Annotated in this window: 44 protein-coding genes and 1 other annotated feature (2 of these 45 cut by a window edge); of the genes, 31 read left to right on the forward strand and 13 right to left on the reverse strand. The window is 49.0% G+C overall.

Going from position 1 to position 57,671, the window contains the following annotated elements; genetic code table 11:
- From ACZ5EJ_RS06410 to ACZ5EJ_RS06425, 4 genes are all read left to right on the forward strand, one after another.
- A protein-coding gene (locus tag ACZ5EJ_RS06410; RefSeq protein ID WP_011634428.1) for a LysR family transcriptional regulator crosses the window boundary here: on the forward strand, positions 1–767 show its 3' portion. 109 nt of this gene lie to the left of the window's left edge; only the last 767 of its 876 coding nucleotides appear in the window; its start codon lies beyond the left edge, outside the window; its stop codon occupies positions 765–767.
- 55 nt (positions 768–822) lie between these two features.
- Positions 823–2,051, forward strand: a protein-coding gene (locus tag ACZ5EJ_RS06415) for an IS3 family transposase (RefSeq protein ID WP_464556777.1) whose coding sequence is annotated in 2 segments (ribosomal slippage) — positions 823–1,102 and positions 1,102–2,051 — 1,230 coding nt in all. Because the reading frame shifts where the segments join, the coding sequence is not laid out codon by codon here.
- Positions 1,101–1,217: a sequence feature (AL1L pseudoknot), on the forward strand. It overlaps the preceding gene by 117 nt.
- A gap of 451 nt (positions 2,052–2,502) precedes the next feature.
- Positions 2,503–2,973: a VOC family protein gene (locus tag ACZ5EJ_RS06420; RefSeq protein ID WP_011634430.1), complete on the forward strand. Its 471-nt coding sequence runs from the start codon at positions 2,503–2,505 to the stop codon at positions 2,971–2,973.
- Positions 2,974–3,168: 195 nt separating this feature from the next.
- Positions 3,169–4,785: a dihydroxyacetone kinase subunit DhaK gene (locus ACZ5EJ_RS06425; protein WP_074455343.1), complete on the forward strand. Its 1,617-nt coding sequence runs from the start codon at positions 3,169–3,171 to the stop codon at positions 4,783–4,785.
- Positions 4,786–4,968: 183 nt separating this feature from the next.
- On the opposite strand, the gene ACZ5EJ_RS06430 is transcribed toward ACZ5EJ_RS06425, so the two are convergent.
- Together ACZ5EJ_RS06430 and ACZ5EJ_RS06435 are read right to left on the reverse strand one after the other, a co-directional pair.
- Entirely contained in the window at positions 4,969–5,403 is a 435-nt protein-coding gene (locus tag ACZ5EJ_RS06430) for a glycine zipper family protein (protein ID WP_074455342.1), read from the reverse strand.
- 25 nt (positions 5,404–5,428) lie between these two features.
- Positions 5,429–8,827 carry a M20/M25/M40 family metallo-hydrolase gene (locus ACZ5EJ_RS06435; RefSeq protein WP_464556779.1) on the reverse strand — a complete coding sequence of 1,133 codons (3,399 nt, stop codon included), beginning with the start codon at positions 8,825–8,827 and terminating at the stop codon, positions 5,429–5,431.
- Positions 8,828–9,002: 175 nt separating this feature from the next.
- Here ACZ5EJ_RS06435 and ACZ5EJ_RS06440 point away from each other — a divergent pair, with 175 nt between their 5' ends.
- A complete protein-coding gene (locus ACZ5EJ_RS06440; protein ID WP_011634434.1) occupies positions 9,003–10,112 on the forward strand; it encodes a TolB-like translocation protein in 1,110 nt (369 codons plus the stop codon).
- Between the two features lie 88 nt (positions 10,113–10,200).
- On the opposite strand, the gene ACZ5EJ_RS06445 is transcribed toward ACZ5EJ_RS06440, so the two are convergent.
- Entirely contained in the window at positions 10,201–11,478 is a 1,278-nt protein-coding gene (locus ACZ5EJ_RS06445) for a c-type cytochrome (RefSeq protein ID WP_074455341.1), read from the reverse strand.
- Positions 11,475–12,194, reverse strand: coding sequence for a c-type cytochrome (locus ACZ5EJ_RS06450; RefSeq protein WP_074455340.1), 720 nt, complete (start codon positions 12,192–12,194; stop codon positions 11,475–11,477). The genes ACZ5EJ_RS06445 and ACZ5EJ_RS06450 overlap by 4 nt, the downstream gene beginning before the upstream one ends.
- Positions 12,195–12,279: 85 nt before the next feature.
- Between ACZ5EJ_RS06450 and ACZ5EJ_RS06455 the strand changes: the two genes are divergently transcribed.
- Positions 12,280–12,726 (forward strand): DUF3293 domain-containing protein, encoded by a 447-nt coding sequence (locus ACZ5EJ_RS06455; RefSeq protein ID WP_464556780.1) that lies wholly within the window; start codon positions 12,280–12,282, stop codon positions 12,724–12,726.
- Here the strand turns inward: ACZ5EJ_RS06455 and ftsH are convergent.
- Positions 12,715–14,568: an ATP-dependent zinc metalloprotease FtsH gene (gene ftsH, locus ACZ5EJ_RS06460; RefSeq protein ID WP_074455339.1), complete on the reverse strand. Its 1,854-nt coding sequence runs from the start codon at positions 14,566–14,568 to the stop codon at positions 12,715–12,717. The genes ACZ5EJ_RS06455 and ftsH overlap by 12 nt on opposite strands.
- A gap of 210 nt (positions 14,569–14,778) precedes the next feature.
- Here ftsH and ACZ5EJ_RS06465 point away from each other — a divergent pair, with 210 nt between their 5' ends.
- Both ACZ5EJ_RS06465 and fghA read left to right on the forward strand, forming a co-directional pair.
- On the forward strand, positions 14,779–15,885 hold the full coding sequence (locus tag ACZ5EJ_RS06465) for an S-(hydroxymethyl)glutathione dehydrogenase/class III alcohol dehydrogenase (protein WP_011634439.1): 1,107 nt from the start codon (positions 14,779–14,781) through the stop codon (positions 15,883–15,885).
- Between the two features lie 12 nt (positions 15,886–15,897).
- Positions 15,898–16,767, forward strand: a complete 870-nt coding sequence (gene fghA / locus ACZ5EJ_RS06470; RefSeq protein WP_011634440.1) for an S-formylglutathione hydrolase — start codon at positions 15,898–15,900, stop codon at positions 16,765–16,767.
- A gap of 285 nt (positions 16,768–17,052) precedes the next feature.
- Here the strand turns inward: fghA and ACZ5EJ_RS06475 are convergent, their stop codons facing one another.
- The gene (locus tag ACZ5EJ_RS06475) at positions 17,053–18,225 is read right to left on the reverse strand and encodes a type III PLP-dependent enzyme (protein ID WP_011634441.1); all 1,173 of its coding nucleotides are present in this window, start codon (positions 18,223–18,225) and stop codon (positions 17,053–17,055) included.
- Positions 18,226–18,749: 524 nt separating this feature from the next.
- Between ACZ5EJ_RS06475 and ACZ5EJ_RS06480 the strand changes: the two genes are divergently transcribed.
- From ACZ5EJ_RS06480 to cphA, 13 genes are all read left to right on the forward strand, one after another.
- Positions 18,750–19,019 carry a PepSY domain-containing protein gene (locus tag ACZ5EJ_RS06480; protein WP_011634442.1) on the forward strand — a complete coding sequence of 90 codons (270 nt, stop codon included), beginning with the start codon at positions 18,750–18,752 and terminating at the stop codon, positions 19,017–19,019.
- A gap of 441 nt (positions 19,020–19,460) precedes the next feature.
- Positions 19,461–20,798: a 30S ribosomal protein S12 methylthiotransferase RimO gene (gene rimO / locus ACZ5EJ_RS06485; protein WP_011634443.1), complete on the forward strand. Its 1,338-nt coding sequence runs from the start codon at positions 19,461–19,463 to the stop codon at positions 20,796–20,798.
- Between the two features lie 602 nt (positions 20,799–21,400).
- Positions 21,401–22,231 carry a hypothetical protein gene (locus ACZ5EJ_RS06490; RefSeq protein ID WP_011634444.1) on the forward strand — a complete coding sequence of 277 codons (831 nt, stop codon included), beginning with the start codon at positions 21,401–21,403 and terminating at the stop codon, positions 22,229–22,231.
- 298 nt (positions 22,232–22,529) lie between these two features.
- On the forward strand, positions 22,530–22,838 hold the full coding sequence (locus tag ACZ5EJ_RS06495) for a BolA family protein (RefSeq protein WP_240142266.1): 309 nt from the start codon (positions 22,530–22,532) through the stop codon (positions 22,836–22,838).
- A 59-nt stretch (positions 22,839–22,897) separates the two neighbouring features.
- Positions 22,898–23,503, forward strand: a complete 606-nt coding sequence (locus tag ACZ5EJ_RS06500) for a LemA family protein (protein WP_011634446.1) — start codon at positions 22,898–22,900, stop codon at positions 23,501–23,503.
- A 19-nt stretch (positions 23,504–23,522) separates the two neighbouring features.
- Positions 23,523–24,407, forward strand: a complete 885-nt coding sequence (locus tag ACZ5EJ_RS06505; RefSeq protein WP_011634447.1) for a TPM domain-containing protein — start codon at positions 23,523–23,525, stop codon at positions 24,405–24,407.
- A gap of 13 nt (positions 24,408–24,420) precedes the next feature.
- The gene (locus tag ACZ5EJ_RS06510; RefSeq protein WP_011634448.1) at positions 24,421–24,924 is read left to right on the forward strand and encodes a TPM domain-containing protein; all 504 of its coding nucleotides are present in this window, start codon (positions 24,421–24,423) and stop codon (positions 24,922–24,924) included.
- Positions 24,925–25,148: 224 nt separating this feature from the next.
- Complete coding sequence (locus ACZ5EJ_RS06515) at positions 25,149–25,727, forward strand: RNA polymerase sigma factor (RefSeq protein ID WP_049753108.1); 579 nt, start codon at positions 25,149–25,151, stop codon at positions 25,725–25,727.
- On the forward strand, positions 25,724–26,446 hold the full coding sequence (locus ACZ5EJ_RS06520; protein WP_011634450.1) for a DUF3619 family protein: 723 nt from the start codon (positions 25,724–25,726) through the stop codon (positions 26,444–26,446). Before ACZ5EJ_RS06515 ends, ACZ5EJ_RS06520 begins: the two co-directional genes overlap by 4 nt.
- A 93-nt stretch (positions 26,447–26,539) precedes the next feature.
- Complete coding sequence (locus ACZ5EJ_RS06525; RefSeq protein WP_011634451.1) at positions 26,540–28,858, forward strand: cyanophycin metabolism-associated ABC transporter; 2,319 nt, start codon at positions 26,540–26,542, stop codon at positions 28,856–28,858.
- On the forward strand, positions 28,855–29,322 hold the full coding sequence (locus ACZ5EJ_RS06530) for a cyanophycin metabolism-associated DUF1854 family protein (RefSeq protein ID WP_011634452.1): 468 nt from the start codon (positions 28,855–28,857) through the stop codon (positions 29,320–29,322). Before ACZ5EJ_RS06525 ends, ACZ5EJ_RS06530 begins: the two co-directional genes overlap by 4 nt.
- A gap of 512 nt (positions 29,323–29,834) precedes the next feature.
- Positions 29,835–32,132, forward strand: coding sequence for a cyanophycin synthetase (locus tag ACZ5EJ_RS06535; protein WP_074455334.1), 2,298 nt, complete (start codon positions 29,835–29,837; stop codon positions 32,130–32,132).
- Between the two features lie 20 nt (positions 32,133–32,152).
- Positions 32,153–34,741, forward strand: a complete 2,589-nt coding sequence (gene cphA, locus ACZ5EJ_RS06540; RefSeq protein WP_011634456.1) for a cyanophycin synthetase — start codon at positions 32,153–32,155, stop codon at positions 34,739–34,741.
- 146 nt (positions 34,742–34,887) lie between these two features.
- On the opposite strand, the gene ACZ5EJ_RS06545 is transcribed toward cphA, so the two are convergent.
- The 4 genes from ACZ5EJ_RS06545 to ACZ5EJ_RS06560 are packed head-to-tail and all read right to left on the reverse strand — an operon-like array spanning position 34,888 to position 38,056.
- A complete protein-coding gene (locus ACZ5EJ_RS06545; protein ID WP_011634457.1) occupies positions 34,888–35,832 on the reverse strand; it encodes a multicopper oxidase domain-containing protein in 945 nt (314 codons plus the stop codon).
- 43 nt (positions 35,833–35,875) lie between these two features.
- The gene (locus ACZ5EJ_RS06550) at positions 35,876–36,259 is read right to left on the reverse strand and encodes a c-type cytochrome (protein WP_011634458.1); all 384 of its coding nucleotides are present in this window, start codon (positions 36,257–36,259) and stop codon (positions 35,876–35,878) included.
- On the reverse strand, positions 36,259–36,957 hold the full coding sequence (locus ACZ5EJ_RS06555; protein ID WP_011634459.1) for a c-type cytochrome: 699 nt from the start codon (positions 36,955–36,957) through the stop codon (positions 36,259–36,261). The genes ACZ5EJ_RS06550 and ACZ5EJ_RS06555 overlap by 1 nt, the downstream gene beginning before the upstream one ends.
- Before the next feature lie 37 nt (positions 36,958–36,994).
- Positions 36,995–38,056 (reverse strand): multicopper oxidase domain-containing protein, encoded by a 1,062-nt coding sequence (locus ACZ5EJ_RS06560; protein WP_011634460.1) that lies wholly within the window; start codon positions 38,054–38,056, stop codon positions 36,995–36,997.
- Positions 38,057–38,356: 300 nt separating this feature from the next.
- On the opposite strand from ACZ5EJ_RS06560, the gene ACZ5EJ_RS06565 reads away from it, so the two are divergent.
- Positions 38,357–38,821 (forward strand): RrF2 family transcriptional regulator, encoded by a 465-nt coding sequence (locus ACZ5EJ_RS06565; protein ID WP_011634461.1) that lies wholly within the window; start codon positions 38,357–38,359, stop codon positions 38,819–38,821.
- Here ACZ5EJ_RS06565 and ACZ5EJ_RS06570 read toward each other — a convergent pair.
- On the reverse strand, positions 38,809–42,660 hold the full coding sequence (locus tag ACZ5EJ_RS06570) for a translocation/assembly module TamB domain-containing protein (protein ID WP_464556784.1): 3,852 nt from the start codon (positions 42,658–42,660) through the stop codon (positions 38,809–38,811). The genes ACZ5EJ_RS06565 and ACZ5EJ_RS06570 overlap by 13 nt on opposite strands.
- Positions 42,661–42,706: 46 nt before the next feature.
- Positions 42,707–44,515, reverse strand: coding sequence for an autotransporter assembly complex protein TamA (locus ACZ5EJ_RS06575; RefSeq protein WP_240142264.1), 1,809 nt, complete (start codon positions 44,513–44,515; stop codon positions 42,707–42,709).
- 142 nt (positions 44,516–44,657) lie between these two features.
- On the opposite strand from ACZ5EJ_RS06575, the gene ACZ5EJ_RS06580 reads away from it, so the two are divergent.
- The 7 genes from ACZ5EJ_RS06580 to ACZ5EJ_RS06610 all read left to right on the forward strand — a co-directional run bounded on the left by ACZ5EJ_RS06580 (position 44,658) and on the right by ACZ5EJ_RS06610 (position 54,078).
- Positions 44,658–45,308 (forward strand): uracil-DNA glycosylase, encoded by a 651-nt coding sequence (locus tag ACZ5EJ_RS06580; protein ID WP_074685182.1) that lies wholly within the window; start codon positions 44,658–44,660, stop codon positions 45,306–45,308.
- Between the two features lie 20 nt (positions 45,309–45,328).
- The gene (locus ACZ5EJ_RS06585; protein WP_074685180.1) at positions 45,329–45,517 is read left to right on the forward strand and encodes a tautomerase family protein; all 189 of its coding nucleotides are present in this window, start codon (positions 45,329–45,331) and stop codon (positions 45,515–45,517) included.
- A gap of 13 nt (positions 45,518–45,530) precedes the next feature.
- On the forward strand, positions 45,531–47,345 hold the full coding sequence (gene uvrC / locus ACZ5EJ_RS06590; protein ID WP_074685178.1) for an excinuclease ABC subunit UvrC: 1,815 nt from the start codon (positions 45,531–45,533) through the stop codon (positions 47,343–47,345).
- A 322-nt stretch (positions 47,346–47,667) separates the two neighbouring features.
- Positions 47,668–49,119 carry an efflux transporter outer membrane subunit gene (locus ACZ5EJ_RS06595; RefSeq protein ID WP_074685176.1) on the forward strand — a complete coding sequence of 484 codons (1,452 nt, stop codon included), beginning with the start codon at positions 47,668–47,670 and terminating at the stop codon, positions 49,117–49,119.
- Entirely contained in the window at positions 49,116–50,186 is a 1,071-nt protein-coding gene (locus ACZ5EJ_RS06600; protein ID WP_074685174.1) for an HlyD family secretion protein, read from the forward strand. The genes ACZ5EJ_RS06595 and ACZ5EJ_RS06600 overlap by 4 nt, the downstream gene beginning before the upstream one ends.
- Entirely contained in the window at positions 50,183–52,951 is a 2,769-nt protein-coding gene (gene rbbA, locus ACZ5EJ_RS06605) for a ribosome-associated ATPase/putative transporter RbbA (RefSeq protein WP_074685172.1), read from the forward strand. The genes ACZ5EJ_RS06600 and rbbA overlap by 4 nt, the downstream gene beginning before the upstream one ends.
- 2 nt (positions 52,952–52,953) lie before the next feature.
- Entirely contained in the window at positions 52,954–54,078 is a 1,125-nt protein-coding gene (locus ACZ5EJ_RS06610) for an ABC transporter permease (protein ID WP_074685170.1), read from the forward strand.
- Here the strand turns inward: ACZ5EJ_RS06610 and ACZ5EJ_RS06615 are convergent, their stop codons facing one another.
- The gene (locus ACZ5EJ_RS06615) at positions 54,079–54,321 is read right to left on the reverse strand and encodes a uracil-DNA glycosylase family protein (RefSeq protein ID WP_011634467.1); all 243 of its coding nucleotides are present in this window, start codon (positions 54,319–54,321) and stop codon (positions 54,079–54,081) included.
- Between the two features lie 540 nt (positions 54,322–54,861).
- Between ACZ5EJ_RS06615 and ACZ5EJ_RS06620 the strand changes: the two genes are divergently transcribed.
- Together ACZ5EJ_RS06620 and prsR are read left to right on the forward strand one after the other, a co-directional pair.
- The gene (locus ACZ5EJ_RS06620) at positions 54,862–57,204 is read left to right on the forward strand and encodes a penicillin acylase family protein (protein ID WP_464557723.1); all 2,343 of its coding nucleotides are present in this window, start codon (positions 54,862–54,864) and stop codon (positions 57,202–57,204) included.
- 338 nt (positions 57,205–57,542) lie between these two features.
- On the forward strand, positions 57,543–57,671 hold the 5' portion of the coding sequence (gene prsR / locus ACZ5EJ_RS06625) for a PEP-CTERM-box response regulator transcription factor (protein WP_464556786.1). Its footprint extends 1,230 nt past the window's final position; 129 of the gene's 1,359 nt are visible here — the first part of the coding sequence; the start codon lies at positions 57,543–57,545; its stop codon lies off the right edge, out of view.

Raw genomic sequence — 57,671 nt, forward strand, 5'->3', positions numbered from 1 at the left:
TTAGTGCGCTGGAAAAGACGCTTGGATTGCGCCTTTTACATCGCACAACGCGTAAGATAACGTTAACCGAGGCTGGTCAGATTTATTACGAGCGTTGTAAGCGTATCGTCGATGAAGCCAAACTCGCACAAGAGCAACTCAGCGAAATGCTCACACAGCCCAGTGGCGTGCTACGTGCTTCACTGCCCGTGGATTTTACCGTGACCTACATGGCACCCTTGATCGCCGAATTTGCAAAACTTTATCCGGGCATCGTCTTTGATTTCGATCTCACGTCACGGTGGGTCGATCTGGTGAATGAACCTTTCGATGTGGCAATCCGTATAGGAAAACCAGAAAATTCCCAATTGATCGCACGTCCATTGGCCGTGCTCCCTACATATCTTTATGCTTCACCTCGATATCTTGATCGCTCGGGAGAACCTGCCAAACCCGCTGATCTGGCAAACCATGAATGTCTGGGCATCATGAAGGCTGACACATGGACACTGCACAATGGGACAAACACTACCAAAATCTCTATTGGCAGCCGATTTACGCTTAACAGTGTCGGAATGATTTGTCGCTTAGCAACACTTGATATGGGCATCATCATGATGATGGAGAAAATTGTTGCTGATGATATTGCCAGTGGGCGATTGCGTCGCGTACTACCTCAATGGCGCGGGGCTCCGGTATCTGCCTGTGCTATTACGGCAACCCGATTACTGCCTGCAAAAACACAGCACTTCATTAAGTTCTTACAGGAGCATCTGGGCAAGGTTTAGCAGAATGAACCGCCCCGGGTTTTGAGGAGGCTCCACTATCTGAGAAGATGGAGCCATGAACAAATCAAATAAATATTCCCCCGAAGTAAGAGCGCGCGCAGTCCGTCTGGTGCAGGAACACCGCAGTGAGTATCCCTCGTTGTGGTCGACGATTGAATCCATCGCGCCGAAGATCGGCTGTTCAGCCCACACATTGCTTGAATGGGTGCGCAAACACGAGACCGATACCGGCTTGCGAGACGGTGTGACCAGCGAAGAGCGCGACCGCATCAAAGCCCTGGAACGCGAAGTAAAGGAATTGCGCAAGGCGAATGAGATTCTGAAGCTGGCCAGCGCTTTTTTCGCTCAGGCGGAGCTCGACCGCAAACTCAAATCCTGAGATCGTTCATCGACCAGCACCGCGACGCCCATGGGGTCGAGCCGATCTGCAAGGTTTTGCAGGTCGCCCCATCAGGGTATCGGCGATATTTCGCGCAGCAGCGTAATCCGGCTTTGCGCAGTGCTCGCGTCCTGCGTGATGATGAACTGCTGCCGCAAATACAGCGGGTCTGGCAGACCAACATGCAGGTCTATGGTGCCGACAAGGTCTGGCGTCAGCTTAAGCGTGAAGATGTCCAGGTGGCACGCTGTACGGTCGAACGGCTCATGAAACGGTTAGGGCTGAAAGGCGCCAGGCGTGGCAAGGTTGTGCGCACCACAGTTCCGGACAAGGCGCTGCCGTGTCCACTGGATCGGGTTAACCGGCAATTCAAGGCAGATCGTCCGAACCAGTTGTGGGTGTCAGACTTCACCTATGTCTCGACCTGGCAAGGCTGGCTGTATGTGGCTTTCGTCATCGATGTATTTGCCCGGCGCATTGTGGGCTGGCAGGTGAGCAGCTCCATGCGCACGGACTTTGTGCTGGATGCCCTGGAACAAGCGCTGTATGCCCGGCAACCGGGGCGGATGGATGCCTTGGTACACCATAGCGACAGAGGCTCGCAATATGTCTCCATTCGCTATACCGAGCGACTCGCCGAAGCCGGAATAGAACCCTCGGTCGGCAGCAAGGGCGACAGCTACGACAACGCGCTGGCAGAAACCATCAATGGGCTGTACAAAACAGAATTGATTCACAAGCGCGCCCCCTGGAAAACCAGGGAGGCCGTGGAGCTGGCAACGCTGGAATGGGTAGCCTGGTTCAACAACCAGCGGCTGCTGGAACCAATCGGTTACATCCCTCCCGCAGAAGCTGAGGTAAACTACTATAGGCAATTCGCCAGGGAAGCCATTCCGGTGGCTTGACTTTAACCAAACAGCCTCCTCAAAACCCGGGACGATTCATGCTGGCACTGGCCCAAGCACGGCGGAAGAATGGGCTGATGTAGAAGCATACATGGGCCTCTTCGAGCACTGCGAAGTCATGCTTAGCGAGAAGCTGATTGACCTAAAGACATTCAAGTCGATCTATGGGTACCGCGTAGCCAATATTTTGGAAAATGCTATGATTGTTGAGGAGAAGCTCATTGTCCGTCGAGACCATTGGGCGACTTTCCTGGCTCTCGTCCGCAGATTGGGTATGAATGAACCTCAATCTGCTGCATAACCAATCACTCAAGCCGACAACGGGCTTGCGGGTCTTGCTTCGTTCACGCTAAAGTGTTTCCTTGCCTCGTACGACCGCTGCGCTGCCCGTTGCGGCTTAGTTCAACCGTTAGGCCGCAGTAATTGACCTACTCACACCAGGAGTAACACTATGTCCAGCTCTATCCGTACTTGTCTCTGGTTCCGAGACGGGCGAGGCCGCGAAGCCGCAGAATTCTACTGCTCTCTGATCCCGGGAAGCCGAGTCGAGAGGACCTTTTCTGGCGATGCCGGAAATGGCCCTTTCTCGGTAATTGATTTCTCGCTCGGCGGGGTGCCTTACCAGATTCTCGACGCTGGGCCGCATTTCACCTTAACTGAGGCAGTATCGATTTCGGTCGAAACGGCCGATCAGGCCGAGACTGATCGACTGTGGACCGCGCTGACCGCAGATGGTGGCGAGGAAAGCGTCTGCGGCTGGCTGAAAGATCGCTACGGGGTTTCGTGGCAGATTTTCCCGAGAAGACTAACGGAATTGACGATGAATGCAGACAAGAATGTTTCTGCCAAAGCGATGGCAGCCATGATGAAGCAAAAGAAAATTGACATCGCTGCAATTGAAGCAGCAGCAGTTCGTGACTAGAAGTCCGCGGCCTAAAATTCATTCAAGGTTTTTACTTTGTGAGGAATCGTCCCATAAATCATCCCTCCGTAGTTGGTTATATGTTACACCAGCACACCGTGGGACTAAACATCCTAAGACCCTTAACTAAATATCTTTTAATAACTTTTAAATTCATTTTTATCACAAATTATTTTTTGCAACAGATCTGAAAACATGGCCCAGTTCATCAACAGCAAAGAAAGCATCGTCACCGAAGCCGTCGATGGCCTGATCGCGGCGTCTGGCGGTAAGCTGGCGCGGCTCGACGGCTATCCGCATATACGGGTGGTTGTACGCAATGACTGGGACAAGTCCAAGGTCGCGTTGATTTCGGGAGGTGGATCAGGCCACGAACCGGCACATGCGGGTTTCGTCGGGGAAGGGATGCTGACGGCTGCGGTGTGCGGCGACATCTTCGCCTCGCCGACAGTCGATGCAGTACTGGCAGGCATCCTTGCCGTGACAGGATCGTCCGGTTGCCTGCTCATCGTCAAGAATTATACCGGTGACCGATTGAATTTCGGGCTGGCGGCTGAGCGCGCTCGCCAGTTTGGCTTAAATGTCGAGATAGTTATCGTCGACGATGATGTGGCGTTGCCAGGCTTGCCCCAAGCCCGCGGCGTTGCTGGCACGCTTTTTGTCCACAAGATAGCCGGCGCGTTGGCCGAAAATGGTGCCGACTTGGCGCACGTCGCCGCGGCCGCACGCAAGGTTGTGTCAAAGACAAAAAGTATTGGCATGTCGCTCAGCACCTGCACCATCCCAGGTTCACCAAAGGAAGATCGCATCCCGCCCGGCATGGCCGAGCTTGGGCTTGGCATTCACGGTGAAGCCGGAGTTGAGCAGGTCGAGTTCAAGGGCGCGAGCGAAGCTGTCGCTGCCATGGTCGAGCACCTGTCAGTTGCAATGGAAGAAAAGCCGCATGTCGCTATGGTCAACAATCTCGGCGGCACGTCGATCATCGAGATGTCGATCATCCTCAACGAAATCCAGCGGTCAGCGATTGGCGAGCGGATAACCCACGTCATCGGGCCGGCGGCCATGATGACATCTCTCGACATGCACGGCTTTTCGATTTCGGTCTATCCTGCCGACGATACCGAGATCGCCCTGCTCAAGCAGCACACGCCGCTGGCAGCATGGCCGCGGGTCTCCCGGCTGGGCCAGGTCGCTATTCAGGCGCTTCCGGACGGCCTGACGCCTGTCGTTCCGATGCCCTCGCAGCACAAGCCGACCAGGGAGTTCCTGACCAGATGCTGCGAGGTTCTGATCGCCGCTGAGAACGACCTCAACGCGCTCGACGCGAAGTCAGGCGATGGCGACACCGGAAGCACGCTAGCCGGCGCGGCACGCGCCCTGATCAGCGCCATGGACCGATTGCCGCTTGCCGACCATACCCAACTCTATCGCGCTATTGGCTTGGAGCTTTCCAAAACCATGGGAGGCTCGTTCGGTGTGCTCCTCGCGATCTTCTTCGCCGCAACGGGCGACGCCGCGTCAAGCGGCTTGCCAATGTACGAAGCGTTGCAGGCCGGACTGCGGAGAATGCAGGAGATCGGCGGGGCACGTCCGGGTGACCGCACCATGGTCGATGCCCTTGCGCCGGCTCTTGATGCCCTGGAAGAGAGCCTGTCCGAAGCGGCGAAAGCCGCGCGTGCAGGTGCCGATCGCACTGCCCACATGAGTGTGGCGAATGTTGGTCGCGCTTCCTATGTCAATGCCAAGCATTTGGTCGGTCACGCTGATCCAGGTGCTGAGGCGGTCGCGCGACTGTTTGAACACTTGGCCTAATTTTAGATAGTAAGCATCTATTTAAAACATGTAATGAAACTACGTCACTATCAGATCCGCTGTCAGACGAATGAGATTGTTAACGTCCCAGGCCAAAATCCCTTGCCTGCTATTTCGAAGGTGGTACTGCTTTCTCATGAAACCTAATGCCTGAATTAAGCCGCGCCACGAAGCGACATCAGCTTATTGCCAGCCAGTCACTTCGTAACCTTTTTCACGTAAACAGCGGTTTACAAAATTCATATAGGCTGAAGCTGGCTGCGACGTACCAGAACCAAACATACCTGACAATAATCCCCAGGTAGCGCCGCTGGCAGCACCAACCATAGCGCCACGTCCGGGAGCACCAGCAATGGCTCCGCCAACTGCTCCACTGGCTGCGCCGGCGCCTGCACCAACAGCTGTTCTTCTTGCTGTATTGCCAGTGCTTCCGCTTCCTTCCCTTGCTCCGGCTGATTCAGCTAGTTGTCTGCATTCTCTGATATCCCGGTCTGCAATAGTTCTTCCGACAGACTGATAGTAAGTATTGGGATACAGCACAGGCTGATAGCTTGCACAGGCAGACAGTCCTGATAGTACTATTCCGATTCCCACTATTTTTCCTGATGTGCTGATCATAGTATTTCACTCCTGATTTCTGATATTAGCGTTCAACTGGTGTGATTTTGATTGTCTTAAGCTCTTTTCCCCGCTGAAATTGCAGCACTACTTTTTCTCCTGCTTTCATGGTTGTGAGAATAGCTGCATACGACTTCAGGTTGGTGATGGGTTGTCCTGCCAGCTCAATCAAAATATCACCCGGCTGTAGCTGCGCTTGTTGTGCCGGGGAATCGGCAATAATATCTTCCACTCGTACACCCTCCCCCTGCCAGGAAAAATCCGGCACGGTGCCAAGGATGATTTTACGTTTGGCATTTGTCTGCGCAGGCGTCTGTGTTAAACGGGATGGCTGTGTATCAAGCATGGCGGTCAGCGGCTCGATGCGATTGGCTAGATATTCAGCACCTTCTTTGAGAATGGCTGCCACTTTGATCAACCCGGCGGTATCGATTTTATCGACAGTATCGCCCGGCGCGTGGTAATCCTCGTGCGCGCCACCAAAGAACTGGACTGCTGGTATTCCCGCCTTGATGAAAGCTGCCTGATCGCTGGAACCAAAATCGCTCGCCACAGGGTTGACAGGAATACCGGTAACAAAACCGGCACCCCGGAAAACATGCACTAGCTCACGTGCCGTACCCGTGCCAAACAGCGTGACGGGGTTATTTCCCAGTCGGCCAACGGTATCCAGATTGAGCATGGCAATGATTTTTTCCGATGGATAACCGGATAATGGATTGTCAAGATAATGGGTTGAGCCCAGCAGACCGGCTTCTTCACCGGTAAAAGCAATAAAAATGATAGTACGTTGCGGTTGCCATTTGGTTGCAACCTGCCGTGCCAGTTCGAGCATGACGGCAATACCGCTGGCATTATCATCCGCACCATAATGAATCTTGCCACGATTGGCGGCGCGTACATCTGGCCAGCCCATACCAAGGTGATCATAATGCGCGCCAATCACCAGACTTTGCCCGTCCAGTTGCGGATTAGTGCCTGGCAGAATGCCGATGACGTTACGCAGTGCGATTTTGCCTTTGGGCACGCCAACATCCTGCTGCCAAGTCTGAAAATAGCTTTTACCTTCTCCTCCGGGTTGCAACCCTGCCTGCTGGAATTGTTGTGCAATATACTCCGCTACCTTATCCAGCTCTGGGCTGCCCAGCTCGCGCCCCTTGAATGCTTCGCTGGCCAGAAATGTAATATCCTTCAACATGCGACTTTCTGAAAACAACGGCGGCAATTCTGCCAATGCATGACGCGGTGCCAGTGTACCGACGTGATTCGAGGTAAACGTCGCGTTATCTTTTTGGGTGATCAGCTGCGTCAGCGGTGAATGGGTGATTGGCCATTGCCCCTTGCTGATGTTATTCAGCTCATCTCCTTCAAATACCAGATAGCTGTATTTGCGGTAATGCGGCAATTTTCTGGCCAGTTCTGCAATCGCTGCGGGCTGATCGGCTGCCACCCATAGCAGGGTTAAATCCGGATTGGTCGGTTGGCGTGTGGTCAGTACCACAGCGTGCCTGCTCTGTTGCCAGATTTTACCGCTTAGCTGCAGTGTGCCTTCTTTTCTGGCTACGCCTTGCTCTGCCAGGGAATCAATCAATTGGTTGCTGAACTTGTTTTGCCAGCCCAGAACCCAGATTGTGCGATCAGCAGGCAATGCTTGCAGTTGATCATCCCGGACAATTTCCAGCGAACCGGCTTGCGTTTTCTGCCAATTAGTGGCCAGCGATTGATAAGCTTGCATCAGTTCTTCACTGACGTTGGAAGGCAAGATCAGCAAGGGGGTTTCTGCACCAAAACCTTGCGATAAGGCGGAAGGAATCTCGCGATTATCCAAACGCCGGAATACATCAAACTGGGGATCAATATCAATACGTACCGGACGTGCCGGGAAATCCATTTCAATAACATTACCTGGCTGATCGATTTTAATTTGACTCTGTCGAGCAGCCGTTTCCCCTTCCAGATGAATTGCCACCGGCACACTCAATTGATAAGGAACACCTGGTTGGGTTTGCTTAACAACGGCTTTAAGCCTGAACCCATTGCCTACAGGTTCAGCCTGGGCGCTTTCCAGCAGCAGATCAGGCGCACCACTCTGATACACCCATTGCTGAAAGAACGAAGAAAAATCCCTGCCGGTTTGGGTATTAAAAGTTGTCAGCAGATCTTCAAACGTGGCTTGTTTGAACTGGTATTGCTGGTAGAAGGTGCGCAGCACCCGGGTAAAGTCTTGATCCCCCAGCTCCTGCCGCAACATGTGAAACAGCATCATGGTTTTGCCATAACCAATGGCTTCCGTACTGGGACTATGGCGCGAAGTAAACTGGACAATTGGAAAATCCTTTTCCTTGTTGACAAAATCAGCATATTTTTGCAACACATCGCGACGGTATTCTTCTCCCTTGCCACTCTGTTCGCTGACGAGATGATCGGCCAGATAAGCAGTCAATCCTTCTGACCAATTACCTTTGCGGTAATCAACAAATACGCCGTTACCCCAGTAGTTATGCAAAATTTCATGCGGATAGGAGGTATGCAGAATGAAAGGAAAACGCACGACTCGCGGTCCCAGCAAGGTAAACGAAGGCATGCCGTAACCGGTTTCCCAGAAGTTTTCGACCAGTGCAAACTTTGCATAGGGGTAAGGCCCGATCAGCTTGCTGTACATGGCGATGTATTGCCCGGTGGCATCCAGATATTTTTGTGCCAATGCCTCATCCGCGCTGCGTAGATAAACATAGGCCTCGACCGGCCCGGCTGTTTGCTGGTAACGCTGATAGCGCCCGGCAACCAGATAAATATCATCCTGCGGATGGTTTTCTTCCCAGATAACATGCCGGGTGGTTGCTGTGGTCTGCTCCTGCAACAGTTTTCCCTGGCTGACAACATCCCAACCGGCTGGCAGCTGAATATTCAGGTGAAATGACACCATATCTTCATCAAACCGGGGATACCAGGCAGTTGAGTTGGCCAGAAACACGCCTTCTTCCGAAATCAATCCAGGCGAATAGCTAAAGCTGCGTGCGTATTCCAGACTGGGATCACGCACTGCATGGTGAATCTGTCCGTTAAAAGCCAGTGAGAAAGATTCCTGCCCTGCCGGTAACGTTATAGTGTAACGCTTCAGCGGTACCGGGCCGGCATAGCCCGCAACCACATCAGCTGTTCGGGCGACAATATCTACTCCTTTATTTACTGTAACCGATAAACCCGCATGCAAGCTGAATTCCAGACGAGTAGCTGCTGTTGGATTGAGCACATGTTTTGGGACATGAATCTGATCCTTGACCTGAATTTTCGAGGTGTCCGGCGAGAGTATGATTTCCATCCGGTGGTGAAATGTCTGGTCATTAGCCAGCACAAGCACACTACAAAGCAGGTTGATAAAGATGAAGCAGCACAGGATAAAAAAACGGATTGGGAGTGTCATAACTGATTAAAAATTATCGGAAACTGAATTGAATAGCGAACCAGATCGTTCGGGCTGGTTTGATGATTCTTTATTATGATGCCCTTGTAACGGGTGGGTTCGCTTACCTTTGCTTATCTTTTTACGGGAACTATGCTTAAATGATTTTTATTTACTGACGAGGATTATGAACCAAATGAAAAATTTTACACAGCCAATCAACCTTTCCGGTGGCCTGCCATTTGCTCGTAATTTACTGGCAACCGCCTGTTTTCTTGTTATGGCTCAGGCAGGAGCAGCCGGTTTCATTACCGATGCCAAACAAGTTTCGGGGCAGGAAGTCAGGTCAGGTGAAGGGTATTACCGTGCTGATGGTAACTGGCTGGTTTATCAGGCAGAAGTTGCTGGTGAGAATCCTTTTTACCAGATTTATCTGAAAAATCTTGCCAACGAGAATGTGCAGCAGATTTCACCTGGTATTGGCAAAACCACTTGTTCGTGGGTACATCCTTCCCAGGAGAAGGTGTTGTTTTCTTCAACCCATGACGATCCCGAAGCAAAAGCCAAGATGGTTGCTGAGATTGAGCAAAGAAAATCTGGCCAACGCAGGGCGTATGCCTGGGATTATGACGAATTCTATGATATCTATGAAGCCGATTTTGAAGGTAAAAATATCAAAAATCTCACCAATACCAAAGGATATGATGCAGAGGCTTCCTGGTCGCCAGATGGCAAGCTGATTGCATTTGCCTCCAACCGCCGGGCTTACAGCGAGCCGCTTACCGAAGAAGAAACTGCACTGTTCAACAATAACCCTTCTTCCCTAATCGATATTTACATCATGGATGCAGATGGTTCCAATGTAAAAAGACTGACGCATACCAACCGCTATGACGGTGGCCCGTTCTTCAGTCCGGATGGAAAAAGGATCGTCTGGCGTCGTTTCTCGGAAAATGGGCAAGAAGCAGAAATATTCACCATGAATATTGATGGATCGGATCAAAAGCAACTTACCCGGCTCAATAAAATGTCCTGGGCACCTTTTTACCACCCATCCAATCAGTACATTATTTTCGCAGCCAACGTTGAGGGGCACCGGAATTTTGAGCTCTACGTCGTTGATGTTGACAGCAAGAAAGAGCCCGTACGAGTAACAGAGGAAGAAGGATTTGATGGTCTACCGGTATTTACACCGGATGGCCAGTACATCACCTGGACCAGCGATCGCACACCTGATAAAAAAGGCCATCTTTTTCATGGCAAATGGAACCATGAAAAAGCACTGGAAAGTCTGGGGTTGAAATAAATAACTATTGGTTAAAATCAGTGGTTGTTTAGTCTGGCTGACAGTTGTAAAAAATAAAACTGTCAGCCAACGTCAACCCAGCCCGGCTTCAGAACTCATTTCCCCGGCTGCTATCAACTTCTTCCGGGCTTACCAAACTGCCAAGATTTCCCCAGGTATTTCTGATGTAGGAAACCACCCAGGCAATTTCATTGTCGCGAATGATGTGCTGGAAAGGCGGCATGCCGTAAGGGCGCGGATTACCCGCCGTGACGGGAGGAAACCCGCCATACAGCACGCTGCGAATGGTGTTGTGTGGTGAAGTCATAGTAACATTACGATTACCTGCCAGCGGTGGATAAATGCCCGGCACGCCTTCTCCTGATTCACCGTGACAACCTTGACAATGTTTTTCATATACCGGTTTCCCCAGTGCCAGATATTTGCTGACTCGTTCCGGCATGGGTGGGATTTTTTTCAGTGCCTCATTCCTGCTACGCTTCTCACCAATAGATTGCAAGTAAACCGCCATGGCACGTATATCTTCAGGAGACAGATATTGCAGGCTTTGCCGAACAACAGTGGCCATGGGGCCGGAAGTTACCGCATGCTCGTTTATACCGGTGGACAAAAGTTTGACGATTTCATCTATTGACCATTCCCCTACCCCCGCTTCCAATGGAGAAATCAGCGAAGGGGCATACCAGTAGGTCCCCATGATTTCACCCCCTGCCAGCTTGCTATCCTGAGTGGCACCCCATACATTGCGCGGGGTATGGCAGGCATTACAATGCCCAAGCCCTTGTACCAGGTAGTTACCGCGATTCCATTCTTCGCTTTTGGAATTATCCGGCTCATGCACCCCCTCCTTAAAGTACCATGTCCGCCACAGGAACAGCAGAAACTGGTTATCGTAGGGCGGGTTGATCTTGTGTGGCGGATTGGTCTGCGCAACCGGCTTCAATGAACGCAGATAAGCGAATATGGCATCTGCATCCTCGCGCGTGACCTTTGTATATTCGGTATAGGGAAAGACAGGGTACAGATAGCTGCCATCGCGCCCTTTCCCGAAATGAAGTGCCTGCCAGAAATCTTCACCACTCCAGCGACCAATGCCAGTTTCATTATCCGGCGTGATGTTTGGTGTTACAAATTCACCAAATGGTGTTTTCAGTGTACGTCCGCCAGCGTAAGGCTCTCCGCCTCGGGTCGTGTGGCAGCCCATGCAATTCGCAGCACGCGACAGATATTCGCCACGCTTAACTTGCTCAGCATCTGGGGCTGGAAACTGGTTTGCAGCAACAACTGACAATGGCAACAGTAGGCTCGCTGCAAAAATAATAGTTTGCCATCTCCCGGTAAATTTGAATTTATTTGATAATTTCATTGGATAAAGCCCTCTCCAGATAAAATCGTATGACAACGCTGCATAAGTTCCGGAGTCAGCTCTTCCATTTCTGCGGGCTCACCCGTTACTGGCTGGGTAGGCAGCCATATGGCCAACGCATTTACTTCCTCCTGTGTCATTTTTTTGGCTATTTCAGACATACAATCTGGTGTTTGTCCACGCATGATTCCACCGTTGCGCCAGCCGCCAAATTGAGCAGCCAGATAGGCATGCGGCAAACCCAGCAAACTGGGAATAAAGGGTTTCGTCCCTGTTAATGCCTTACCGTGACAGGCACTACAGGCGGGAATATCCCGGTCAGGGTCGCCCGAATGAATCAGTGTTTCCACTGCCTCTGTTTCATCGGGTGAAAGTGTGTTTACTGTCGGTTGTGGATAGGAATATTTCAGGGAGGAGAAATAATGGGCAATTTCAAGCAGATAGTCATCAGACATATTTTCCAGCAAAATCGCCATTGCTTGGTAATAACGTCGCCCATCACGGAAATTGCGCAACTGATTGAATAGATAACCAGCAGGTTTACCCGCGATATGCGGATAATATGCATCCCGTCCTGCTCTGTCCTCATCACCATGGCAAATAATACAAGGCTTGACACGCTGCTCCAGCGTATCAGGAATTTCAGATGCCCCCGGCTCTAGCGCATTGGCCAAGCCAACGATCGCCCATAATAGAATAAAAACAATAAATTTCATTTACACTCAACTGGTGAAAAGTTATCAAAATAAACGAAATACTCCTGCATTTTTATCTGAAAGTCCAGATTGGAATCAGGCCATTTTGCAGGATAGAAACACAAAGCCAACTATACTTTCAAAAGAACTGGTTAGTAATTACCTTGCTGCCTGGTACCAGATAAGGATTGATACAACCCGCTTGATCATGCTGCGTATTGGCAGCCAATCCAAGTCTGTTGCAACACTACTACAGGCAACCGGGAACCAGTATGCAGCGTATATCACCGCCTGTAACCCCGCCAGCCAAATGGTAACGCCTGAAGAAAATCAGTCTGCCACGATCCAGTTATACGAGCAACTTGCCGGCTATTCAGAGCACATATACCCGGGAGAGAGTATCGATCCCGCCGGAGAATGGCCTGTCGAAGCAGGTTTTCTCGCATTGGAGATCGATCTTGCCACAGCCAGAACAATCGGACATGCGTTTGGACAGAATGCAATCATCTGGATGAATACTGACGCAATCTCCCGATTAGTTTTACTGCGCTGAAGAGACAGTTTCCTCAACAAGGATGCTACGCTTCAGCTCTTCTATTTCCGGCTCATTCAATGTTTCAGTTTCCAGTAATTGCTCCGCCGTTTGATCAAGCAACGGCCGATTCATATCCAGAATTTTAATCGCACGCTCAAGCGCTTGATCAAGTAGCGCACGTACTGTCAGATCGATCTTGTGAGCGGTTTCCTCACTATAGTCACGGCTTTGTGGCATCGGGTAATTGGTTTGCAGATACGTCATTTGCTCCCGATCATAAACCACATTTCCGATTGCCTCGCTCATACCATAGCGCAACACCATCGCACGAGCGATATCAGTGGCACGTGCCAGATCATCGGAAGCGCCAGTGGAAATCTCACTGAATACCAGTTGCTCCGCCGCACGCCCACCCAGCAATACCGCCATCTTGTTTTCCAATTCTCTGCGCGTCATAAGATAGCGATCCTCGGTGGGGCGTTGAATGGTGTAACCCAGCGCCCCGATTCCGCGTGGAATAATCGAAACCTTATGGACTTCATCCGATCCAGGCAGAGCAAGCGCTACCAGGGTATGCCCCAGCTCGTGGTAGGCAACTGTACGCCTTTCATCAGGATTAATCAGTCGGTTACGTTTTTCCAGGCCAGCCACGATACGCTCGATTGCATTGTTAAAATCTTCCATGGTCACGGCTGTTGCATCACGTCGGGTCGCCAACAGCGCAGCTTCATTAATCAGATTAGCTAAATCTGCACCGGTAAAACCAGGCGTCAGCGCCGCTATCTGCTCGGTATTAACATCTGATGCCAACGTAATTTTACCAATGTGCACAGCCAGAATCTGTTGACGACCCTTTTTATCAGGCCGATCTACCAGTACCTGTCGATCAAAACGTCCGGCACGCAGCAAGGCAGCATCCAGGATTTCGGGACGATTAGTGGCTGCGAGCAAAACAATGCCACTGGAGGGATCAAACCCATCCAACTCGGCTAACAATTGATTCAGTGTCTGTTCTTTTTCATCATGGCCACCAAATCCGCCTGCTCCGCGTGCACGCCCCAGCGCATCCAATTCATCGATGAAGATGATGGCGGGTGCCATCTGGCGTGCTTGCTCGAACAGATCACGCACTCTGGCGGCACCCACCCCAACGAACATTTCGACAAATTCTGAACCGGAAATCGAGAAGAACGGTACGCCTGCCTCCCCTGCCACCGCACGCGCCAATAAGGTTTTACCCGTGCCGGGTGGGCCAACCAGTAAAATACCTTTGGGCGCTCTTCCTCCTAATCGACTGTATTCAGAGGGATTTCTAAGGAAATTGACGATTTCCATCAATTCTTCCTTAGCCTCATCCACTCCGGCAACATTGGCAAAAGTGACTTTTGTTTCTTGCTCAACATAAACCTTGGCACGGCTTTTGCCAATCGACATCAACCCGCTTCCCATCATTCCTTTATTCATCCGCCGGATAATAAACAGCCAGATACCAATAAAAATTGCCATCGGCACTATCCAGGAAAGAATATCGCGCAACCAGGTGCTTTGCACCACGCCAGTATAGGTAACACTATGTTTGTCTAGCATCTCCGCCAGATCCGATTCAACCCGCGTGGTGACAAATTCGGTAAATTTCTCACCAGAAGTATCCTTGAGTTTGCCAAAGATCTGTTGATCAGTAATAGCTACTTCCGCTACCTTGTCCTCCTCCAGTAATGTCTGAAAGCGACTGTAGGGAATTGGCTCAATTTTTGTATATTGTGTGTAAAGATTTTGGATGAAGAGAATGCTGGTTACCGCGATCAACACATACCAGAAGTTAATCTGTGTCTTCTTATCCACCGGCGACTGGTTTTTCATGAATCCTCCTTTCTTTGTTTGTCTGATTTTATTTTTTCAGAAATCGGGTTCGCAAGTTGCTAAATCATACCCAATTTTGTCGATCTAAAACCGAGAAATGGTACACTTACCTTTCATCCGGCCTTTCGCAAAGAACTAGATTGCACGGCCGTGTCAGTCACATACAATGACTGCTTTCATCAAACTTCTCCTAAAAGGATGATCTCCGTCATGAAAACACATGCAGCAGTTGCCTGGCAGGCTGGCCAGCCCCTTACCATTGAAGAGGTTGATCTTGCCGCTCCGCGCGCGGGAGAGGTGCTGATTGAAGTTAAAGCCACGGGTATCTGCCATACTGATTACTACACACTTTCCGGCGCTGATCCGGAAGGCCTGTTCCCTGCAATTCTTGGCCACGAAGGTGCCGGAGTTGTGGTTGAAACGGGTACAGATGTCAAATCACTGCGCCCGGGTGATCATGTGATTCCCTTGTACACACCGGAATGTCGGGAATGCAAATCTTGTCTTTCGCGTAAAACCAACTTATGTCAGGCGATCCGTGCGACACAAGGGCGCGGCCTGATGCCGGACGGCACTTCGCGCTTCTCGCTCAACGGCAAACCCATTATGCACTATATGGGCACTTCAACTTTTTCTAATTACATCGTTGTCCCTGAGATTGCTCTGGCTAAGATTCGTGAAGATGCCCCTTTTGACAAAGCCTGCTACATCGGCTGCGGGGTGACCACCGGTATTGGTGCGGTATTGTTCACCGCCAAAGTAGAAACGGGTGCAAACGTCGCTGTATTCGGGCTAGGCGGCATCGGCCTGAATGTTATTCAGGGTGCGCGCATGGTCGGTGCGGACAAGATTATCGGAGTTGATATCAATCCGGAGCGGGAAGCATTAGGCCGACAATTCGGCATGACCCATTTCATCAACCCGAAGGAAGTAGAAAACGTGGTGGATGCAGTAATACAGCTGACGGATGGAGGTGCAGATTACAGCTTTGAATGTATCGGCAATACCACTGTTATGCGCCAAGCGCTGGAATGCACACACAGAGGCTGGGGGCGCAGTATCATTATTGGTGTAGCAGAAGCTGGCGCCGAGATCAGTACCCGCCCATTTCAGCTGGTGACTGGTAGAAAATGGGAGGGTACTGCTTTTGGTGGCGCACGTGGCCGCTCGGATGTACCACGTATTGTTGACTGGTATATGGAGGGAAAAATCAGTATTGATCCGCTGATTACACACACCCTGAAACTGGAAGACATCAACGAAGGTTTCAAATTGATGGAAGCCGGAAAATCTATTCGTTCTGTTGTAATTTACTGATGACTTAAAAAAATGACAATCAAACTGGAAATTCGCAGCCAGCACCGCTGTTTTGGTGGTCTTCAAAGTTATTATCAGCATCATTCAGAAATTATCGGCTTACCGATGCGCTTCTCAGTGTATGTGCCGCCCGAAGCCGGTGAGCAGCGTTTACCCGTACTGTTTTTTCTAGCCGGGCTGACCTGTACAGAAGAAACTTTCATGATTAAGGCCGGTGCACAACGTTATGCTGCCGAGCTCGGGCTGATGCTGGTCAGTATGGATACCAGCCCACGCAATACCGGCATTCCTGGTGAAGCGGATGATTGGGAATTTGGATCAGGCGCCGGGTTCTATCTTGATGCCATAGAATCCCCCTGGTCCAAATACTTTCACATGGAAAGCTATGTGACACAAGAGCTGTACAACATCATACTGGGTCAATTTCCAGTTGATCCGAAAAGTGTGGGAATTTCAGGACATTCAATGGGAGGACATGGTGCGTTAACCCTGGCGTTACGCCACCCTGAGCTGTACCAGTCAGTTTCTGCCTTTGCGCCGATAGCAGCCCCCATTCACTGCCCTTGGGGACAAAAGGCATTCAGTCGTTACCTGGGGAAATCGCCAGAAAGCTGGCATAAACACGATGCAACCGCTCTGATCGAATCTGGTCACCGACTACCAACCCCGTTAATTGATCAGGGACTAGACGATCCTTTTCTTGCTGAGCAATTACATCCCAGCTATTTTGAAGCCGCCTGTCAGCAAGCTGAACAGCCCATTATTTTGCGTCGCCATGCTGGCTATGATCACAGCTACTTTTTTATCAGCACTTTTATTGAAGATCATTTGCGACATCACCACACTTTCCTGACGTTGGATCCGGCTGATTCAGCAGGTTGATTCAATCTGGATTTTCTTGCTATATCTCATCGTCATTGTGCGACAGCGACAACCTCTCCCTCTCGCCTTTTCGAGCATGTTCGTGCGAAGCAATCCAGAGCGGTTACAACCGGGATAAGGATGGCCTGCTAATTGCTTTGCTTTATCCGCCGCCACACTACACTCGCAGCTGAGGCCTACGGATTTCACAATGACGATGCCATCCACCATCCTTAATACGGATAAGCGGCAAGTTTGATAAAAATGCCGCCATCTCCTCTACTGGCATGGCAGTTCATGGCTCCATCAAACTACAATGACATCTGGCAATGGGAAGCCGTTGAAATTGCTTGCATACGACGTTGTGTAAGCGCCTGCGTTGGGGATAAAAATGAAATCATCTTCCCGCACATCTTCAGGCAGCATCTCGTCGTGCATCAGCACATCCACAGAATCGCATGTCGGACCAGCAACTGACCAGGGAACCAAAGAACCATTGCGTTGAGTCAAGATTTCATAACGCAACCCTTCGCTTACCTCAATGATGCCACCGAAGATCCCTGCATCCCAATACATCCAGCGCTTGCCATTACGGGTCGCAGTACCGACCACGCGGCACACAAAACACGCTGAGTCGGATACCAGATAACGTCCAGGTTCTGCCATGATGCGAATATTTTGCGGCAAATCAGCAATGGCCTCGTTAATAACCTCGGCAATGATTTCAATGGATGGGATCGGCTTGACGTAACGCACCGGATAACCGCCACCCAGATTCAACAACCGGGGATTAAGACCGGCTTCGCGCATGCTGGCAAACACGGTTTTGGCACGTTCGATCCCAACCCGCCAGTTCTGTGGATTGCGGCATTGGGAGCCCACATGAAAAGTAACACCTGCCAGATCCGCATTCAGCTTCACAGCTTCATCAATAATTTCGCGCACGTCTCCCAGATGTGTTCCAAATTTTCCTGCCAACGGCCAGTCGCTGCCGATATTGGGAGTGTCGATCCGCAAATAAAGCTTGGCATCCGCTTTGATGCTGACGATCTTGCGCAGCTCCTCAACGCTATCCAGCACGTACCACTCCACGCCTTTCGCAGCAGCATACTGGAGGTAGGCGCGTGATTTCATCGGATTGCTGTAAAAAATTTCGGCAGCCGGCACGCCAAAACCCATCAGGAGGTCAAGCTCGGCAATCGACGCGATTTCAAACCCAACGCCTTCTTCAATCAACGTTTTCAGCACGCGCGGATCAGGATTGGCTTTGGCTGCATAATGCGGATGTACGCGTGGCATGGCTGCCTTGAATCGTCGGGCTTTATTGCGAATGATGGCGGTATCCACCATCAGAAAAGGCTTCAGATAACCTTGTTTTAACTTGGCTTCCACCAAGGAGGGATCGATACTGATTTCAGGGTGAGTATCGAAAATGGCATTTTCTGTTTGTTGCTGTACGGCTGCGGATAGTTTTTTCATGAGGGTTTCTCCTGGAATCGCTACGTTTCGGGAATATGAATTTGAACCCAATCAGTTGGAACAAACAGGTTTATCTTGCTTCTCATGATGACCTCCTTATGGGCTGCTGGAATTTCTAAAGGCACGCATTATAGGCTTGATTTTTTCAGAATCAAGTATTTTTTTGCATTATTTTTATTAAAATAAACGATTAATAATCATCATCTTATATGACAGAAATTATCTTCATTATTTTTGATGGCTGTTTGCAAAGCCCAGCGACTTTATAAACAGCAATCTTCATCAGAAAAAAGAGCCAATTAACAACTTTTTATTGGGTTTTTCTGCCGACCAATTTATATTGGACAAGAAAATACAGGCAATATTTTTTCAGGGTACTTAATGCCTCGATTCGCCTGAAAAATAGTTTTCAGAAGAATCTTTTACGCAAAAGATTTGCACATGAGCAAGCGCAGGACTAATATTTTGAACAACCAGCTTTATAAGAGAGTTGGTATATCTAGATAAACCGGAAGGAGATCACGATGAAAAAAATTACCGGAGCAGCCATCTTCACCGCAACCATGTTTTTCTCGTTCAATAGTGCATTTGCTGGTAATGAAGGATTACCAGCAGATCAGGTAATTTCAGCCATTCAGGCAGCCGTTGCAGCAAACCCCGGAAATATCCACGAGGCTGAAGTTGAAAGAGAACAGGGAAAGCTGATCGTCGAGGTAAAAATCATCGACGCCAATGGTAAAAAAATCAAAGTAAAAATCGATCCGGCAAAAAATGCAGTCATCCCGAACAAATAACCTTGACTAACACCCCCCGATAAAACTGCTGCTGGATTTTTTCCCGCTGCAGGCATTCGCGCAATAACATCCTGCCTGTTATGGTAAGGCTCTGTCTTTGAGCCATCTGCACATAACTCCGTTATGGTGAATGTCGCAAACATGAAACAATCCAGCAGAGTTGGCAACCAAAAAATCAGACCATTATTCTCGCTCTCTCGTTGCAATCCTTCTACTGAATTCTGATTTTTTCATAAGAACCTGTTCAATATCTCACTGAAGGGCACATTACGGCGTTGAAATTGAACTGCATCCCTTGATCGAGATCTTGAATAGGTTCTAAGAATTGATTGAACTGACGGAAATCTTGTGCAATATATTCCCCGGTGGCACCATACCGCCTTTCATCCGGAGCCAGGAAAGCGGTGATGGATATAAACCATTGTATATACGGAAATCTGAATGACAGCTGCCTCATCCCTACACCCCCCTGCAATTCCACGCGTTGGTTTTGTATCACTTGGCTGCCCCAAGGCAACGGTTGATTCCGAACGTATCCTCACCTGCCTGCGAGCAGAGGGCTACCTGATCTCACCCAACTACGCCGATGCTGATCTGGTGGTCGTCAACACCTGCGGTTTTATTGATAGTGCCGTGGCGGAATCGCTGGAAACCATTGGCGAAGCACTGACTGAAAATGGCAAGGTGATTGTAACCGGCTGCCTGGGTGCAAAAGAGGATGTCATCCGGCAGGCGCACCCCAGCGTGCTGGCAGTAACCGGCCCGCAGGCAACCGAGGAAGTGATGGCCGCCATTCACCATCATTTACCCAAACCGCACGATCCTTATCTTGATCTGGTACCGCCACAGGGAATCAAGCTCACGCCGAAGCATTACGCCTATCTCAAAATTTCCGAAGGCTGCAATCATCATTGCACGTTCTGCATTATTCCCAGCATGCGCGGTGATCTGGTCAGTCGACCGGTGGGTGGTGTACTGCAGGAGGCGCAAAGTCTGGTCGAAGCTGGTGTCAAGGAATTGCTGATTATTTCCCAGGATACCAGTGCTTACGGGGTGGATATCAAATATCGCACCGGCTTCTGGCAAGGCAGACCCGTTCGCACTCGCATCACCGAACTGGCGAACGCACTGGGGGAATTCGGTATCTGGGTACGGCTGCACTATGTCTATCCCTATCCACATGTGGATGAACTGATCCCATTAATGGCAGAAGGCAAGCTCCTGCCTTATCTGGACATTCCTTTTCAGCACGCCAACAAACGCATACTCAAGCTGATGAAACGCCCAGCCAATAGTGAAAACGTACTGGTGCGCATTCAGCAGTGGCGCAAAACCTGCCCGGACATTGCTCTGCGCAGCACTTTTATTGTTGGTTTTCCGGGAGAAACCGAAGCAGAATTCGAGGAACTGCTCGCTTTTCTGGAAGAAGCACAACTGGATCGGGTGGGGGCATTTACCTATTCGCCGGTCAAAGGCGCGGCTGCCAATGTATTGCCTGATCATGTTCCTCCCGAAATCCAGCAAGAACGACTGGAAAGACTGATGCAACAGCAGGAAATCATTAGCAAACAACGCCTGGCTGTGAAAAAAGGCCAGCAGCTCAGGGTGCTGGTGGACACAGTTGATGAAGAAGGCGCCATCGCCAGAAGTTATGCCGATGCACCGGAAATTGACGGCGTTGTTTACATTAATGATGCCTCAACCCTTAAACCGGGTGACTGGGCAGATGTGCGCGTTACCGATACTGACATTCACGACCTGTGGACAGAGAAAATCTAACGCGAACAGTAAACTCCTGAATTGCTTCGGCGACTGTGCCTGCCCGCAAAAGTGGCATTTGTATCATTGCCACTTTTTCCTCAATCCTTACAAGGTGCTGTGTTGAAGCAACGCCGAGGCAATCCAGTACCGCGTTGACCAGCAACTGATTCTGCTTGAGTGGCTGTGCTTTTGCACGCCACTACTCGAAACCATTCCGTGTCATTGATTTGGCACAATGCCAAAGCCAAAATCCTCTCCAGCCTCACAACTTTTCCTATATTTCCTCGTATAAACCAGCCCCCTGGCTCTCCATACAAAATATCAATGGAGAAAACAAGCATTCAGGTTATCTCCTTATAACAAACAAATCACTATAAAAATTCCAGCAAGTATCAAGGCTTGTCAGAAAAATTTACAAGCAAAGAATTGTTCTACTTAGCCACCCCTGCAAATAGAACATATATCTATTAGTGTCATGCACTTATATCGCAAATAAAGTATTGGCATGTAATGTGCTTATTGTAAATCAAGGTTGTTCAGGATCGATGCCTCATTAGCCCTGATAGTCGATAGTGGTAACCAATTAAAAACAAAATTTTTAATCCGAAGGAGATTTACCTATGAAGAAAACACTTATTGCAGCAGCCTTATTTGCAGCAATTGGAACAGCGCATGCTGATCCAGTTACATTGACCTATACAGATACATTTGGAAATGAACAAGTAGGAACCCTTCCCAATAATTCGTCTTGGTCAGGAAACCCATGGAATCAGGGAAAACCTGTTCAAGGAAATGTATATGCGGGAGAATTCAAATTTAAAACATCTGAAGGATTAGATTTCTACGCATTCTGTGCTGATATTTTCCATACGCTAAAATCTGGAACCACATACCAAATGGATGCCCTGACAACGGGAAGCGTAGCTGGTATTGGTTCCTGGGAAATCGCCCGGATTGGTTACCTGTTCGATAATTATGGCGACTACCTTGACAATTCGGCAAATGGAAAAGAATTAACGGCATTCCAGCTCACCCTGTGGGAAATTCTGTTTGAAAACGGCAAAAACCAGGGCAATCAAAACGGAAACCCACTTTCAAAGGGCAACTTCAAGGTAGGAGGATTTGGTGATGCCGACGATCTGGCAAATGGATGGATAAAAGATATTTATGACAACACTCAAGATGGCACAAAAAGTGAGAAATATGATTTATTTTTCCTGACATCAAGCTCTACTTGTACTGAAAAATACACAAGTGGAAATAAAAAGGGACAATGTAAAAATGGAAAAATGACCCAAGATTCTCAAAACCTTATTTCCTGGACAGCCAAACCGGAGGATCCACAAGATCCAGCAGAGAATCCAAATGAAATACCCGAACCCATGCCATTGGTACTTCTAACTGCCGGTTTACTGGCATTAGGGTTCACCAGAAAGCTGCGCTGCTGCTAATCTACCATCAAGCCGGAGAATCTATCTCCGGCTTTCTAAAGTCATTTTTCAGGCGAAGCACTGCGTTGCATGGTACTCGCCCTTCCAACCTATTCGGTATATTTTGCAGGCACCCTCAATTCGGCCTGCGTCTCCAAAAAAAGAACACCCTCCATATATTGATTAATATCTACAACTCATAAGAAAATTGTCAATTTTTACAATCGACTGAACCCATTTTTCATAAAGAAGTCTCAACGGAAGTACATCAATCTGAGCCAGGAAATAACAACAGAAGGTTGCAATAAACATGACAGACATGAAGAACAGGATTGAAAGCAGGCTACAATCGTTACAGCCGCAGTTCCTGGAAGTATTTAATGAAAGCCATCGTCATAATGTCCCGGCAGGATCCGAATCTCATTTCAAGGTAACGGTTGTATCTGCTGCATTTGATGACAAACCGCTGGTGGCGCGTCACCGGCTGGTCAACGCCACGCTGACGGATGAGATTATTCGCTCCATTCACGCACTGGCGTTACACACATTCACTCCTGCGGAATGGCAGGAACGTCATGATGCAGCGCGCACATCCCCACCCTGCCTTGGTGGATCGGCTGCCGAATGAAACCGGGAGTGATAACCTCACGCCGCGAAAGTGGCCCATCAACTTTCAGAGAGGTTCTTATGCAAAAACTGTTAAATTTTCTGACACTTGCCTGCGTTCTGCTGCTCAGCGGCTGCGGCTACAACACCCTGCAATCGACTGATGAACAGATCAAATCAAGTTGGGCGGAAGTAATCAACCAGTATCAGCGCCGGGCAGATCTGATTCCGAATCTGGTCAATACGGTAAAAGGCTTTGCCACACAGGAAAAAGAAGTGTTGCTGGGAGTGACTGCCGCCCGTTCCAGAGCAGGCAGCATTCAGGCGACACCGGAACTGATCAACGATGCGGAAGCCTTTGCCCGTTTTCAGAACGCTCAGAGTGAGCTGACCGGTGCGCTTACCCGTTTGCTGGCGGTGGCAGAGAATTACCCGCAGCTCAAATCCAGTGCCAATTTCCGTGATCTGCAGGCACAGCTGGAAGGTACTGAAAATCGTATTGCGGTCGCCCGTAACCGTTACATCCAGGCAGTGCAGGAATATAACGTAACGGTTCGCTCCTTTCCGAGCAACCTGACTGCGATGCTGTTCGGGTTCCAGGTCAAACCCAACTTCACGGTGGAGAATGAACAAGCGATTGCTGTTCCGCCCACGGTGGAATTTGGTGCTCCGGTAACTGCTCAATAAATTGATTAAATAAGCAAGCATGTTGATTTTATTTACAGGAATCAAGCGGCATATCAGTTTGTCGTTTATAGCACTGTTATGTGTTGCTGCCACCGGGGTGCTGGCCGATGTTGCTATTCCTCCGCTTAAATCACATATTACCGATCTGACTGGAACGCTCACCAAAACAGAAATCACTCAACTGGAGCAACAACTAGCTAATTTTGAAGCAAAAAAAGGCAGTCAGATCGCCGTGCTAATTGTTCCCTCCACACAGCCTGAAACGATTGAGCAGTATTCAATTCGTGTGGTTGAGGCATGGAAACTCGGCCGCAAAGGAATCGATGATGGCGTATTGCTGCTGGTTGCCAAGAATGACAGAACCTTGCGGATTGAAACCGGCTACGGACTTGAAGGTGCATTACCGGATGCCATCGCTCGGCGCATCATAGACGAGGGAATTACTCCTGAATTCAAGCATGGTAATTTTTTTGGTGGATTACAGACAGGTATCAGGCAGATTATCAGTGTGATTGAAGGCGAACCTTTGCCTGTTCCTGCACGGCAGGCGAGAGAATCAGCCAGTATGAACCTTGTGCTGGAAAACATTATTCCCGTTTTATTTGTCATGCTGATGCTGGGCAGGATGCTGCAAGCCACGTTTGGGAGAATGACCGGTGCAACCATAACCAGCAGTATTGCAGGATTACTGATCTGGCTGATTTCCTCTTCACTGCTGATCGCTGTCCTAATTGCCATCGTGGCATTTGTTATCAGCCTGTTTGAGCAGACAGGGAGAATCATTCACCAAGGTGGGTTCAGGAGTGGGCGCAGAAACTGGCCTGGAGGGGGTGGTTTTTCTAGCGGTGGATTCCGTGGCGGGGGTGGCGGCTTTGGTGGTGGCGGCGCCTCGGGAAGATGGTAATCAGGAGAAATTAATGAATTTGATGCGCATCATCCGCCATCTCGTCACTGGTCAATCAGCCGTAAAACGTGCATTTCCACCGAATACGCTGAATACAATCAAGCAGGCAATTGCACGGTCTGAAACCACACATAGTGGCGAAATTGTTTTTGCAGTAGAAGCGGCGTTGGATATATCCCTGCTGTTGAAAAATCATTTCAGTCGTGAACGGGCCATTGATGTATTTTCCCTGTTGCGAGTCTGGGATACCGAACAGAACAATGGTGTGATGATTTATTTATTAATGGCAGATCACAGCGTGGAGATCATAGCAGATCGGGGCATTTACACTCGCATGGAACAGGCGGAATGGGACGCTGCTTGCCATACGATGGAAACTGCTTTCAGCCAGGGACAATTTGAACAGGGTATTCTCTCCGGAATTGATGTAATTACCAGAGTGCTACAGCAATACTTTCCAGCCAACAGCGCTGGCAAAAGAAAAAGCGAGCTTTCCGATTACCCGGTCGTGTTATAAATCCGTCTTCCACTTCCCTGAAAGACAGGTCAGCCGGATCAGAATAAATCCAATCGACTCTGGTTTTACCTTGGCTCACTACCTGATTCTATGCGCCTGCTGCACGACAGGAAGTTATAATATTGCTGTCTCTTGCTGTCGTTCTGTATACCTTCTATGTATCTGATAATGGCGATGGCCGTTGCATTACCGAAAATGAATCATAAACTCCAAGGCAGGTTATTCTGGCTACTCGGCAAGAACTTTCTGATTTTCTGAGCGAAGTCGAGCTGCGTGCATACAAGCAAGCGTTATTCGCGGTGCAGGATGAACACACTGCACTGGATATCGTGCAGGACTCAATGATGAAGCTGACCGAGAAGTATGCGCATAAACCGCCTGCCGAGCTCCCTCCCCTGTTTCAGCGCATTCTGCAAAATAAGATTCGTGATTATTATCGGCGACAGAAATCCCGTTCACTCTGGGTGACGTTGTTCTCAGCATTTATGCCTGCTTCAAGCGAAAAAGATACTGATGAATATTCCGATATTCCCGAATCTCTGTCACTGGCGCAGGATTTCGACCAGAAAAACAATCCCGGTACCGCAGCGGAGCAATCTCAACTGATCGAACTGATCAGCAAGGCGCTAGAAACTTTACCGCCACGTCAACGAGAGGCCTTCCTGTTGCGTTACTGGGAAGAGATGGATGTATCCGAAACAGCAAAAATCATGGATTGCTCGGAAGGAAGCGTAAAGACACATTGCTCCCGTGCGACACACACACTTGCCGCTATATTAGAGGGTAAAGGAGTCAAGCGATGAATAAAGAGGAAAAAACGGGGAGAACGATCGCAAGATTGCTGGATCACAGCTTGCGTGACATTACCCCAGGTACTCTGTACCAACTGCGAGCTGCACGCAGAGCCGCTTTGGAAAATTATCAACCAGCAGAAAAAATGCTGCATGCAGGCGCGGGAATATCAGCCCGGAACGGGTATCACTGGCTTGCCAATCATGCCGGCAAATTATTATTATCAGCCAGTTTTCTGCTGCTCCTAATAATTCATAACTACTGGCAGGTAAATTACAGGATTGAAGATAAATCAACAGCATCGCACGCCATATTCACTAATGATGCACCCGCCGAATTATTCAGTACCGAGGATACTGCCAATTTCGAAGAAGAGGAGGATGCTGACGATGGAACTTCTGATGAAACGCCTCCTCACGAAGCCGAAAATAACAATAATTCGGAAAATACGACTGATGTTTCAGCAACCGATGTCAATGAAGAAGCAAATTCTGGTGTGGCTACCGATTCCGTTTACCCCGGTGAAACTCAGGATCCTGACTGGATGGATGAACCTTCCGATAGCAAGGATGACAGGAATTCAGAAACAGATGTCGTCCCTGATGAAACCAGTGATGTTCAAGATTCTGAGGAAGTGGGAGACGCTCATGATGCAGAATCCCCGGATACAGATTCCGAAGACAGGGATACGCAGGATACAGAAACCGATAGCGAGATATCTGCCCCATAGCCCAACCAAGATATAATCCGGATTTGATCCGGCTGCTTCGGTTTCATCCCGGAAGATAAAATTTATTTCTGCTTAAGCACCCTACCCCAGCTAATGCACTCCAACACCAGCGATTTACTCCACCTTGTTCCTGCTGATTTCCCATCAGCCTGGAACAGGCAAATTGAGCCTACACTGATCAATCATGAACAGGTAATTGCCTGGCTGGAAACTGACCTCGATCATCAGTTACATTTTTCACCAGGGCTGATTGTGATTACCACCCGGCGGATTCTGGCTAGAATAGCGGGCGATGAGCACTGGCAGGCATGGCATTATCAACCAAATATGAAGCTAGCTTATCAGGATCACGCCGGGATTTGCAGCATCGAACTGTCTGACACCAGCGCCCGTCTGGCGCGCTGGTATTGCACATTGAGCAAACAACAGGCAGCGGATCAACTGATTATCCACTTTATCCGGCTGATTGATGCGCTTGATACCCAGGCAGCCCTGCCAGCAAAAGGGATGGCAGAACAAGCCAGCAGTAACCAGAATACCGCTGGCAACGATGACAGTAGTGAAGCGGCATACGCTCATCACGATCAGGAAGCAACCTCCACTCCACCCTCTACCTGGACATTGTTTCGCCTGTGGCGCTTTGCCAGACCGTACAAGTGGCAATTATTTACCGGTTTCATGCTAATGCTGGGCAGTACGGCTGCTGCATTGGTACCGCCCTATCTGACCATGCCACTGATGGATAATGTATTGATCCCTTATCAGAACGGCCATCCGATTAATGTTGATCTGGTGATATTTTATCTGTCCGGCTTGCTGGGAGCGGCAATAGTAGCCTGGATTCTTGGCTGGGCGCGCACCTATGTACTGGCCAGGATATCAGAGCGCATCGGCGCTGATTTGCGAACAACAACTTACGAACACCTGCTCAAACTTTCTCAAGCCTATTTCGGTGGGAAACGTACAGGGGATCTGATGGCGCGTATCGGTGCGGAAACCGACCGGATTAACCTGTTTCTTTCGCTCAATCTGCTTGATTTCGCCACGGATGTGCTCATGATCGTCCTGACCGTCATTATCCTGGTTTCAATCGACCCATGGCTCGCGCTTATTACCCTGCTCCCATTGCCGATCATTGCCTGGCTGATTCATCTGGTGCGTGATCGTTTGCGTGTCGGCTTTGAAAAAACCAATCGTGTCTGGGCCGAAGTCAATAATGTTCTGGCAGATACCCTGCCTGGCATCCGAGTGGTCAAGGCATTCGCGCAAGAAGTACGGGAGATCGAACGCTTCCGTGCAGTCAATCAGCGTAATGTGGAAATCAATGATCGTGTCAACAAAGTCTGGGCATTGTTTACCCCCACGGTAACCCTGCTGACAGAATGCGGTCTGCTGGTTGTGTGGATTTTCGGTATCTGGCAGGTATCACAAGATCACATCACCGTCGGGGTACTCACCGCTTTTCTGGCTTATATCGGTCGCTTCTATCTGCGGCTAGATTCAATGAGCCGGATCGTTTCTGCCACACAAAAGGCGGCGGCTGGAACCAAACGGATATTCGATATTCTCGATCACGTTTCCAGCGTGCCGGAACCGGTCAAGCCCGTTCATCTGCCAGCTATAAAAGGCCATATCGAGTTGCGTAATGTCGGTTTCCGTTACGGAACGCGCCGGGTGATACAAAATTTCAATTTTGCAATTGAACCAGGCGAGATGATCGGGCTGGTCGGGCACAGTGGCTCAGGCAAAAGCACACTCATCAACCTGATCTGCCGCTTTTATGATGTGACCGAGGGTGCCATCCTGATTGATGGTATCGATATCCGCTCATTGCCTATCGCGGATTATCGAAAACATATCGGGCTGGTACTGCAGGAACCTTTTCTTTTTTTCGGCACGATTGCCGAGAATATTGCCTATGGAAAACCCGATGCTTCTCGCAAGGAAATTATTACAGCGGCACGCGCTGCCCATGCCCATGAATTTATTTTGCGCCTGCCTTACGGTTATGATTCTCTGGTGGGCGAACGCGGCCAGGCACTCTCGGGTGGCGAAAGGCAGCGTATTTCCATCGCCCGGGCACTGCTAATCGACCCACACATCCTGATACTGGATGAAGCCACTTCATCTGTGGATACCCAGACGGAACAGGAAATTCAAGGGGCACTCGATAATCTTGTTTCCGGTCGGACAACCCTTGCCATTGCTCATCGCCTGTCAACCCTGCAGGAAGCAAACAGGCTGATCGTACTCGACCACGGCAAGATCGTGGAAACAGGCAATCATGCGGAACTCATGGCCTGCCAGGGACATTACTACCACCTTTATCAGTCACAGTCACGTAGCCCAGATAATGAAGAGTCCTCTGTTGAACCCGGTAACCTATCTGATATCAGGGGAAATCGTGTATGAAACTATCTGAATACAAACTGGAGAGGAATGCTTTCGGTCGGGTGGTAGCTATAGGCAAAGATCAGATCTACGAAAGTGTCATACCCGTACGTGCATTTCCAATTACTGCCGCGGATGAGGGAGTAGCTCTGGTCGATGGCCATGGCCATGAAGTGGCCTGGATTGATAATCTTGTTGAATTACAGGAATCAGAGCGAACTTTGATCGAAGAAGAACTTGCCAGCCGTGAATTCATGCCTGAGATAAAGCGCATTGACAAGGTTTCCAGCTTCGCAACCCCCAGCACCTGGCAAATACAAACAAATCGAGGGGAAACCAGCCTCATCCTCAAGGGAGAAGAAGATATCCGTCGGCTGTCGCTCGCTACATTACTGATCACCGACAGCCACGGCATTCACTTCCTGATTCGAGACCGGTTGATACTGGATCATCACAGCAACAGATTGCTGGATCGTTTTTTGTGAAACAAGACAAAAACAAGATTCCCGAATATCAACACATCAAGATTTTCTTTACCACACTGCTGCAATATTCCAAAAAGATAATACAGAGATCGTGTGGCCTGAATAATGGCGTTGACTGCGAGTCGTCCAAGTTCACCACGTACCAGCTGACAATCAAGCGTGAGCAGCTTAAAGCTGCACAACTGTGTGATCAGTAAACGGGAAAGATACTTTCAGCACCGTAAAGCATTCATAACTCACAATAAGTTTTCTCATCAGTTGCGCTTGCCCACTTGGCAAGCGTTTCTTCCAATGCTTTCAAGTATTCGATGTCAATCGGCTGTACACGCCGGATACATGTGAATATAAAACCTCTACAACCAACAGCAGTAGCAGTATAAGCTGCTGTGAATCCCCTTCCTGTGCGCTCACTCTCAGCAAGAAATGAGAGATATCCAAAAATTCCAGATTTCCTGTAAACCAATTGAATATGTCTCGCGTTAATTAGAGGGTGTACATTCGATTACTCACTCATGTTGATTCAATCCGATTTTCCCGCTTGCAGTAAAAAAGATTTTAGGTTTCTTGACATTCGTTATCTGAATGGTCCCAACATGTGGACGTACAACCCTGTTCTGGAGGCAATTGTTGATATCGGTGAGCTGGAGGATTATCCATCAGATACGATCCCTGGTTTTTATGAGCGCTTGTTAGCCTGGTTGCCATCCCTGATTGAACATCGCTGTAGCTATGGTGAGAGAGGTGGATTTTTACGACGGGTCAAGGAAGGAACCTGGCCCTGTCATATTCTTGAGCATGTGACGCTTGAATTGCAAAATCTTGCCGGGATGCAGGGAGGATTTGGCCGGGCGCGCGAAACCACGGAGCGGGGAGTTTATAAGGTAGTTGTCAGTGCGTGGCATGAGGAAATAACACTCAAAGCTTTGTATTTGGCGCGGGAACTGGTACTGGCCGCGATGGGGTTTGACCAGGAACAGCCAGTTTATGACGTAGAAAACGCTATTGGGCAGTTGCGTGACATGATTGATTCACTCTGGATCGGCCCTTCTACCGCTTGTATTGTCGATGCCGCCACAGCACGCAATATTCCGTTCATTCGTTTGCTGGATAAAGGCAATCTTATTCAGTTAGGGCAAGGGGCATGCAGTCGATATATCTGGACCGCAGAAACCGATCGGACCACCGCCATTGCTGAAAGTATTTCGCGTGACAAAGAACTGACCAAATCACTGTTGCGTGCTTGTGGCATACCGGTTCCGGAAGGGCGTATCGTGACTGATCCGGCAGATGCCTGGCTGGCCGCTGCAGATATTGGGTTGCCAGTTGTTGTCAAGCCCAGCGATGGCAATCACGGACGTGGGGTGTTTATTGAGTTGAGTACGCGCGAAGAAATTGAATCTGCTTTCTCTATTGCACAGCAGGAAGGCAGTGATGTGTTAGTTGAGCGCTATATTTCGGGAATCGAACATCGCTTGCTTATCGTTGGCGGACGAGTTATCGCCGCAGCACGGGGAGATTCCGCGCTTGTTACTGGTGATGGCGTTTCCACAATTGCAGAATTGATTGAAAATCAGGTCAATGCCGACCCGCGCCGGGGCACTACTGAAAATCACCCGCTCAATCTTATCAAGCTGGATGATGCGGTCAAAATGGAACTCACGCATCAGGGCTGCACCTATGATTCTATCCTGCCTGCTGATTCAAAAATACGGGTACAGCGTAATGGCAATCACGCAATTGATGTCACCGATAGCATACACCCGGCCACTGCTGATCTGGCTGCGCTAGCTGCACGAGTCGTTGGTCTGGATATTGCCGGGATTGATCTGGTGGTGGAAGATATTTCACAGCCGCTTGCCGAGCAGGGAGGAGCCATTGTTGAAGTCAATGCCGGTCCCGGTTTGCTAATGCATATCAAGCCCGCTATCGGCAAACCACAACCGGTTGGTGAAGCGATTATCAATCATTTGTTTCCGGATCAGAATCAGAGCCGTATTCCCATTGTCGGCATTACCGGCAGTCATGGCAAAACCACTATCGCCCGTCTTGTTGCCCGTCTGTTCATGCTTGCAAGTAAACGTACCGGTTTAGCATGCAGTAGTGGACTTTATCTCGACCACAAAAAAATTGATTACAACGACTGTGCCAATCACAAATCGGCTCGCCGTATTCTGATGAACCGTACTGTTGAAGCAGCCGTTTTTGAAAATGGTTTCAATAGCATGCTTGAGGAAGGATTAGCGTATGACAGTTGTCAGGTAGGTATTGTTACCCGAATTGAGCCCGCACAACATATTGGTTATCGGGGAATTGAAACACCTGAGCAGATTTTCAAGGTGCTGAGAACCCAGGTTGATGTGGTTTCTCCTACCGGAGGTAAAAAAGATGACATCTTGCCAGAGGCTATGCCGACAATCGGTACAGCTATTCTTGATGCGGAAGATCCTGTGCTAATCCGGATGGCAGATTTATGCCACGGTGAGGTCATTTACATCAGTCGTGATCCCGAATTGCCCACGATAAATACTCACCGGCGAGAGGGAACAGGGCCAACTCGTGGGAAACGGGTTGTTACTGTACGTAACCAGGAGATTCTGCTAATTGATGGTTCTACTGAAACACCCCTTGCCCGGCTGGATGAGCTGCGAGTAGAAACCGGTAATCATATCGTAGAAACGATACATCTTCTGGCGGGCGTTGGCGCTGGCTGGGCCTTGGGCATGTCGTCCGATCTCATTAAAACTGGTTTAACGGCCTTCTTGCAGGATCAGGAAGGCCATCCACCGATATATCAAACTCTCGAAGGTTAGATAATTTAAGGAAAGTATCCATGAAGGTATTACAAGTTCGTGCATTGCGGGGACCTAACGTCTGGGGTAAACATACCGCCATCGAAGCTACGCTAGATCTGGAACAGAATAAACATACGCCTAACACTATTTCCTCCCTGGAAGAGCGTTTATGTAACTATTTTCCGGATATTGTGCAGCTGCAGCCAATTAACTGGCAAGAGACAACACCAGCTAATATTCTGGTATTTATTGCACTGAAATTACAAAAACAGGTCGGCTGCCCCGTAAGCTTCAGTTGTGCGGTCAGAATGGCTGAACCGAATATTTGTCGTGTCGTCGTGGAATATACTGAGGAAGCCGTTGGAAGACTGGCATTTGAACAGGCTTTTGCGTTATATCAGGCAGCAGCAGAATCTGCCGCATTTGATGTTGCTGAAACAATAATCCGTTTACATGAACTGTACGAAGACGTCCGTCTGGGGCCCAGCACAAACTCGATCGTGCAGGCCGCTGTCCGACACAATATTCCATACCGTCGTCTGACTGACGGAAGTCTGGTTCAATTTGGCTGGGGAAGCCGGCAGCGGCGTATTCTGGCTTCTGAAAGCGATCAAACCAGCGTGGTGGCAGAATCCGTTGTGCAAGACAAGGATTTGACCAAGATACTTTTACGCGCAGCTGGCATTCCCGTTCCGACCGGGAGACCGGTGACCAGTGCTGATGATGCCTGGGTAGCAGCCTGCGAAATTGGTGCGCCCATCGTTGTCAAACCGCAGGATGGGAACCATGGTAGAGGAGTTACAGCCAATCTCACTGACCGAGATCAGATAAAAACTGCCTATCATGTTGCGGCAGAGGAAAGCAGCAGTATATTGGTTGAGCGTTACGTAAGCGGATACGATTACCGATTGCTGGTCGTAGGCAACAAGTTGGTTGCGGCAGCAAGACGTGATCCACCTCAGGTTGTCGGTGATGGTATTCATAATATTGCCTGGCTGGTGGATCAGATCAATAGCAACCCGTTGCGCAGCGAAGGCCATGCAAATCTGTTGACCAAAATTCATCTGGATGAAATTTCTCTTGCACACCTTGCGTCGCAAGGATTGAGCGCTACCTCTGTCCCTGAAAAAGAGGGGAAAATAGTATTGCGTAACAACGCCAATCTCTCTACCGGGGGGACAGCAAGGGATGTAACGGATGAAGTTCATCCGGATATTGCTGATTGCGCAGTGATGGCTGCTCGAATGGTTGGCATTGATATCTGTGGTATCGACGTAATATGCAGCAACATCTCGCGACCACTGGAAGAACAGGGTGGCGCAATCATCGAAATCAACGCTGCACCGGGTTTGCGCATGCATCTACAACCTTCATACGGCAAGCCACGCGCAGTAGGAGAAGCCATCATCAATCATCTGTTTACACAGGATGAAGATGCCCGTATTCCAGTGATCGCCGTAACCGGCACCAATGGAAAAACCACTACGGCACGCTTGATTGCCAACATACTGGAACACAACCGGATGCGGGTTGGTATTGCCTGCACGGATGGTGTATTTGTTAATAATCAGTGTGTAGATACGGGCGATTGTAGCGGCCCCAAGAGTGCCAGGAATATTCTGTTTCACCCCGATGTTGATGCTGCAGTACTGGAAACCGCACGTGGCGGTATTCTGCGTGAAGGTTTGGGTTTTGATTATTGTGATGTGGCGGTTGTCACAAATATTGGCCGGGGGGATCATCTTGGTCTGGCTAACATTAATACAGCCGAGGAATTGGCTGCTGTCAAACGCACTATCGTGGAAAACGTCAATCCGGAGAAAGGCGTTGCCGTGTTAAATGCTGACGATCCCCTGGTTCTCGGTATGGCAAGCCACTGCCCGGGTTCTGTCACATTCTTCTCCTGCAATAGCCGTCATCCGGTGATTCTGGAACAGCGCATCCAGGGAAAACGTGTAATCTACTTGGAAGAACAACATATTGTTGTAACGGAAGCCGGAACTGAACGACGAATATCACTCAGCAACATCCAGTTGACGAAGAATGGAATGATCAGCTTCCAGATTGAGAATGTCATGGCGGCTATCGGTGCAGGATTAGCATCCGGGCTGGATTGGTCAATTATTTGCGCAGGCTTGGCTGATTTTGTTAGTGATGCGCAGACTGTCCCAGGCAGATTTAATCTGTTTAATTATCGTGAAGCCACGCTAATTGCGGATTACGGACATAACCCGGATGCGATGGAAGCACTGATATGTGCCATTGATCATATCCCGGCCAAGAAACGTACAGTCGTCATCAGCGCAGCAGGAGATCGCCGAAATGAAGATATTCGGCTACAAACGCAGATTCTGGGTGATGTATTTGACGAAGTTGTTTTGTTTCAGGATAAATGCCAGCGTGGACGTGCTGATGGCGAAGTGCTTGGGTTATTGCGAGAAGGCCTGGAAAATGCAAAACGCGTACGCAAAGTCAGTGAAATTCGTGGTGAGTTCAAGGCGATTGATACCGCATTGACCAATCTGGAAGCCGGGGAGCTTTGCCTTATTCTGATCGATCAGGTGGAGCAGGCGCTTGGATACATCCACTCTCGTATTGCCGCTGATGCTCGTATTGCCGTTGCCTGACAATGACAAAAGAAAAACCGCCTGTGAAGCAATACTCGGAATTCAGGCGGTTTTATTATGCTGCTATCCTGAAGAGGATATTTCATGGAGCCCTGAAACACGCAGCCCCATGATGCTGCAGTTACGTAATGTTATTACAGAGTAGCTTATCTGACCAGGATATTGTCACCCTTGCCAGCTTCCGGATCAGCATCATCACTGAACATAATTACAGCGATTGCACCAGTCAATGCATGATTCATGGCATGGTCAACGATTGCATTAGCACCTGCAACTGGAGAAATCAGATCAAGCGTTGCCGCATCGCCTGGCCCAATTGTATAGGACTGCAATGCATACTGGACATTCTTGGGATTTCCACTGGGGTAGACATTTTCCCAGATCCCAGCGATAGGATGCAGTGAGGAAAACTCATTGGGTCCAGCGTTGACAAAGTAGATACGAACCCGCTCACCCGGCTTGGCTTGCAACCAGCGTGTCGCTTCCGGGTCATGTACCGGATCGTATTTGAAGACGCCGCCATTAAAAACGGCATTAGACCACTGATTCTTCATCATGGCTGTTTTGTCATCCGGATTTTCGTAGTGCTCGGCCTGAATCAGCACATATTCACGATCAGCCTTAGGCAAAGCATTCTCATCCTTCGGATCGACAATAATAACGCCATACATACCACGCGCAATATGCTGAATCATTGGATCCGAACCACAGTGATAAAAGAATACACCGGGATTATCAGCAGTAAAGGTGAATTTTTTTGTTTCGCCTGGTTTGACAGAATCAAAATCCGTCATTACATCCACTCTGGCGGCATGAAAATCCATGCTATGTGAGTTTTTATTGCTTTCTTCATTCACCAGAGTAAATTCGACTGTGTCACCTTCAGTAACACGCACAACCGGACCCGGTACAACACCGCCAAAGGTCCACGCATGATAGGTGCTGCCCTTATTATCGTAGGCCACATCTTTTTCCACTGCATGGATCGTGACCGGTACTGTTTTAGCTACAGCTTCTGCATGAAATCCTGGCAGGGCAACACTGGCTGCCAGCGCAGCAAAGCTTGCATTAAATAATTTTTTATATTTCATATTGTTTTTTCTTCCTCTACTTTATTTACAGATCAACTTTTAATTAATTTGAACCACACTTACAGATATGACGCAGGTAGGCGGCCAGCTGATCAACCTCTTCATCACTGAAAATTTCTCCCCAGGCTGGCATCAACACTGATTTATTGGCGGCAAGACCTCCTTTCTTGATTACTTCAATAATCTCGTCGTTGGGAATATCACCCATACCCTTTGGATCACTGTGATCGCGCGGCTGAACAGATATAAAAGTACTGTTAAGACCATTGCCATCACGGTCGGCACCATGGCATTGTGCACAATACGTATCGTAGAGTTTTTCGGCATGTTTAAACTGGTCATCCGCTGCAGAAGCTGGCGTAGCTAGTGATCCTAAAAAGATCAAACTCATTCCTGCAAGCAGTAAAACAGAACGACTGATATTCATTATTTACCCTCCTTTCCTTTCAGTTGAGCAATATAGCCGGTAAGATTCTGCAGATCCTGCTCGGAAATTTTGAGTTTTGGCATCCAGATACCCTTATCAATTTTCTGCGGATCTTTGATATAGCTGTAAATGAAATCAGGCTGTAAACGGTCACCGGCTGTTTCTAGACTCGAGCCAGACAATCCACCCTTTCCACCACCGATTGAATGGCAGGCATAACAGCCACGCAGTTTGGTGAAGAGCATTTTTGCCATTGGGGATGGTTTCTTGTCCGCATCGTATTTTCCTGTCTCAATCAATCCTTCTGGTCCTTTCAGGGCCATCAAGGCATCAGCAGCTGCTTCAGCATCGGCCTGTGCCAGTTTTGGATGTACCGTGAGCGTAGACTCATCCACAACATCCCCCTTATCGCCCTTCTTGATATGTTTGCGATAGAATTCACCAGCCGGGCGAATTCTGACCGGATCCTGCAGCCATTTCACTAGCCATGGCTTATTAAATTTAACTCCGGCGTAATAAAGATCCGGCCCTTTACGTTCCCACAAACGATCTAGGGAAGTATTTTCCGGCTGAGTCAGCGCATGGCAGGAAGCACATTGTGACTGCAGTATTGCGGAACCGTCCGCAGCAGAAGCTGTTAGCGATGATGCAAGAAAACCCGCACCAACCATCGCCGCAAGCAAATAGGCTTTCATCATATTTCTTCTCCTTTGGTTGTTGTGTTACACATACACATCATTCTTCGATGAGTTCTCCTTTGAAGACTTTCGAATTATGCATTCCGAAGTCTTTTTTCAGAGATTCTTCATAGTAGAAATCAGGTACAAATTTTTTGTCTTTCCATACATAGAAATCGTGGTCAAGTCCGACTTCCTCATACTCGATGGTTGTCATAATTCCACCGTCAGGCTTATCTCCATTGGTAGTATGCGTATCAACGTGATCATGTATCATCCATAAACCAGGGTTATCCATATTGATGATAACGTCATAACGCTCGCCCGGCCCAATAAGAACAGTGTCGGCCTTAATTGGACTTTCCAAAGGAAAACCATCCTTGAATACGATGTTAGAGATGTGGCCATGAGTATGAATGGAATGAACTTGATCACCTGCACCAAAGATGCGCAGCCTTATGACATCTCCTTTTTTGACTCGTATAGGTTGCGTTTCAGGAAAAGATTTGGCGTTAATCGTGTAATAATCGAATACATCTCCCGGAATACCGCCCTCACCCGGTTTGTTCGCCCAAGCTGATACCCAATCAGAAAGCATCATGATGTATTCTTTGGTTACTGTTTTCTCGATTGGAAGAGGATTCTTCGGCTCCACAATGAGTGGCCCCCACATGCCGCGCATGGTGACGTGTTCGTTCACATTGACGTGACAGTGGTACCACATGGTGCCGGAAGGTTCAGCCTTGAATTTGTAAGTAAACGTATCACCGGGCTCTATCGCATGCTGAGTGGCGTGAGGCACACCATCGTTCTGCCAGGTACCGCGCTGAAGCATGCCGTGCCAGTGGATGGTATGCGGCAGCGTGGTCATGTTGGTTACATTTACTACAACGTCATCGCCTTCCTTGACGTGAATAAGCGGCGCTGGAACCTGGCCATTGAAGGCAAATGTGTGAAAATCTCTCTTGCCGACTAGAACGATCCGGGTGTCTTCGATTGACATATCGAATTCACGTTTTTCGGCCCAGCTTGTTGCAGGAATCATCACCAGTGCATACAGTCCAATAACGATGCTGATGATGAATCGGTAATGCGAAAATATCGAATTTGAATTTCTCATAAATCGGTCCTTTTAGTGTATATTTAATACGCCTTTGATGCACAAAACTCTCTTACTTTTAGATACATACTGTGTTAATACCTCATCAGCACTTGATAGATCCCTCCTTACAGCGATAAAGATATATTTAAAATGTATCTTTGTGCGGATTTTACTTATATCAATCTAATTGTCAATAACTTTTATCGGGGGGAAAACGAAATAATCAGCCCGGTGCTCCCGGTATCTATGCTTTCCGGGCTAAAATAAAATGTGGGGGTATGTTGTCATCCGCGCCTATTATTAAAGGGGGTATGCCTCATGAAACTGACGAATTACAGTGATTACGCTTTGCGTATCCTGATTTATCTCGGTTTGAAAAGAGAGAAATTATCTACTATTACTGAAATATCCGATTGTTATCGCATTTCACGTAATCATGTCGTCAAGATCGTGCATCATCTGGGTCAGCTCGGTTACCTGGAAACGCTACGTGGAAAACACGGGGGTATCCGTCTGGCACGAGCACCTGAAATGATCAATATCGGTGAAGTCATGCGTCATACGGAAACTTCTATGGATCTCGTTGAATGCTTCAGCGATCAGAATGCATGTATTATCTGCGACAGTTGTGTGTTGCGCTCAATCATCGCGGAAGCGCTCGCGGCGTTCATGACCGTGCTTGATAGCTATACTCTGGCTGATCTGATGGTTCCCAAACGTCAATTAAAAAAGCAACTGCAAGTCATGGGAATGTTCGATAACCTAACGGATCAATCAAACTGAAAGTCATAAAATAGATCAACTGCGCTATCATCTCCTGCCCGGGTTACCACTGAAACATGAGGAAATAAACTGTAGGTCAGCTTGGCGACCCCGGCCGATGCGGAAGTCAACCCATGCTCGAAACTCAGGTAGGCGCGTGATGAAAGCCGTTTACCGATCATACCCACCTGGTCGGTTAAAGAACCGCCCTCCTGCTGCCGGATTGAAAAATCATCAATACCCAACCCTTGGGTAATACTGTCCAGAACACCCTCATCAGATCCTCCCAGAATGCTACCGGCTGCACTCAACAATAATCCGCTGTCCAGGCCGCTTTTATCGGTAGGTCGCCCCAGTACGATCCAGGACAGCTTCTCTGAATCGGGAACCTCGGGTTGTGATACCAGCTTGATTTTGGGTTGTCTCACTGTCCCTGTTATTTCTATGCCCGCTTCTACCTGCAAACCGCTACGCACCGCCAAGATATTGAGTCCTGGATTATCAAGCGGCCCATCAAAATTCACAATTCCACGCCGGACGAGCAAGTTCTGGCTGTATGCCCCAAAATGGGTGTCACGAGTTGCAATAGTTCCCACTGCATTGAGTAATCGTCCCGGTTCACTGTGCAGACGTAACTGTCCAACCAGCCGCCCCTCCAATCCTGAAGCACGCAGAAAGAACCGCTCTCCTAAATCCAGTGTTGCATCCAGATTTATTTTAAAAACCTGTGATTCTGGCTCGGAATCAGTCTTGCCCGTAATGATGATATCCTCTGCCAAGTTAGGCGTTCCGGCCTCCGGCTGCTTGATAAAGCCAACATCCGTCATGATTTTTCCGGTAACATCAAGCACGTTATCACTGAAACCAACCAAACTGGTTCCAGAAACGACGATCCAGCGATCTTCTTGTTGTGCAACAGGCAAATGATCAATTTCAATGGCAAGATTACTTTGCTGGTTATGGATATTCACACTACCATGCGCACTTAGCCGGCCAGACTTCTGCGTCAACTTCAGTCCTTTAAGCAATTTATCCTTCGTGGGTTTCTCAAGTGGCGCAGTAAAATTGAGCGTTTCAAGCAAAACTCTATCCTGGTTAAAATCCACAGCAAGCTTGCCTTCTTTTAATTGCAACCCCTGATCCAGCAGCGCAATCACCAATGCATCTCCTGTTACACTGCCCTGCAGCTCTGGTTGTTCAAGCGTTCCTGCCAGCCGAGCGTGTGCAGCAAGCTGACCTTCGCTACGCAGATTGTCGCCTATAACCGAGCCGACCCAGGTGAGATCAGGCAGATTCAGGTGCAGATCTCCATTCAGCGGGGCATTTTTCTGAATTTCCCAGATAGAACCGGCTGGTTGCAACGGGACACTAACCCTCGCCGTGGCTTCGCCGACGTGCGCCCCGCGAATAACCAACTGTCCGTTTAGATTATTATTTTCAGCTAGCAGATTGAATGCAAGCGTTTGTAAACCCAATGCAAACGGAGTTTCTGTCGGCAGGATAAAGTCCCCTTTTTCTCGCTGTACATGCAAACGCCCGGTTAATTGCTGATCAGCCGCAAACTGCCAGTCTCCGCCCAGTTTCAGAGGTTCATAATTTTTTGGGGACAGCCCGCCCGATTGCAATGCAATACCGGAGAAATTACCCCGGGTAGACCATTGTTTGGGGGTCCAGTGTGCATCAAGAATATTAATATCGCCCGCAATAACCTTTATATGAGTATGCCCCAATACAACCGCCTCCGGACTGATCCGGACGCTTGGCTGAGTTACCAGATCGAGGGGTACCGAGCCAGTCAGAGCAAGTTTATTAATGATCCCATCCCATTGGAAATGCTGCGTATCTCCGGGACGGGTGATCAATCCTCCTTTTGCCTGAAATTGTGCTTCAGTCGTTTGGTCAATCTGGCTGTTGATCAATAGCTGGTGATTTGATTGAGTCCCATCCAGTCCAACTGATAATTGCTGCAAGAATATTTCTGTGCCTTTTTGATAGGCTCCTGTCTGGAGATCAAGTTGAATAACGGTTCCACGCAAACTGCCTTTGGCTTTGAGTTGGGCAAGTTGATGTTCTTCATGAAAATTGAAATGATTTGAATTAAGCTCAAATGCCACATCCGGACGATCAATCTTACCGCTTAGCTCAATCCGGGAATGCATATCGCCTTGCAGCCCGAATCCGATCTGAGTCAATTTGGGTGCGGCCAGTACCACTGACAGATGATCTTCTGCGTTTCCTAATGCCCCCTTTATCTCAAGCTGATTATCCCCCAGATGCAAGCGGGCATCACTTTTAACCCGCCTGGATTGCAGCAAAGCCAAAGTTCCTTGGCCAGTTACTGGCTGGTTAGAGAAGTGACTTTGATCAATCGAGAAATTAATATTAGCAATCGGTTGTGGTGCCAGCTGCCCCCCCAGATTAAATTTGGCATTGAGATTGGAGGATGGCACATCAGCAAATGCAGAAATGTCAAACTGCTTGAGTAATCCCTCAAACGTAAAAGGCTGCGATTCATCCAGTTGTAATACACCGTGACCTGACAGACTGGAATCCCCTCGGGCGAGATCAAGTTTTTCGACGGTGATGACTGAAGCAGCACGCGCCAATGCCATATCTATGTCCATTTGCAACGCTTCATCACGCAACTTGATCGTTCCATGCTGAGCATCCTGATCGCCTGCAAAATGCAGATTTCCAGACAAATTTGCTGGATGTAAACCACTTTTTAAAGAGGCTGGATTCAATTGCCGGACTTGAATGTCTGCCTGCCCTGTTTTAGTGCTGATTTGCCAGTTGGCTTTTCCTGTCAGGCTACCAGGCACAGCTTCCTGTTCAGACAAACGTAGCGCGATATCATCCAGATGAATGTCATCACCAGTAAATAAAAACTGTAAACGCATATCTTTCAATGGGATACCTTCCTGACCCAGTGGGCGTGCTATAGTATTACTAACAGTAATACGCCCTTCCAGGCGCTCAGCCTGGGTTTGCTCAAGATAACTGCGAATACTCAGATCAGCTTTGGGCAGATCTGGAGAAAAAACATGAGGATTCAGCCCATTGAATACTAGACGGGCATCAAGTAAAGGTAATTTATCAAAAGGATGAATGGTAAAAATGCCAGCCCCATTCAATTCACCATCCTTTACAGCCAGCTTTGCCCTTATCTGTTGTAAGTTACCACTCAGTTTAAGAACCGCATGACTTGGTTTATTATCAGCATTGACAGCATTCGCCCAACTGTAAAACACCAGTTGTGACATCAGATCAAATGGTGGATCGGGGGCAATCTCCAGGTTACCTGCAATCTTTCCCTGCTCCAGTTCAAGTGCCAGTGTTTGCAGACGATGGCGTTTGCCATCACTGTCCAGCCGAAGGACAAGATCGGATATCTCCAGATCGGGCTGATCATTACCCAATGTATAGGTCTTGAGTGAGCGGATACCCAATTTTTCGATTACCATGCCAATTGGCAGCGACAGGCTTTCGGGTTGTGTAACTGGCTCTTCCTCTTCTTCAGATGGTGCGTTATGTACTTCAACTGATTGAATGGTCAGCGCTTCAATCAAAAGATTACCCATCAGCAAACGTTGTGGTTGCCAGCGAAAATCCAGATTTTCTACCCGAGCATCCAGCTCATCATTTTTGAAAGTGATTGTTTGTGCATGAAAAGCATGCTGCAAACTGCCGGATATACCCGAAAATGTCAGCGCGCCATTCGTGGCTCGGGAAGCAGTTGCAAACAACCAGTGTAGGCCAGAAGAAGTAAAAACCAGCCAATACAAACCACTTGTCATGGCCAGCATCAACGCTGCCAGCATTCCCGAAAACCATTTTCTGAAACGCCGTGGAGATTTCACAGAAGATTGCGATACCGGATTTTTGTTATTTATCTGATGATCCATATCAGAACGCCACTGCAATGGAGAAATGCACCCGTAATGTGCCGGTATCATGCCGCCTAGCCAGATCCAGTGCAAACGGGCCGGCCGGGCTGCGCCAGCGTGCACCCACCCCGTAACCTAGCGCTAGTTTAAAATCTTCCCACCTGTCTGCCGCATCACCCGCATCAACAAATGCCGCCCCACCCCAGTCGTTCGAGAACCAGTGAACATATTCAGCTGTTCCAGTTGCCACAACACGTCCACCAACAATAGCATTTCCTTCACGCACGCCCAGACTCAGAAAATCGTAACCCCGGATAGATTGAATGCCCCCGGCGCGGAACAGGTATTCCTGCGGGATCCCCTGACGCGATGAAGCCAGGGTATAGCCAGCTTCTGCACGGAAATACAATGTATCCCGCCGGCCGACAGGAAACCACTGCTGATGCCGGAGGTAGCTGCGGACAAAGTTCCGATCAGACAGCACGTAGCTGGAACCGCCACCCAGTCGCACCTCTGAAACAAAACCACTGTGAACATTTACCGGATCGTCAATATCGTGGTAGCGATACCATGAATCCAGCGCCAGGGTTTCATTCACGGTATTGGGTGCGCCAGAAGGTTCCCGTTCCTCGCGTTGCCAATTGACGCCCACTTTCAAAATGGAATGAGCCGTGGTTCGTATCCTGGAAAAATCCACACGCTGATTAAAGGTTTTCAGGTTTTTGATATCGGTCTTCTCGACGCGTACACCGGATGAATACCGATAACGATTGGCATCCGGCAAAGTATCTACTCTTGCAGAAAATGTCTGGCGTTTTTGTTCCAGGCGCAACAGGCTGCCCAGATTCCAGGCACGCCCCAAAAAATTGTAATCTTGATAATTGATTTCACCACGTGCGCCATTGTTGGAGCTGTAGCCAATGCCTGCACCAACGTGTTTGGATTTTGCCTCAGTCAATATGACTATTACCGGCACAGCCTCGTGCAAAGCGGGATCTGGTTTGATCGTAACAGCCGCCGAATTAAATAGCTGACTATTCTGCAGCGCCACCTGAAAAGCCAACAATTGATCCCGGCGATAGGGATCACCCGGGCGGAAAGGCATACTGTTTTGAATTACATCCGGTTGATAGCGTTCCAGACCAGTAATCTGCAGCTCTCCATAACGAAATGCCGGGCCGGAATCAATGATGATCGACAAGGTTGCCTGGGCGGTATCGGGATCCACTCTTGCATAACTCTCAACGATACGAGCAGTGGCATAATCTCTGTCCGCTACGTTGGAGAGTAAAGCAGATTTGGCATCTTCCCAGCGTGCACTGCGAAAAACCTTACCTGGCTTCAGCGTCCACCCGGCACGCAACTGCTCTACCCGTATATGCTGTTCGGGCTCATCTGCCGCCAGATTTCCCTGAAATTCGATGGACACAGCAGCGACACGTGTGCGGGGACCAGGTGTAACGCGCAATTCATACGCCTTATTATTTTCCCGTTCATTAAATTCGATTTCAGGGGTAAAGTACCCTTCTGTTGCCAGCAGCTCAGTGGATTCCTGTTTTATTTTACGTGCATAAGCTGCCTGACTGATTTCATCCTTGAATGGCTTGGCCGGAGGAGTAATATATTTTTCCAGCAGCTTTTTGGCAGTTGATGGTGCAATAATCGTCACTTCAACAGGATCCGATTTCTTTTCCTTTTCCGTATCCTTGCTAATGGCGGAAGCTGCCAAAGCGGTGCCGCAGCAGGACAAATACAACAAACAGAGTAACAACAACCCAGCACGCCAATTACATTCTGCCTGATAAAAAAACTTGTCCAGCCTATTCATACAGGCGAAACAATATTTGAGCATATACCACGAATACATATCCTGTTTGCTTGAGACACTGGTATAAATTTTTGTGGCGAAAGGGAAATTCATGGATAGCAGGCTGCGATAAGTGGCACCCATTTTACAATAAGAGGACAACATGTCTGTATCAAGACTATTCCAGCAGGATTGTCGTGACTGCCCACGTCTGGCACAGCATCTGGATCAGGTTAAAACGGATCACCCAGATTATCATGCTCGGCCAGTTGCTCCCTTCGGAGATACTTCAGCAAAGTTGCTGATCATCGGGCTCGCACCCGGATTGCATGGCGCCAACCGGACCGGCCGTCCGTTTACCGGTGATTACGCTGGTATCCTACTGTATCAAACATTACATAAATTTGGTTTCGCCAACCGCAGCAAATCTGTTGCGGTTGACGATGCACTTCGCCTGATTAACTGCCGGATAACCAATGCAGTCAAATGTTTACCACCTGCCAATAAACCACTACCGGCAGAAATACGACAGTGCAATATTTTTCTGGCATCTGAATTGCATGATTTTGTAAGCAATGGCGGGCAGGCATTACTGGCGCTGGGAACGGTTGCCCATCAGGCTACATTAACAGCATTGCAACTCCGAAAAACAGATTATCCCTTTAGTCATGGCGCTGTTCACCCTGTTGCAGGAAGATTGAGGCTTTATGACAGCTATCATTGCAGTCGCTACAATACCCAGACCAAACGCCTGACAGAACCCATGTTTGAACAGATTTTCGACAGAATTTGTCAGGATATGGCTGCAACTTGATAAATAACAGGAGAGTAAAGATGCCTTATGTAAATATCCGGCTGGCCGGTACGCTGACCAACGAACAAAAACAGCAGATCACCACTGAAATTACCGACACGCTGGAACGTATCGCACACAAGCCTAAATCTTACGTTTATATTGCCTTTGATGAAATGCCGCATGAAAGCTGGGCAATCGGCGGCCGGCTGCTGGGCAGCGATAAGTAACAAGGTACCTGTCTTGCCGGATTCCTCTTTCGACGGTAAAGCGTTTGTTCTGACGCTCCCTTCTCAACCGGGCGTATATCGCATGCTGAATGCGGCCGGCGATGTGATTTATGTAGGCAAAGCCATTGATCTGCGGAAAAGGGTGTCATCCTATTTTCAAAAATCGAATCTGTCACCGCGTATTCAGCTCATGGTATCGCAGATTACAGGGATTGAGACGACAGTCACCCGCTCCGAAGCGGAAGCGCTGCTGCTTGAAAACAACCTGATCAAAAGCCTTGCGCCCCGCTACAACATCCTGTTCCGGGATGACAAATCCTACCCTTACCTGCTACTGACGAATCATGCTTTTCCCAGGCTGGCGTTTTATCGCGGTGCACTGGATAACCGTCATCAGTATTTTGGCCCATTTCCCAATGCAGGCGTGGTCAAATCCAGCATTCAGCTGCTGCAGAAAGTTTTTCGCCTGCGCACCTGTGAAAATTCGGTGTTTAATAATCGTACACGGCCATGCCTACTTCACCAGATCAAGCGCTGCAGCGCACCATGCGTTAATCTGATCACCCCGGAAGCGTACCAGGAAGATGTCAACAGTGCAGCCCTGTTTCTGCAAGGCAAACAGGACGAAGTATTAAAAACCATAGAACAGAAAATGTTTGAGGCATCGGATCGACAAGCGTATGAACAGGCAGTACTGTTCCGTGACCAAATGCAGGCTTTACGCATGATTCAGGAAAAACAGTTTGTCGACAGCGGCAGAGCACTGGATGCTGATGTTATCGCCTGCACAACCGGGACAGACAAACATACTGTTGCGGTCAACCTGGTCATGATTCGCAGCGGACGACATCTGGGTGACAAAACCTTTTTCCCGCAGAACACACATGAAGACAGTATCAGCACGGTGCTGGAAGCTTTTGTCAGCCAACATTACCTGAATCGCAGCGTTCCACCACTGATCATCCTGGGTAAAAAAATCCGGGTGACACTCCTGCAAAAATTGCTATCTGAACAGGCTGGTCATAAAGTCACCCTGACGATCAATCCAATTGGAGAACGACGCAAGTGGCTGGACATGGCAACCGAAAATGCGCAACTGGCGCTACAGCAAAAACAGATCCAGCAAGCCAGCCAGGAAGATCGGTTGCAGGCACTGCAGGAGGTTTTGAATCTGCCAGGTCTAGCACGTATCGAATGTTTTGACATCAGCCATACCATGGGAGAAGCAACGATTGCCTCCTGCGTGGTGTATGACCATTATGCCATGCGTAACGGCGAATATCGGCGTTATAACATTACCGGCATCACGCCGGGAGATGACTATGCAGCGATGCGTGATGTACTACAACGACGCTACGCAAAGATAGCCATGGAAGAAGGCAAGCTACCCGATCTGATCCTGATTGATGGTGGCAAAGGACAAATAAGCGTTGCCAGCGAAGTAATGATAGAACTGGGGCTCAATGATATTCCATTGGTAGGTGTGGCAAAAGGCGAAGCACGCAAGCCAGGACTGGAACAGCTGATCCTCCCCTGGCAGGAAGAAACCTTGCATCTGCCGAATGACCATCCGGCTCTACACCTTACCCAACAGATTCGTGATGAAGCACACCGTTTTGCCATCCAGGGACATCGGGCAAAACGTGCCAAGACCCGTAAAACCTCCTCTCTTGAACAGATTGCCGGCATTGGCAGCAAACGCCGTCAGAACCTACTCACCCGCTTTGGTGGACTTAAAGGTGTCAAGAATGCCAGCATCGAAGAATTACAGCAGACAGAAGGTGTCAGTCGGGCGCTGGCTGAAAAAATTTACCGGGAATTACGCTGACAAGGCGACTTAAACCCAGAAACTGCATCACCAACAGAAAGCTATTCTCGATGAAGTCGCACACGCCATTGCCAATAACCTAAGCTCTGATAAGGCCCTTCAGGCGTTCCTGGACAACTTGTCAACTTTGGCCAAACGTTTAAAGACCCGTACTACGGTAATTTAAATCGCTGGTTAATACAGTCACAAGGCGTAAACTCCTGCAACCGGGTGCACTTCAGTACTTCGTAAATCGCTGACCGACTGATGTAAAAACGTTTTGCAAGCCATGTTACTTCCAAAGTCGGGTTTGATAAAGACTCAACCTTTTTCAAGGGATACCATGATATACAAGATCGGGTGGTTGCTTATCACAGCCACGCTGGGCGGGTGTGCTGTCGGCCCGGATTATCACCCTCCCCTCCCTGGAGTTCCCGATTCCTGGCAAGCTGAAAAAGAAGAGACTGTCGAATGGCAAAGTATGTCTGTGCAGCCGATTGATCAACAAGTATTGAAACACTGGTGGAAAAATTTCAATGATCCCCGACTGGATAGTCTGATAGATCGGGCATTATCGGGTAATTTCGATCTCAAAATCGCACTGTCCCGTATTGACCAGGCCCGTGCTGAGCGTAGCGCCATTCGCGCCGGGTTATTTCCGAGTGTCAATGCAGCAGCAAATGTCCAGCGCAGTCATAATCCCTTTCCTGGTTTCGCACCCGATATCAAATTCAATTTGTTCGAGCTGGGATTCGATGCTTTGTGGGAAATCGATCTGTTCGGTCGTCTGCGCCGCCAGCTGGAAGCTGCTTCCGCCGATCTGGATGCCGTCAATATTCAGTACGGTCAGGCGCTGGTAACTTTGACAGCCGATCTGGCACGTAGCTATATCGAATACCGTAGTTTTCAGAATCAGCTGCGCATTACTCGCGCAAACCTGGCCGCTCAGCAGACCACACAGGAATTAACCGAGAAACTCTTCAAGGCAGGTGTCGGTACTCGTTATGATGCGGTGCGAGCACGCGCACAGACCGAAACTACCAAGGCTCAGATTCCTGATTTAGAGGGAAGCCTAGTTGCTGCGTTACGGCAGTTGGAGAGGTTGACAGGGCAGCAGCCGGGTACACTTACTGCTATCCTGAGTGGATCGAACGCCATGCCTATGGCACCCAGACATGTCATCCTGGACTCACCCGCTGCAGCCATTCGCCACCGCCCAGATCTTCGTACTGCTGAGCGTCGACTCGCTGCTGCAACAGCGCTACAAGGTGCCGCAATCGCAGAATTATTCCCACGGCTGTCACTATCGGCTTTTTTGGGTCTGCGTAATACTGAACTCGATGCACTGTTTAAATCGGCTGCATTTTCCTATAACACCGCTGCCGGTCTCTTGCAGCCACTGCTCAATTTTGGTCGTATCCGGGCTGGGATTGATCTGGCCAATGCGCGGCAACAGGAAGCCTATTTGATATTCGAAAAAACCATACTGGAAGCGTTACAGGAAATTGAAACTGCCCTAACACGCTATCTCAAGGAAGAAATACGGCGACAGGCACTGGCTCGCTCCGTGACTGATCTGCGCGAAGCTGTCCGATTATCGCAATTGCGTTTTCAGGTAGGAAGCGTATCGTTTCTGGATGTGCTGGATGCTCAACGCACACTTTACAGCGCCGAGATCGACCTTGCTCGCTCCGAAGCAAAAGCCTCGACTAATTTGATTGCGGTTTATAAAGCACTGGGAGGAGGTGCAGACGCGACTGTGCCACCCGTGGAAACCATCTCGGAGAGACAATGAATAAACGAGTGAAATCGGTACTGACTTACATCTTTTCAGCCCTCGTTATCATCACTATCATCGTGGCATGGTGGATACTTCGTCCGGAGGGTCTACCTGATGGCATTGTGGCAGGAAATGGTCGTATCGAAGCAACCGAAATTGATATCGCTACCAAGGCGCCCGGCCGTATTATTGAGATTCTGGCAAGAGAAGGTGATTTTGTGCAAGCCAATATGGTACTGGCGCGAATGGACACGCAGGTGCTGCGTGCTCAGCAGAATGAGGCTGAAGCGCAGGTTCATCGTGCTGAACATGCTTACCAAACAGCAAAGTCCATTGTGATACAGCGTCAGAGTGAGCAAACAGCTGCACGAGCAGTTGTTGCCCAGCGTCAGGCAGAACTGGATGCTGCCCGTAAACGTTTGAAACGCACACAAATACTGGCCGGTGAAGGTGCCTTGGCTCAGCAGGAGCTGGATGATGATCAGGCACGCGTATTGAGTGCACAAGCTGCTGTCAGTGCGGCACAGGCTCAGGTTGCCGCAGCCAATGCCAGTATCGAAGCAGCAGAATCTCAGGTGATAGAGTCACAATCGGTTATTGTTGCTGCCCGGGCCACAGTTGCACGCTTGCAGGCAGACATCGATGACAGTGAATTACGGGCGCCACGTGATGGCCGTGTGCAATATCGTGTGGCGGAACCTGGTGAGGTACTGGGTGTGGGTGGCCGTGTCCTCAATATGGTTGATCTTTCTGATGTTTATATGACTTTCTTCCTGCCGACTGAGGCAGCTGGTAAAGTAGCACTCGGTAGCGATATCCATCTCGTACTTGATGCTGCGCCGGGTTATGTGATTCCGGCCAAAGCCAGTTTTGTCGCCAGTGTTGCTCAATTCACTCCTAAAACAGTAGAAACCGAAAAGGAACGTCTAAAGTTGATGTTTCGTGTCCGGGCGAGAATCGATCCTGAATTGTTGAAACAACATCTTGAGCAAGTTAAGACTGGATTGCCTGGGATGGCTTATGTCAAACTTGATCCTGCGGTAGCATGGCCCGCTGAATTAGAGATCAGGTTATCCCAATGAATGTGGATATTTCTACGAAACCAATCATTCATGTACGGAACGTCAGTTTACGTTACGGTGATAACCTTGCACTCGATGATCTTAACATAGAAATTCCTGCTAATTGTATAGCCGGATTGATCGGCCCAGACGGGGTTGGCAAATCCAGCCTGATGTCATTACTGACTGGTGCGCGGGTAATGCAGCAGGGTCAGATCGAAGTATTAGGAGGCGATATTGCGGATCCGACACATCGTCGTGTTATCTGCCCACGTATTGCTTATATGCCGCAAGGGCTGGGTAGAAATCTGTACCATACGCTATCAGTATTCGAAAATATCGATTTTTTTGGTCGGTTGTTTGGCCACGGACAAGTCGAACGCCACCAGCGTATTGATGAACTGCTTGAAAGTACCGGCCTTGCACCTTTCTGGGATCGCCCTGCCGGTAAATTATCAGGCGGAATGAAACAGAAACTCGGCTTGTGCTGCGCACTGATTCACGACCCCGATTTGCTGGTCCTGGATGAACCGACTACCGGTGTTGATCCACTATCACGCGCCCAATTCTGGGAGCTGATCAGTCGCTTGCGTGGACAACACGCCAATATGAGTGTACTGGTTTCTACCGCCTATATGGATGAGGCAGAACGCTTCGACTGGCTGGCAGCAATGGATGCCGGCAAAATTCTCGCTACCGGTACCGCAGCCGAGCTGCGTGCGTGTACCGATACCGACTCACTGGAAGCAGCTTTCATCCGGTTGTTGCCGGTAGAAAAGCGCAAAGACTACCGGGAAATCATTATTCCGCCACGCAATATCCAGGACAACCAGGAAATTGCCATTGAGGCACGCGATCTGACCATGCGTTTTGGCAACTTTGTCGCGGTTGATCGGGTCAATCTGCATATCTCGCGCGGTGAGATTTTCGGTTTTCTGGGCTCCAATGGTTGTGGTAAATCTACTACCATGAAAATGCTTACTGGCCTGCTACCGCCCAGTGAAGGAGAAGCACGGTTATTTGGTCAGGCCATCGATGTCAGTAATCTGGCCACCCGTAGACGGGTCGGCTACATGTCTCAGGCGTTTTCGCTCTACTCTGAATTAACCGTGCAGCAGAATCTAGAGTTGCATGCAAAATTGTTCCACCTGCCTAATGCCGATATTCCTGGCCGTGTCGCTGAAATGGCAGAGCGTTTTCTGCTCGAGGCAGTCATGGATAGCTTCCCTGATGCTCTGCCACTTGGCATGCGCCAGCGGTTATCGCTGGCAGTAGCCGTTATTCATAAGCCGGATCTTCTGATTCTCGACGAACCTACCTCTGGCGTCGATCCAATAGCACGCGACATGTTCTGGGAGTTGATCATTGGTCTGGCTCGCCGTGATCAGGTAACCATTTTCATTTCTACTCATTTCATGAACGAAGCTGAACGCTGTGATCGTATCTCGCTGATGCATGCCGGCAAGATTCTCGCTAGCGATACCCCTGCTGCGCTGATCGAGCGCAGCGGTCACTCCACACTGGAAGCTACGTTCATTGATTATCTGGAGCAGGCAATAGGTACCAGTGATAAACCGCTGGAACCTCCCATCACCTCTATTACTACCAAATCTGCAGCCACCTCAGAAGATACTCACTCTGTCATTACACTTAATACTCGCTTCAGCCCATTACGCTTGTTCAGTTATACCTTGCGCGAAACACTGGAGCTGCGCCGTGACCCGATTCGCGGCTCCATCGCGTTATTCGGAACGGTATTACTGATGTTCATCATGGGTTACGGTATCAGCATGGATGTCGAGAATCTACGCTTTGCCGTTCTCGATCGCGATCAGACCACACTCAGCCAGAACTATATACTCGATCTCAGTGGCTCACGTTATTTCGTCGAACGACCATTGATCACTGATTATGGTGAACTGGATCAACGTATGCGCAGTGGTGAGCTGAGCCTCGCGCTGGAAATCCCTCCGAATTTTGCACGTGATCTAGCACGCGGCGATAACGTCAAAATCGGTGCCTGGATCGATGGAGCAATGCCCACGCGCGCCGAGAATATACTTGGCTATGTACAGGCGATGCATCAGGGTTGGTTACTTACGCAGGCACGCCATCATGCCACGGGCCATTTACCTGCCGGACTAATGACAATCGAGACACGTTTCCGCTATAACCCTGATGTCAAAAGCTTACCGGCTATCGTCCCCGCAGTGATACCCATGCTGCTGATGCTGATTCCGGCCATGCTCAGTGCACTTAGTGTCGTACGAGAAAAAGAACTGGGCTCTATTCTTAATCTGTATGTCACGCCAGTGACCAGGCTAGAATTTCTCCTTGGTAAGCAGCTTCCTTATATTGCTCTGGGTATGATCAACTTTTTTCTGTTATGCATACTGGCGGTATTCGTTTTCGGTGTGCCACACAAAGGGGATTTTCTGTTACTGACAATAGCAGCACTATTTTATGTGACTGCTGCTACAGGCCTCGGCTTACTAATTTCAGCCTTTACACGCAGCCAGATCGCCGCCATCTTCGCTACATCGCTTGCTACCATCATCCCTTCTTCGCGTTTTTCCGGCATGATCGATCCGGTTTCTTCGTTAGAAGGTGGAGCACGACTGATCGGAGAAATTTTTCCCGCCACTTACTTTCTGACGATTAGCCGAGGCACTTTCTCTAAAGCATTAGGTTTTGCTGAGCTTGGTTCATTGTTACTGCCACTTGCACTTGCCATCCCTATCATCACTATGATGGCAGTTGTGTTATTGAAGAAACAGGAACATTAGCAGTGCTCACCTTTCTCAACATTTTTCACCTTGGAATCAAGGAATTGCGCAGCCTGGGACGCGACAAACTAATGCTATTTCTGATTCTATTTGCATTCACCGGCCAGGTATACCTGACTGCTACCGGTCTGCCTGAATCACTTCACAAAGCTCCCATTGCCATTATCGATGAAGATCGATCACCTCTGTCATTACGTATTATCAATGCTTTTTATCCCCCTCATTTTTTGTCGCCGCTTATTATCGATCAGTATGCCGCCGATCCCGGTATGGATACCGGCCTGTATACTTTTGTACTCAATATCCCTCCTGATTTTCAACGCGATGTACTGGCTGGGCGTCAACCCGCCATTCAGCTCAATGTCGATGCAACACGTATGTCACAAGCCTTTATCGGCAGCGGTTATATTCAAAATATCATTACTAATGAGGTCACGACATTCTCTCAAAGCCATCAAATTCTTCCTGCCTGGCCGGCCGAACTCGAAATACGTGCACGCTTTAACCCGAATCTGAACTCGGTATGGTTTGGCTCAGTGATGGAAGTTATCAACAGTATTACCATGCTGTCTATTATTCTCACTGGTGCGGCGCTAATCCGCGAACGTGAGCATGGCACTATCGAACATCTGCTGGTAATGCCGCTGACATCCTTCGAGATCATGATGGCCAAAATCTGGTCGATGGGTCTAGTAGTCGCCATCGTGGCTACGGCTTCGATTGTCTTTGTCGTACAGGATTTGCTCAGCGTACCCATCGAGGGCTCAATCGGGCTATTCGTCATTGGTATGACATTACATCTGTTTGCCACAACCTCAATGGGTATTTTTCTCGGCACGGTAGCGCGTTCGATGCCGCAAATGGGGTTGTTGATGATCATTATTCTACTGCCACTGCAAATGCTATCTGGTGGCATGACACCACGTGAAAGTATGCCTGAGGCAGTGCAGTACCTCATGCTCACAGCACCAACCACCCACTTTGTCTCCCTTGCCCAGGCTATTCTCTACCGTGGTGCAGGTTTCAGTATTATCTGGCCAGAATTTCTTGCTCTACTTGCAATTGGTATTATTTTTTTCATGCTGGCACTTACCCGCTTCCGCAAGACGATTAGTTCTATGGCATGATCAGAAACGAAAGAGACGAGAGATTATACCTACGGGACCAGAATCACTAAGCATGATACATCCTACCTTGCGGGAAGGAATTATCCATTCGCCCAGCCGATTGCCACTGGGGTCATCGAACGGCACCCTGGTTTCATGAACCCGCCTGCCGGGTGCCTGGCTGGCAATCAGAATACGGGCTGATGCATGCAATTGAAATACTGGTTTTGGTCTCAGCGGTAAAGGTTCAGTACATAAAGACACCAGCGCACCTGATGAATCAATGATATGAAATCATCCATATTGGCTTGATCTGCCGCAAAATGATTTGCTACTCACTATTAAAATCAGAAATAACACAAAAGCTTATGCCTGATTATGGCTTTGAGAAAGACAGAAATTCCAATTTTTTTCTATCTGTCATGAACATTTCTCTTGACAGGCATAAAAATATCCACATTTTTTACCTGAGTTGTTGACAACTCCTCAAACCCGCGTCAATACTGGCTGTAAACATAACATATTGTTTCTAATGAAAAAAATAAGTGTGCAAAATTTCAGCATATTTCAAAATCCTGTTTGAAAAGACACCCTTAAGGCAATCATCCTCAAGTTATACACAAACTTATCCACAGGAATTGTGGACAAGTTTGTACGTAATCGAAGCATAAATATTTAATAGATCGCCTGGATAAACTTTCTAAAAACACGCATCGCGATTGTTACAATCTCATTGATCTCAATTTTGTTGGGTTTATTGTTGATATGCTGCGTAAATTCCTGCTTTTTCTGCTCGTTCTCACAATGATTATCTTGGCTACTGCGTGGTTATTTCTTAGAGGCAGTCTGCCCGTTTATGAAGGAGATCTGCTGCTTCCCGGGTTAGCTGATACTGTAACGGTTGAACGGGATGCGCTCGGCACGGTGACACTAAGTGCTGAAAATAGGTTAGATCTGGCGCGTGGCCTGGGTTTCATTCATGCACAGGAACGCTTCTTTGAAATGGACTTGATGCGCCGCAAGGCCGCCGGAGAGCTGGCGGAGTTATTTGGTGGGGTTGCATTACCGGCTGATCGCAAGGCGCGTGGCTATCGGATGCGTGCCCGCGCACAGTCAATGCTGCAAAGGCTGCCGCAAGACCAGCTTCGTCTGCTTGAAGCCTATCGCGACGGAGTCAATACAGGGCTAAACAGTCTCAAAACCAAACAATTTGGTTATCTGCTTACACAAACGCTACCCCGACCCTGGCGTAGCGAAGACAGCCTGTTGATCGTGCTTGCCATGCACATAACACTGCAGGAAAACAGCATTGATCGTGAACTGGGGCTATCAATGATGCATGCCTCCTTGCCGGAATCTGCCTACCGTTTTCTGACTGCCAGCGGTGGAGAGTGGGATGCCGCCCTGGATGACAGCCAACTTGAATGGCCACCCTACCCTCCTGCTACTGATATTGATTTGCGCTCAATCAATCGACAAACTTTGTCAGGCAACAGCTTTCAGGAATTACCCATCATTGGCAGTAATGCTTTTGCAGTTGGGGGCGCTCTAACCAATGGCAGTGCACTGGTAGCCAATGACATGCATCTGTCTTTGCGGGTTCCCGGCTTGTGGTTCCGTACTCGTCTAGTTTATCCGGATCCTTTGCACGCCCAGCGGAAGATTGATGTAATCGGCGTCAGCCTCCCCGGTAACCCGGTTATCGTTGCCGGTTCCAATCGTCATATTGCCTGGGGGTTTACTAATTCTTATGGAGATTTTGCCGACTGGGTCAGAGTCAAGCTCGATCTGGATAACCCTGCCCGTTATGCTGATCATGGTGAGTGGAAAGCAATCAAAGTATGGCAGGAAACGCTACATGTGCGTGATGCACCCGATGAACAGCTCGAAATCCATGAAACTGAGTGGGGCCCTATTCTTGCTAGAGATTATGACGGTACCCCTCTGGCGCTGGTCTGGACAGCTTTCCAGCCAGATGCTGTCAACCTTGATATTATTGAATTGGAGCAGGCAGATAGCTTGGAAGAAGCAGTTAGGATTGCGCAAAACATGGGCATTCCAGCACAAAATTTCATTGCAGGCAGTAGAAATGGCGATATCGCCTGGACAATTGCCGGCCGTATTCCTTTACGCACGGGCGGCTACGATGCAAATCTGCCCGCAGATTGGGGCCAACAGACAATTGGCTGGAGGGGCTGGCTTGCGCCTGCTGATTATCCGCTGGTGATCAATCCGCCAGAGACGCGACTCTGGAATGGCAATTCCAGAATGGTCGATGGCGCCTTGCTGAAAAAACTGGGGGATGGTGGATATGATCTCGGCGCGCGCAGTCAGCAGATCCGCGATCAATTACATGCGCTCAATCACTTTTCACCAGAAGATCTACTGGCCATACAGCTGGATGATCGCGCACTGCTGCTTGCTCGCTGGAAGCAGTTGTTGGAAGAAACATTGCAAAAAATCCCGTCAGCTGCGTGGAGCCGGGAAATGCAGCAAGCCTTGCGTGACTGGGATGGCCACGCTTCGCCTCAGTCGGTAGCTTATCGCGTCGTACACAGTTTTCGTTACGCTGTTATGGAACATATTCTCAATGCCTTTGCGGCAATAGTGAAGCTCAATCACCCTGATTTTGTGCGGCCCCGCCTAAGCCAGGTTGAACATGCCGTCTGGAAGCTGATCAAGTATCGTCCACCACATTTATTGCCTCCCGGTGAGGATAGCTGGGAGGATATGCTCGCCGCTTGCGCACAACGTGTGACAGCATGGCTGCAAGCGCAACCAGGCGGCATTGCCGCGCGCAATTGGGGTGAAGAAAATACTGCCGCTATCCGGCATCCGCTCAGCCGCGCCCTGCCTACATGGATTGCTGCATGGCTGGATATGCCTGCAGATCAGTTGCCTGGAGATCACCATATGCCTCGTGTTCAGACACCAAATTTTGGTGCATCCCTGCGCTTTGTTGTTGCGCCTGGAGAGGAAGAGAATGGCTATTTTCAGATGCCGGGAGGACAAAGCGGCCATCCGCTCTCTCCTTATTACGGCAGCGGCCATTCTGATTGGGTGGCGGGGAATGCCAGCCCGTTTCTACCGGGACCACCACAACAAACTTTATATCTGCACGCCACCGAAGTTAAGCCATATCAATAAAATAACCTGGCTGAAACAGCAGCAAAAGTATCCTCCATCACCCTGGCTGGATACATTGCGTTACTCTAGTGGCATTTGAGTAATCAGCAAGTTACTGTTTTTTCCTGATCAATTCGATTTAGCTTAATATTTTTACAGTGATGTCGATAAAACTTACACAATTTAATGACAGCTTAATAGCCGCATTCTTTAAAGATAGCAGCATGCTGAAATCAGTTAAATTTGACTGAGGTTCTATTTTCAGTAGAAAGGCTGCTAGTTTTAATGTCAGTAAATTACGCATAAAACAGCAAAATTATTCCATATATTCATATTAAATTCACAATGACAGTCACGCTATGAAAGCAAATGAAATACAAAAAAAATTGCTTGTTGTGGAAGATGATCCCGGGCTCCAAAAACAATTGCGCTGGAGTTTTGATGATTGCAACGTGGCTGTTGCTTCCGATCGTGAAAGTGCGCTGGCA

The sequence above is a fragment of the Nitrosomonas sp. TNE100 genome, assembly GCF_055387135.1.

What these genes read in the sequence shown, in the direction of transcription:
- ACZ5EJ_RS06420 (WP_011634430.1), top strand. Translation starts at nt 2,503, where the DNA reads ATGTCCAGCTCTATCCGTACTTGTCTCTGGTTCCGAGACGGGCGAGGC.
- ACZ5EJ_RS06425 (WP_074455343.1), top strand. Translation starts at nt 3,169, where the DNA reads ATGGCCCAGTTCATCAACAGCAAAGAAAGCATCGTCACCGAAGCCGTC.
- ACZ5EJ_RS06430 (WP_074455342.1), bottom strand. Translation starts at nt 5,403, where the DNA reads ATGATCAGCACATCAGGAAAAATAGTGGGAATCGGAATAGTACTATCA.
- ACZ5EJ_RS06435 (WP_464556779.1), bottom strand. Translation starts at nt 8,827, where the DNA reads ATGACACTCCCAATCCGTTTTTTTATCCTGTGCTGCTTCATCTTTATC.
- ACZ5EJ_RS06440 (WP_011634434.1), top strand. Translation starts at nt 9,003, where the DNA reads ATGAAAAATTTTACACAGCCAATCAACCTTTCCGGTGGCCTGCCATTT.
- ACZ5EJ_RS06445 (WP_074455341.1), bottom strand. Translation starts at nt 11,478, where the DNA reads ATGAAATTATCAAATAAATTCAAATTTACCGGGAGATGGCAAACTATT.
- ACZ5EJ_RS06450 (WP_074455340.1), bottom strand. Translation starts at nt 12,194, where the DNA reads ATGAAATTTATTGTTTTTATTCTATTATGGGCGATCGTTGGCTTGGCC.
- ftsH (WP_074455339.1), bottom strand. Translation starts at nt 14,568, where the DNA reads ATGAAAAACCAGTCGCCGGTGGATAAGAAGACACAGATTAACTTCTGG.
- ACZ5EJ_RS06465 (WP_011634439.1), top strand. Translation starts at nt 14,779, where the DNA reads ATGAAAACACATGCAGCAGTTGCCTGGCAGGCTGGCCAGCCCCTTACC.
- fghA (WP_011634440.1), top strand. Translation starts at nt 15,898, where the DNA reads ATGACAATCAAACTGGAAATTCGCAGCCAGCACCGCTGTTTTGGTGGT.
- ACZ5EJ_RS06475 (WP_011634441.1), bottom strand. Translation starts at nt 18,225, where the DNA reads ATGAAAAAACTATCCGCAGCCGTACAGCAACAAACAGAAAATGCCATT.
- ACZ5EJ_RS06480 (WP_011634442.1), top strand. Translation starts at nt 18,750, where the DNA reads ATGAAAAAAATTACCGGAGCAGCCATCTTCACCGCAACCATGTTTTTC.
- rimO (WP_011634443.1), top strand. Translation starts at nt 19,461, where the DNA reads ATGACAGCTGCCTCATCCCTACACCCCCCTGCAATTCCACGCGTTGGT.
- ACZ5EJ_RS06490 (WP_011634444.1), top strand. Translation starts at nt 21,401, where the DNA reads ATGAAGAAAACACTTATTGCAGCAGCCTTATTTGCAGCAATTGGAACA.
- ACZ5EJ_RS06495 (WP_240142266.1), top strand. Translation starts at nt 22,530, where the DNA reads ATGAAGAACAGGATTGAAAGCAGGCTACAATCGTTACAGCCGCAGTTC.
- ACZ5EJ_RS06500 (WP_011634446.1), top strand. Translation starts at nt 22,898, where the DNA reads ATGCAAAAACTGTTAAATTTTCTGACACTTGCCTGCGTTCTGCTGCTC.
- ACZ5EJ_RS06505 (WP_011634447.1), top strand. Translation starts at nt 23,523, where the DNA reads ATGTTGATTTTATTTACAGGAATCAAGCGGCATATCAGTTTGTCGTTT.
- ACZ5EJ_RS06510 (WP_011634448.1), top strand. Translation starts at nt 24,421, where the DNA reads ATGAATTTGATGCGCATCATCCGCCATCTCGTCACTGGTCAATCAGCC.
- ACZ5EJ_RS06520 (WP_011634450.1), top strand. Translation starts at nt 25,724, where the DNA reads ATGAATAAAGAGGAAAAAACGGGGAGAACGATCGCAAGATTGCTGGAT.
- ACZ5EJ_RS06525 (WP_011634451.1), top strand. Translation starts at nt 26,540, where the DNA reads ATGCACTCCAACACCAGCGATTTACTCCACCTTGTTCCTGCTGATTTC.
- ACZ5EJ_RS06530 (WP_011634452.1), top strand. Translation starts at nt 28,855, where the DNA reads ATGAAACTATCTGAATACAAACTGGAGAGGAATGCTTTCGGTCGGGTG.
- ACZ5EJ_RS06535 (WP_074455334.1), top strand. Translation starts at nt 29,835, where the DNA reads ATGTTGATTCAATCCGATTTTCCCGCTTGCAGTAAAAAAGATTTTAGG.
- cphA (WP_011634456.1), top strand. Translation starts at nt 32,153, where the DNA reads ATGAAGGTATTACAAGTTCGTGCATTGCGGGGACCTAACGTCTGGGGT.
- ACZ5EJ_RS06545 (WP_011634457.1), bottom strand. Translation starts at nt 35,832, where the DNA reads ATGAAATATAAAAAATTATTTAATGCAAGCTTTGCTGCGCTGGCAGCC.
- ACZ5EJ_RS06550 (WP_011634458.1), bottom strand. Translation starts at nt 36,259, where the DNA reads ATGAATATCAGTCGTTCTGTTTTACTGCTTGCAGGAATGAGTTTGATC.
- ACZ5EJ_RS06555 (WP_011634459.1), bottom strand. Translation starts at nt 36,957, where the DNA reads ATGATGAAAGCCTATTTGCTTGCGGCGATGGTTGGTGCGGGTTTTCTT.
- ACZ5EJ_RS06560 (WP_011634460.1), bottom strand. Translation starts at nt 38,056, where the DNA reads ATGAGAAATTCAAATTCGATATTTTCGCATTACCGATTCATCATCAGC.
- ACZ5EJ_RS06565 (WP_011634461.1), top strand. Translation starts at nt 38,357, where the DNA reads ATGAAACTGACGAATTACAGTGATTACGCTTTGCGTATCCTGATTTAT.
- ACZ5EJ_RS06575 (WP_240142264.1), bottom strand. Translation starts at nt 44,515, where the DNA reads ATGAATAGGCTGGACAAGTTTTTTTATCAGGCAGAATGTAATTGGCGT.
- ACZ5EJ_RS06580 (WP_074685182.1), top strand. Translation starts at nt 44,658, where the DNA reads ATGTCTGTATCAAGACTATTCCAGCAGGATTGTCGTGACTGCCCACGT.
- ACZ5EJ_RS06585 (WP_074685180.1), top strand. Translation starts at nt 45,329, where the DNA reads ATGCCTTATGTAAATATCCGGCTGGCCGGTACGCTGACCAACGAACAA.
- ACZ5EJ_RS06595 (WP_074685176.1), top strand. Translation starts at nt 47,668, where the DNA reads ATGATATACAAGATCGGGTGGTTGCTTATCACAGCCACGCTGGGCGGG.
- ACZ5EJ_RS06600 (WP_074685174.1), top strand. Translation starts at nt 49,116, where the DNA reads ATGAATAAACGAGTGAAATCGGTACTGACTTACATCTTTTCAGCCCTC.
- rbbA (WP_074685172.1), top strand. Translation starts at nt 50,183, where the DNA reads ATGAATGTGGATATTTCTACGAAACCAATCATTCATGTACGGAACGTC.
- ACZ5EJ_RS06620 (WP_464557723.1), top strand. Translation starts at nt 54,862, where the DNA reads ATGATTATCTTGGCTACTGCGTGGTTATTTCTTAGAGGCAGTCTGCCC.